The 56284-nt window shown below is 71.0% G+C and carries 54 protein-coding genes (1 of these 54 cut by a window edge); 30 read left to right on the forward strand and 24 right to left on the reverse strand.

What is annotated here, in order from left to right; all coding sequences use genetic code 11:
* Positions 1-17: 17 nt before the first annotated feature.
* The gene (locus tag ACTWPV_RS16035) at positions 18-947 is read right to left on the reverse strand and encodes a LysR family transcriptional regulator (protein WP_443152353.1); all 930 of its coding nucleotides are present in this window, start codon (positions 945-947) and stop codon (positions 18-20) included.
* Between the two features lie 134 nt (positions 948-1081).
* Between ACTWPV_RS16035 and ACTWPV_RS16040 the strand changes: the two genes are divergently transcribed.
* The 3 genes from ACTWPV_RS16040 (at position 1082) to ACTWPV_RS16050 (ending at position 4597) form a co-directional block, all read left to right on the forward strand.
* Positions 1082-1828: a succinate dehydrogenase cytochrome b subunit gene (locus ACTWPV_RS16040; protein ID WP_443152354.1), complete on the forward strand. Its 747-nt coding sequence runs from the start codon at positions 1082-1084 to the stop codon at positions 1826-1828.
* 17 nt (positions 1829-1845) lie between these two features.
* Positions 1846-3771: a fumarate reductase/succinate dehydrogenase flavoprotein subunit gene (locus ACTWPV_RS16045; RefSeq protein WP_443152355.1), complete on the forward strand. Its 1926-nt coding sequence runs from the start codon at positions 1846-1848 to the stop codon at positions 3769-3771.
* Positions 3772-3856: 85 nt separating this feature from the next.
* Positions 3857-4597, forward strand: coding sequence for a succinate dehydrogenase/fumarate reductase iron-sulfur subunit (locus ACTWPV_RS16050; protein WP_443152356.1), 741 nt, complete (start codon positions 3857-3859; stop codon positions 4595-4597).
* A gap of 10 nt (positions 4598-4607) precedes the next feature.
* On the opposite strand, the gene ACTWPV_RS16055 is transcribed toward ACTWPV_RS16050, so the two are convergent.
* From ACTWPV_RS16055 to ACTWPV_RS16075, 5 genes are all read right to left on the reverse strand, one after another.
* The gene (locus ACTWPV_RS16055; protein WP_443152357.1) at positions 4608-5438 is read right to left on the reverse strand and encodes an alpha/beta fold hydrolase; all 831 of its coding nucleotides are present in this window, start codon (positions 5436-5438) and stop codon (positions 4608-4610) included.
* The gene (locus ACTWPV_RS16060; RefSeq protein ID WP_347646340.1) at positions 5413-5901 is read right to left on the reverse strand and encodes a hypothetical protein; all 489 of its coding nucleotides are present in this window, start codon (positions 5899-5901) and stop codon (positions 5413-5415) included. Before ACTWPV_RS16060 ends, ACTWPV_RS16055 begins: the two co-directional genes overlap by 26 nt.
* 207 nt (positions 5902-6108) lie before the next feature.
* Complete coding sequence (locus ACTWPV_RS16065; protein ID WP_347646341.1) at positions 6109-6516, reverse strand: hypothetical protein; 408 nt, start codon at positions 6514-6516, stop codon at positions 6109-6111.
* Complete coding sequence (locus ACTWPV_RS16070) at positions 6513-6761, reverse strand: hypothetical protein (protein ID WP_347623248.1); 249 nt, start codon at positions 6759-6761, stop codon at positions 6513-6515. The genes ACTWPV_RS16065 and ACTWPV_RS16070 overlap by 4 nt, the downstream gene beginning before the upstream one ends.
* Before the next feature lie 58 nt (positions 6762-6819).
* Complete coding sequence (locus tag ACTWPV_RS16075) at positions 6820-7449, reverse strand: TetR/AcrR family transcriptional regulator (protein WP_443152358.1); 630 nt, start codon at positions 7447-7449, stop codon at positions 6820-6822.
* 97 nt (positions 7450-7546) lie between these two features.
* On the opposite strand from ACTWPV_RS16075, the gene ACTWPV_RS16080 reads away from it, so the two are divergent.
* Positions 7547-8986 (forward strand): DHA2 family efflux MFS transporter permease subunit, encoded by a 1440-nt coding sequence (locus tag ACTWPV_RS16080; RefSeq protein WP_443152359.1) that lies wholly within the window; start codon positions 7547-7549, stop codon positions 8984-8986.
* A 109-nt stretch (positions 8987-9095) separates the two neighbouring features.
* On the opposite strand, the gene ACTWPV_RS16085 is transcribed toward ACTWPV_RS16080, so the two are convergent.
* Complete coding sequence (locus tag ACTWPV_RS16085; RefSeq protein WP_443152360.1) at positions 9096-9479, reverse strand: nuclear transport factor 2 family protein; 384 nt, start codon at positions 9477-9479, stop codon at positions 9096-9098.
* A 76-nt stretch (positions 9480-9555) separates the two neighbouring features.
* Entirely contained in the window at positions 9556-10710 is a 1155-nt protein-coding gene (locus ACTWPV_RS16090) for an RtcB family protein (protein WP_443152361.1), read from the reverse strand.
* A 579-nt stretch (positions 10711-11289) separates the two neighbouring features.
* Between ACTWPV_RS16090 and ACTWPV_RS16095 the strand changes: the two genes are divergently transcribed.
* Genes ACTWPV_RS16095 through ACTWPV_RS16105 form a run of 3 tightly spaced genes read left to right on the forward strand, consistent with a single transcriptional unit; the run spans position 11290 to position 13482 of the window.
* Positions 11290-12132 (forward strand): DUF1996 domain-containing protein, encoded by an 843-nt coding sequence (locus ACTWPV_RS16095; protein WP_347646346.1) that lies wholly within the window; start codon positions 11290-11292, stop codon positions 12130-12132.
* 57 nt (positions 12133-12189) lie between these two features.
* Positions 12190-12753, forward strand: coding sequence for a DUF305 domain-containing protein (locus ACTWPV_RS16100; protein WP_443152362.1), 564 nt, complete (start codon positions 12190-12192; stop codon positions 12751-12753).
* Positions 12754-12777: 24 nt separating this feature from the next.
* Positions 12778-13482, forward strand: a complete 705-nt coding sequence (locus ACTWPV_RS16105) for a phosphotransferase (protein ID WP_443152363.1) — start codon at positions 12778-12780, stop codon at positions 13480-13482.
* On the opposite strand, the gene ACTWPV_RS16110 is transcribed toward ACTWPV_RS16105, so the two are convergent.
* Both ACTWPV_RS16110 and ACTWPV_RS16115 read right to left on the reverse strand, forming a co-directional pair.
* Positions 13445-14251 (reverse strand): SDR family oxidoreductase, encoded by an 807-nt coding sequence (locus tag ACTWPV_RS16110; protein WP_443152364.1) that lies wholly within the window; start codon positions 14249-14251, stop codon positions 13445-13447. The two genes, ACTWPV_RS16105 and ACTWPV_RS16110, sit on opposite strands and share 38 nt — an antisense overlap.
* A 35-nt stretch (positions 14252-14286) precedes the next feature.
* Complete coding sequence (locus tag ACTWPV_RS16115) at positions 14287-14925, reverse strand: phosphotransferase (RefSeq protein ID WP_443152365.1); 639 nt, start codon at positions 14923-14925, stop codon at positions 14287-14289.
* Between the two features lie 255 nt (positions 14926-15180).
* On the opposite strand from ACTWPV_RS16115, the gene ACTWPV_RS16120 reads away from it, so the two are divergent.
* The 3 genes from ACTWPV_RS16120 (at position 15181) to ACTWPV_RS16130 (ending at position 20125) form a co-directional block, all read left to right on the forward strand.
* Entirely contained in the window at positions 15181-16356 is a 1176-nt protein-coding gene (locus ACTWPV_RS16120; protein ID WP_443152366.1) for an MFS transporter, read from the forward strand.
* Between the two features lie 316 nt (positions 16357-16672).
* Entirely contained in the window at positions 16673-18361 is a 1689-nt protein-coding gene (locus tag ACTWPV_RS16125; protein ID WP_443152367.1) for an ABC transporter ATP-binding protein, read from the forward strand.
* Between the two features lie 3 nt (positions 18362-18364).
* Positions 18365-20125 carry an ABC transporter ATP-binding protein gene (locus tag ACTWPV_RS16130; RefSeq protein WP_443152368.1) on the forward strand — a complete coding sequence of 587 codons (1761 nt, stop codon included), beginning with the start codon at positions 18365-18367 and terminating at the stop codon, positions 20123-20125.
* Between the two features lie 46 nt (positions 20126-20171).
* On the opposite strand, the gene ACTWPV_RS16135 is transcribed toward ACTWPV_RS16130, so the two are convergent.
* Together ACTWPV_RS16135 and ACTWPV_RS16140 are read right to left on the reverse strand one after the other, a co-directional pair.
* Positions 20172-21335, reverse strand: coding sequence for an alpha/beta fold hydrolase (locus ACTWPV_RS16135; RefSeq protein ID WP_443152369.1), 1164 nt, complete (start codon positions 21333-21335; stop codon positions 20172-20174).
* A gap of 262 nt (positions 21336-21597) precedes the next feature.
* Positions 21598-23661 carry a prolyl oligopeptidase family serine peptidase gene (locus ACTWPV_RS16140; protein ID WP_443152370.1) on the reverse strand — a complete coding sequence of 688 codons (2064 nt, stop codon included), beginning with the start codon at positions 23659-23661 and terminating at the stop codon, positions 21598-21600.
* Positions 23662-23705: 44 nt separating this feature from the next.
* On the opposite strand from ACTWPV_RS16140, the gene mshB reads away from it, so the two are divergent.
* The 5 genes from mshB to ACTWPV_RS16165 all read left to right on the forward strand — a co-directional run bounded on the left by mshB (position 23706) and on the right by ACTWPV_RS16165 (position 27132).
* Positions 23706-24611: an N-acetyl-1-D-myo-inositol-2-amino-2-deoxy-alpha-D-glucopyranoside deacetylase gene (mshB, locus tag ACTWPV_RS16145; protein ID WP_347646356.1), complete on the forward strand. Its 906-nt coding sequence runs from the start codon at positions 23706-23708 to the stop codon at positions 24609-24611.
* 11 nt (positions 24612-24622) lie between these two features.
* Entirely contained in the window at positions 24623-25039 is a 417-nt protein-coding gene (locus ACTWPV_RS16150) for a DUF6113 family protein (RefSeq protein WP_347646357.1), read from the forward strand.
* A gap of 18 nt (positions 25040-25057) precedes the next feature.
* Positions 25058-25552, forward strand: coding sequence for a flavin reductase family protein (locus ACTWPV_RS16155; RefSeq protein ID WP_443152371.1), 495 nt, complete (start codon positions 25058-25060; stop codon positions 25550-25552).
* A gap of 270 nt (positions 25553-25822) precedes the next feature.
* Entirely contained in the window at positions 25823-26407 is a 585-nt protein-coding gene (locus tag ACTWPV_RS16160; RefSeq protein ID WP_443152372.1) for a hypothetical protein, read from the forward strand.
* Positions 26408-26709: 302 nt separating this feature from the next.
* The gene (locus ACTWPV_RS16165) at positions 26710-27132 is read left to right on the forward strand and encodes a hypothetical protein (protein WP_347646360.1); all 423 of its coding nucleotides are present in this window, start codon (positions 26710-26712) and stop codon (positions 27130-27132) included.
* A 22-nt stretch (positions 27133-27154) separates the two neighbouring features.
* Here the strand turns inward: ACTWPV_RS16165 and ACTWPV_RS16170 are convergent, their stop codons facing one another.
* The 8 genes from ACTWPV_RS16170 to ACTWPV_RS16205 form a co-directional block, all read right to left on the reverse strand.
* Positions 27155-29641: a penicillin acylase family protein gene (locus tag ACTWPV_RS16170; protein ID WP_443152452.1), complete on the reverse strand. Its 2487-nt coding sequence runs from the start codon at positions 29639-29641 to the stop codon at positions 27155-27157.
* Positions 29642-29770: 129 nt separating this feature from the next.
* Positions 29771-31135: a cysteine--tRNA ligase gene (gene cysS / locus ACTWPV_RS16175; protein ID WP_443152373.1), complete on the reverse strand. Its 1365-nt coding sequence runs from the start codon at positions 31133-31135 to the stop codon at positions 29771-29773.
* A 20-nt stretch (positions 31136-31155) separates the two neighbouring features.
* Positions 31156-33000, reverse strand: coding sequence for a sigma factor-like helix-turn-helix DNA-binding protein (locus ACTWPV_RS16180; protein ID WP_347646362.1), 1845 nt, complete (start codon positions 32998-33000; stop codon positions 31156-31158).
* Between the two features lie 50 nt (positions 33001-33050).
* The gene (locus ACTWPV_RS16185) at positions 33051-34883 is read right to left on the reverse strand and encodes a UvrD-helicase domain-containing protein (protein WP_443152374.1); all 1833 of its coding nucleotides are present in this window, start codon (positions 34881-34883) and stop codon (positions 33051-33053) included.
* A gap of 4 nt (positions 34884-34887) precedes the next feature.
* Entirely contained in the window at positions 34888-37557 is a 2670-nt protein-coding gene (locus tag ACTWPV_RS16190; RefSeq protein ID WP_443152375.1) for a hypothetical protein, read from the reverse strand.
* A 112-nt stretch (positions 37558-37669) separates the two neighbouring features.
* The gene (locus ACTWPV_RS16195; RefSeq protein ID WP_347646365.1) at positions 37670-38446 is read right to left on the reverse strand and encodes a class I SAM-dependent methyltransferase; all 777 of its coding nucleotides are present in this window, start codon (positions 38444-38446) and stop codon (positions 37670-37672) included.
* A 102-nt stretch (positions 38447-38548) separates the two neighbouring features.
* Positions 38549-39619 (reverse strand): ABC transporter substrate-binding protein, encoded by a 1071-nt coding sequence (locus ACTWPV_RS16200; RefSeq protein WP_443152376.1) that lies wholly within the window; start codon positions 39617-39619, stop codon positions 38549-38551.
* 17 nt (positions 39620-39636) lie between these two features.
* On the reverse strand, positions 39637-39867 hold the full coding sequence (locus ACTWPV_RS16205) for a putative acetyltransferase (RefSeq protein ID WP_443152377.1): 231 nt from the start codon (positions 39865-39867) through the stop codon (positions 39637-39639).
* Between the two features lie 104 nt (positions 39868-39971).
* Between ACTWPV_RS16205 and fdxA the strand changes: the two genes are divergently transcribed.
* From fdxA to ACTWPV_RS16220, 3 genes are all read left to right on the forward strand, one after another.
* Positions 39972-40298, forward strand: coding sequence for a ferredoxin (gene fdxA, locus ACTWPV_RS16210; protein WP_132335925.1), 327 nt, complete (start codon positions 39972-39974; stop codon positions 40296-40298).
* Positions 40299-40398: 100 nt separating this feature from the next.
* The gene (gene dapC, locus ACTWPV_RS16215) at positions 40399-41469 is read left to right on the forward strand and encodes a succinyldiaminopimelate transaminase (RefSeq protein WP_443152378.1); all 1071 of its coding nucleotides are present in this window, start codon (positions 40399-40401) and stop codon (positions 41467-41469) included.
* A gap of 90 nt (positions 41470-41559) precedes the next feature.
* A complete protein-coding gene (locus tag ACTWPV_RS16220; protein WP_443152379.1) occupies positions 41560-42216 on the forward strand; it encodes a DUF4178 domain-containing protein in 657 nt (218 codons plus the stop codon).
* A gap of 57 nt (positions 42217-42273) precedes the next feature.
* On the opposite strand, the gene ACTWPV_RS16225 is transcribed toward ACTWPV_RS16220, so the two are convergent.
* The gene (locus tag ACTWPV_RS16225; RefSeq protein ID WP_443152380.1) at positions 42274-43089 is read right to left on the reverse strand and encodes a hypothetical protein; all 816 of its coding nucleotides are present in this window, start codon (positions 43087-43089) and stop codon (positions 42274-42276) included.
* 37 nt (positions 43090-43126) lie between these two features.
* Between ACTWPV_RS16225 and ACTWPV_RS16230 the strand changes: the two genes are divergently transcribed.
* The 6 genes from ACTWPV_RS16230 (at position 43127) to ACTWPV_RS16255 (ending at position 48151) form a co-directional block, all read left to right on the forward strand.
* Entirely contained in the window at positions 43127-43960 is an 834-nt protein-coding gene (locus ACTWPV_RS16230) for a 2,3,4,5-tetrahydropyridine-2,6-dicarboxylate N-succinyltransferase (RefSeq protein ID WP_443152381.1), read from the forward strand.
* The gene (dapE, locus tag ACTWPV_RS16235) at positions 43960-45015 is read left to right on the forward strand and encodes a succinyl-diaminopimelate desuccinylase (RefSeq protein ID WP_443152382.1); all 1056 of its coding nucleotides are present in this window, start codon (positions 43960-43962) and stop codon (positions 45013-45015) included. The genes ACTWPV_RS16230 and dapE overlap by 1 nt, the downstream gene beginning before the upstream one ends.
* A 249-nt stretch (positions 45016-45264) precedes the next feature.
* Positions 45265-46062, forward strand: coding sequence for an LOG family protein (locus ACTWPV_RS16240; RefSeq protein ID WP_347646373.1), 798 nt, complete (start codon positions 45265-45267; stop codon positions 46060-46062).
* An 11-nt stretch (positions 46063-46073) separates the two neighbouring features.
* Complete coding sequence (locus ACTWPV_RS16245) at positions 46074-46658, forward strand: TIGR00730 family Rossman fold protein (RefSeq protein WP_443152383.1); 585 nt, start codon at positions 46074-46076, stop codon at positions 46656-46658.
* A gap of 60 nt (positions 46659-46718) precedes the next feature.
* Positions 46719-47609 (forward strand): hypothetical protein, encoded by an 891-nt coding sequence (locus tag ACTWPV_RS16250; protein ID WP_443152384.1) that lies wholly within the window; start codon positions 46719-46721, stop codon positions 47607-47609.
* A 29-nt stretch (positions 47610-47638) separates the two neighbouring features.
* Positions 47639-48151 (forward strand): DNA-3-methyladenine glycosylase I, encoded by a 513-nt coding sequence (locus ACTWPV_RS16255; protein WP_443152453.1) that lies wholly within the window; start codon positions 47639-47641, stop codon positions 48149-48151.
* A 103-nt stretch (positions 48152-48254) separates the two neighbouring features.
* On the opposite strand, the gene ACTWPV_RS16260 is transcribed toward ACTWPV_RS16255, so the two are convergent.
* A complete protein-coding gene (locus ACTWPV_RS16260; RefSeq protein ID WP_443152385.1) occupies positions 48255-49031 on the reverse strand; it encodes an enoyl-CoA hydratase-related protein in 777 nt (258 codons plus the stop codon).
* A complete protein-coding gene (locus ACTWPV_RS16265) occupies positions 49028-49804 on the reverse strand; it encodes a PaaX family transcriptional regulator (protein WP_443152386.1) in 777 nt (258 codons plus the stop codon). The genes ACTWPV_RS16260 and ACTWPV_RS16265 overlap by 4 nt, the downstream gene beginning before the upstream one ends.
* A 181-nt stretch (positions 49805-49985) precedes the next feature.
* On the opposite strand from ACTWPV_RS16265, the gene ACTWPV_RS16270 reads away from it, so the two are divergent.
* Together ACTWPV_RS16270 and ACTWPV_RS16275 are read left to right on the forward strand one after the other, a co-directional pair.
* On the forward strand, positions 49986-50153 hold the full coding sequence (locus tag ACTWPV_RS16270) for a DUF3117 domain-containing protein (protein ID WP_020545024.1): 168 nt from the start codon (positions 49986-49988) through the stop codon (positions 50151-50153).
* 83 nt (positions 50154-50236) lie between these two features.
* On the forward strand, positions 50237-51646 hold the full coding sequence (locus ACTWPV_RS16275) for a leucyl aminopeptidase (RefSeq protein WP_443152387.1): 1410 nt from the start codon (positions 50237-50239) through the stop codon (positions 51644-51646).
* Between the two features lie 6 nt (positions 51647-51652).
* Here ACTWPV_RS16275 and ACTWPV_RS16280 read toward each other — a convergent pair whose 3' ends face one another.
* A complete protein-coding gene (locus ACTWPV_RS16280; RefSeq protein WP_347646381.1) occupies positions 51653-52291 on the reverse strand; it encodes an O-methyltransferase in 639 nt (212 codons plus the stop codon).
* A gap of 185 nt (positions 52292-52476) precedes the next feature.
* Between ACTWPV_RS16280 and sigE the strand changes: the two genes are divergently transcribed.
* The 4 genes from sigE to ACTWPV_RS16300 all read left to right on the forward strand — a co-directional run.
* The gene (sigE, locus tag ACTWPV_RS16285; RefSeq protein ID WP_347646382.1) at positions 52477-53109 is read left to right on the forward strand and encodes an RNA polymerase sigma factor SigE; all 633 of its coding nucleotides are present in this window, start codon (positions 52477-52479) and stop codon (positions 53107-53109) included.
* Position 53110: 1 nt separating this feature from the next.
* Positions 53111-53638, forward strand: coding sequence for an anti-sigma factor family protein (locus ACTWPV_RS16290; protein WP_132597645.1), 528 nt, complete (start codon positions 53111-53113; stop codon positions 53636-53638).
* 167 nt (positions 53639-53805) lie between these two features.
* Positions 53806-55638: a trypsin-like peptidase domain-containing protein gene (locus ACTWPV_RS16295; protein ID WP_443152388.1), complete on the forward strand. Its 1833-nt coding sequence runs from the start codon at positions 53806-53808 to the stop codon at positions 55636-55638.
* A gap of 459 nt (positions 55639-56097) precedes the next feature.
* Positions 56098-56284, forward strand: the 5' portion of a protein-coding gene (locus ACTWPV_RS16300; RefSeq protein WP_443152389.1) for a sec-independent translocase. Its footprint extends 176 nt past the window's final position; the window shows 187 of its 363 coding nt (coding positions 1-187); its start codon is at positions 56098-56100; its stop codon lies off the right edge, out of view.

The raw sequence follows: 56284 nt of genomic DNA on the forward strand, positions 1-56284 counted from the left end.
GGTCGGAGTGGTGGTGCTCATTTTGCGATGAGCTCCACGCCTTGCGGAAGCGTGCCTTCGTGCTCAGATTCCACCACGAAAGCTAGCAGGATCTCGCGAAACGCCTGTGCCGCTCTGGCCGGCTCGACGTCCTTGCGGTGGGCCAGGGCGATCGTGCGGCTGAGCCCCGGCGGCGCGAGCGGCGTGCCCGACAGGCCGGGCCGCCCGTCGAGCACCATCGACGGCACCACGGCCACGCCCAGGCCCGCCTCCACGAACCGCAGCACCGCGTCCATCTCGCCGCCCTGCACCGCGAATCTCGGCTCGAACCCCGCCTGACGGCACGCCGCCAGCGTGGCATCGCGCAGGTCGTAGCCGCGCCGGAACATCACCATCTGCCGGCCGCGCAGGTCCTCGATGTGCAGGTATCGTCCGCGTGCCGCCTCGTGGGAGGGTGCGGCGACCACGAGGTTCTCCCTGAGGATCTCCTCCGTCACCAGGGCCGGGTCGTCGCTGTGCAGCGGCATGATGATCAGCGACAGGTCGAGCTGGCCGCGGGCCAGCGCCCTGACCAGGTCACGCGAGCCGCCCTCCTCCACCAGCAGCTCGATCCCCGGGTACGCGCGGTGGAAGCGGGCCAGCGCGTCGGCCAGCAGCCCCGCGCACAACGACGGCGTGGCGCCGAGCCGCACCCGGCCACGCCGGAGCCCCGCGAGCTCGGCCACCTCCTGCCGGGCGGTGTCGGCGTCGGCGAGGATCCGGCGCGCCAGCGGCAGCAGCGCCTCGCCCGCCGCGGTCAGCGTGACGTTGCCCCGGGCCCGGGAGAACAGCCGGGTGCCCAGATCGCTCTCCAGGGTCTTGATCTGCTTGCTGAGGGACGGCTGCGCGACCCGCATGCGCTCGGCCGCCTGCGTGAAGTGCCTGGTCTCCGCGACCGCGACGAAGTAGGCCAGTTGTTGCAGCTGCATGTGACATTCCTCGCATCGGCCGACCGTCCCCGGCGTGGGGCGACCGTACAGACCCGCATCATAGCCGGTGGCTATCGAAACGAGACCTTCGATGACTTGGACGGATCGTCGCTGCGTACATAGCGTCTGGAGACGTGACAGCCACGATAGAGCGCGGCGCCGCCACAGCGCCCGTCACCCCTCCCAGCACCAGGAAGCGCCGCAGAGCGCGCGGCTTCATGGGTTCCTCGAACGGCAAGAAAGCCGTCATGGCCGTCACGGGCGCCGTGATGGTGCTCTTCCTCGTCCTCCACATGCTCGGCAACCTCAAGATCTTCTTCGGCCGCGACTCGTTCAACGACTACGCGCACGCGCTGCGCACGCTGCTCGAGCCGCTCGCCCCCTACCGCTCGGTGCTGACGGTCGTGGAGATCGTGCTCGCCGCCTCCGTCGTCCTGCACATGTGGGCCGCGATCTCGCTGGCCCGGCGGGCCGGCAAGGCCAGGCCGGTGAAGTACGTCGCCAAGAAGTCGCAGGCGGGCGGCTACGCCACCCACATCATGCGGTTCGGCGGCCTGACGATCGCGCTGTACCTGGTCTGGCACCTGCTCGACCTGACCTTCGGCGTCGTCAACCCCAAGGGCTTCGACTCCGCCCCAGCCGACCGGATGGTCGCGGGCTTCGACGCCTCCCGATGGTGGGTGACGCTCATCTACGTCGTCGCCGTCGTCATGGTCGGCCTGCACCTGCGGCACGGCGTCTGGAGCGCGTTCCAGACCCTCGGCTGGGCCAACCGGGCCCGCAACAAGACGCTGCGCCTCGGGGCAGGGTTGCTGGCCGCCGTGCTGGTCATCGGTTTCCTCGCCCCGCCCCTCGCGATCACGTTCGGAGTTGTGCAATGAGGAGTGGTGAACGACCCATGGGCGCGTACACGGAGGGCTCCGAGATCCGGGACGCGAAGGCGCCTTCCGGACCCATCGAGGAGCGGTGGGAGAAGCGGAAGTTCAGCGCCAAGCTGGTCAACCCGGCCAACAAGCGCAAACTTCACGTGATCGTGGTGGGCACCGGCCTGGCGGGCGGCTCGGCCGCCGCGACGCTGGGCGAGCTGGGCTACAACGTCACCTCGTTCTGCTACCAGGACTCACCCCGACGCGCCCACTCCATCGCCGCGCAGGGCGGGATCAACGCCGCGAAGAACTACCGCGGCGACGGCGACAGCATCTACCGGCTCTTCTACGACACCGTGAAGGGCGGCGACTTCCGCGCACGCGAGTCGAACGTCTACCGCCTCGCCCAGGTCTCGGTGAACATCATCGACCAGGCCGTCGCGCAGGGCGTGCCGTTCGCCCGCGAGTACGGAGGCCTGCTCGACACCCGCTCGTTCGGCGGCGCCCAGGTCTCCCGTACGTTCTACGCCCGCGGCCAGACGGGCCAGCAGCTGCTGCTGGGCGCGTACCAGGCGCTGGAGCGGCAGGTCGCGGCCGGGACCGTCACCATGCACACCCGGCACGAGATGCTCGACCTGATCGTCTCCGAGGGGCGGGCCCGCGGCGTCATCGTGCGCGACATGGTGACCGGCGAGATCGAGCGCCACGTGGCCGACGCCGTGGTGCTGGCCACCGGCGGCTACGGCAACGTGTTCTTCCTGTCCACCAACGCCAAGGGCTGCAACACCACGGCGATCTGGCGGGCGCACGAGCGGGGCGCGTACTTCGCCAACCCCTGCTACACGCAGATCCACCCCACCTGCATCCCGGTCTCCGGCGAGTACCAGTCGAAGCTGACCCTGATGTCGGAGTCGCTGCGCAACGACGGCCGCGTCTGGGTGCCGCTGCGCAAGAACGACACGCGCGCCCCCGGTGACATCCCGGAGCAGGAGCGCGACTACTACCTTGAACGGATCTACCCCGCGTTCGGGAACCTCGTGCCCCGCGACATCGCCTCCAGGGCCGCCAAGAACGTCTGCGACGAGGGCCGCGGCGTCGGGCCCGGCGGGCTCGGCGTCTACCTGGACTTCCGCGACGCGATCGGCCGGCTCGGGCGCGACGCCGTGGAGAAGAAGTACGGCAACCTGTTCGAGATGTACGAGCGCATCACGGGCGAGAACCCGTACGACGTGCCGATGCGCATCTACCCCGCCGTGCACTACACGATGGGCGGGCTGTGGGTGGACTACGACCTGCAGTCCACGATCCCCGGCCTGTTCGTCATCGGGGAGGCCAACTTCTCCGACCACGGCGCCAACCGGCTCGGCGCGTCGGCGCTGATGCAGGGGCTCGCCGACGGATATTTCGTGCTTCCCACCACCATCGGTGACTATCTCGCGGACGGCCCGTACAACGACGTCGACGAGGAGGCCGTGGCCGCGGCCGAGATCAGGGTCCGCGACAAGATCGATCGGCTGCTGTCGGTGAACGGCACCCGCACCCCCGACTCCTTCCACCGCGAGCTGGGCAAGCTCATGTGGGACTACTGCGGCATGGAGCGCACGGAGGAGTCGCTGCGCAAGGCGCTGGAGCGCATCCCGGAGCTGCGCGCGGAGTTCTGGCAGAACGTCAAGGTGACCGGCACCGCCGAGGAGCTGAACCAGGTCCTGGAGAAGGCCGGCCGCGTCGCCGACTTCTTCGACCTCGCCGAGCTCATGTGCCTGGACGCCCTGGTCCGCACGGAGTCGTGCGGCGGCCACTTCCGCGCCGAGTCACAGGACTCCGACGGCGAGGCGCTGCGCGACGACGACCGCTTCGCGCACGTGTCGGCCTGGGAGCGCACCCCTGACGGGCCGGTGCTGCACAAGGAACCGCTCGAGTACGAGTACGTCAAGATGACCCAGCGGAGCTACAAGTGAGCGAGCGAAGCGAGCGAACCATCAGACGCAGCAACCTGTTCATGCCCGGGAATGGGCGACTGAGCGAAGCGAAGGAGCCCCGGGCGTGAACCTGACCTTGAAGGTCTGGCGGCAGAGCGGCCCCTCTGCCGACGGGCGGATGGTGACGTACCGGGTGGAGGACGTCTCCCCGGACATGTCCTTCCTGGAGATGCTGGACGTCCTGAACGAGCGCCTCATCCTGGAGGGCGACGACCCGATCGCCTTCGACCACGACTGCCGCGAGGGCATCTGCGGCATGTGCGGCATGGTGATCAACGGCGTGGCGCACGGCGAGCAGCGCGCCACGACGACGTGCCAGCTGCACATGCGCCACTTCGAGGACGGCGCCACGATCACCATCGAACCGTGGCGGGCGGCGCCGTTCCCGGTGGTGAAGGACCTGGTGGTGGACCGCAGCGCGTTCGACCGGATCATCCAGGCGGGCGGCTTCGTCTCCGTTCCCGCCGGTTCGGCGCCCGACGCCCACAGCATCCCCGTACGCAAGGAGGACGCGGACGACGCGTTCGACGCGGCGACGTGCATCGGCTGCGGGGCCTGTGTGGCCGCCTGCCCGAACGGCTCGGCCTCGCTGTTCACCGCCGCCAAGATCACTCACCTGAGCCTGCTTCCCCAGGGCCAGCCGGAACGTGTGTCCCGCGCCAAGGCCATGGTGGACCAGATGGACGCGGAGGGGTTCGGCGGCTGCACGAACACGGGGGAGTGCACGGCGGTCTGCCCCAAGGGCATCCCGCTGGACACGATCGCCCAGATGAACAGCGACTATCTCAAGGCCAACGCCAAGTAGCCCGCCGACCTCACCTCGGGGCGGCGAGGAAGTCCGTGATCAGGGCGGCGACCGCCTGCGGCTGCTCGGCGAGCAGGTCGTGGCCGGAGTCCAGCTCCCTGACCCGGATGTGGGCCGGCAGGGAGGCGAGGTCGCGGCGCACTCCTCTCCTGAACGCCGCCATCAGCTCGCCGCCCGGCATGGCCTGCGGGTCGCGGGTCGGGATCACGACCAGGGCGTCGCAGGTGACCTCGTGCAGCAGGGGGATCGTGTCGCGGAACTCCGGAGTGTGGCGCACCGCTTCGAGGAGTTCCGCGCCGGGCCGGGCGTGGACCTGCCCGTCCCTTTCGGCGAGAGCCCTGGCGGGGAACATGGGCCGGAGCTCTGCGGGCAGCGGCCGGCCCATGCTCGCGGACTGCTCGTCGAACACGGCCTTGAGGCTCGCCAGCTCCCGGTCCCTCGTCACGGGGTCCATCCCCGGGTAGTTGTCCGGGGAACTCTCGGCGGAGCGCAGCCCGTCGAGGTTGACGATCGCCGGGCATTCGGGATGTCGCCTGGCCCACAACACGGCGAGCATGCCGCCCAGCGAGTGACCGGCGACGGCCGGGTTGCCGAGGCCCAGGTGTGCCACCACCGCCTCGAGGTCGTCCAGCGCCCGCTCCCACTCCCACGGGCCGTCGCCGGACAGGCCGTGGCCCCGCAGGTCAGGCGCCACGGCTCGGTGGCCGGCGAGTTCGAGCCGGTCCCACGCCTCCAGCGTGCCGCCCAGGCCGTGGAGGAGGAGGACCGGCTCGCCGGGCCCGCCGTGGTCGCGTACGGCGAGGGGGATGTCGTGGTCAGTGATGGTGACGTCGTGCGGCATGACGCTCCTGAGGTTGGTTCAGCCGTTCGCGGATCGAGTGGGTGCTCACCCCGCCGTCGGGATGCCGGTCGAGCTTCGCGCGCTTGACCAGGTCGTGAACTCCCTGCCGGGTGATGCCGAGCATCGCGCCCGCCGTGGCGAACGGCACCGCCTCCTTGCCCGGATGGCCGGCGCGCCTGGCCACGGCCCTGCCGAAGGCGGTGCTCCACCACTCGTCGGGGGGATCGAACGGGCCGTCGCCGGGGAAGGCGGCCGCGATCAACCTCGCCGCCGTACGGACCGCGAGGCTCTCGTCGGGGCCCAGCAACTGGGCGGCCCACACCTCGGCCTCGATCCGCAGGCGGGCCCTGACCGGGTCCACCTGCTCGCCGGAGCCGAAGAGGATCTCCAGCGGATCGACGATCCGCCGCTCGACCAGCTCGACCAGCTCGCCTGCCAACGCCACGTGCTCGCGCGTACTCACTTGACGCACAATAGCAAGTACTTGCTCCTTTACGTCAAGTACTACGAAGGCGTCACCATCGGGTCTCGGCCACGCCGGCTGCGTGGACGTGCCGTGCCCGACCGATGACCAGGTGGAAGTGGCGCGCTGGTGCTCGGATGTGGAGCCCGTCGACCCGGACCGTCCGTCTGTCGGAGGCTGGCGCGTCGGACCAGGCGGGAAGCTCTGTCAGGCGGTCTGGCGGGACTCGTCGTTGGCGTTGGCGCGGATTTGCTGGATGCGCTGCTTGGTCAGGCCGAGCAGCTCTCCGATGTCGCCGTCGGACAGGCCCAGCTCGTGCATGTGCTTGACGCGTTTCTTCAGCGTGCGCGTGTAGTCTTCGGCGATCGCGGCGGCCTGGCGCTGGAGCGCGGCGAAGTCGTCGAGGTCCTGCTCGGACAGGCCGGGCAGCGCGTAGTGGAAGACGGGCGCGGGCGGCCGGTCGCGGTCGGCGAACAGGAACGGCAGCCCTTCGGTGACGTCGGCGTGCAGCTCCTTCAGCGTGCGCGCGGACATGCCGCCGGCCACGCCGTCCACCTGGGCCAGCCACAGGCTGCCCGCCAGAGTGATGTGAACGTCAACGCGGTCCGCGGTCATGAATCCTCCAGCCAGTGGTCGCCGAACAGGTGAGCGAGCCCCTGCTCGAGGGAGTCGACCAGATGGGGCGTCTCCCCGGGGTAGAGCGGGACGATCGCGCGGGCCGCGACGCGGCCCTCGGCGTCCCACAGCAGGAGGAAGCGCTGCCGCCTGGTCGTCTCCGCCCAGTCGCAGCGCAAGCCATGGGTGTGGGAGAGCCCGATGATCCGATCGCGGATGGCCGCGTAGTCGTCTCGTTCCACCACACGCGGCAGACTATATCCCTTGCCTACCACCGACAAGAGGCCTTGTCGCCGACATTGGCTATGGCGCGTTCCGGCCCCAGGCGCGCATGAAGGTGCGCACGGTGGCGCGGGCCAGGTCACGGAGCTCGGCGTCGCTGATCTGGCGGGTGCCCAGGCGGGAGCGGGCCTCCAGTGGGCCGAGGAGCAGGGCGAGGAACTGCTCGGCCGCGAGATCGGGATCGGCGGCGCGCAGGCGGCCGGAGAGTGCGAGCCGGGCCAGGCGGTCGGCCAGCGCCTGGGTGAGATGGTGAGGGCCGCTGCCGGTCACGACGTCGAGGATGTCAGGAAATCTCGTGATCTCGGAGTAGAGCAGCCGTTTCAACGCGCACGAACGTTCGTCGGTGTGCAGGCGGAGCAGCGCGTGCGCGACGCCCTCCAGCGCGCAGGCCAGATCGTCGCCCGGATCGGCCAGCGGCGCGAGCGCGCCGATCCGGGCATCGAGCGCGGCCTGCGAGGCGGCCTCCACGGCGTGCCGGAACAGCGTGGCCTTGTCGGTCATGTGGTTGTAGACCGTCGGTTTGGCCACGCCGGCCTCGTCCGCGATGTCCTGCACGCAGGCCTGCGCGTATCCCAGGCGGGCGAACACGGCGAACGCGCCGCCGAGGATCGCCTGGCGTTTGTCGATGCGCCCGCGTGTACTGGTGGCCATGCCGGTTATTGTACGCGCTGGTTCACTCCCGTGGACGTGCGGGTTGCATGCGAACAACTACGTTGAACCCATGAGTTCAATTACATCGGATGACCGGATGGATTCCCGGCTCCTCGGCATGATCGGCGTGATCCTGCTCGGTGGGCTGCTGGGCATCCTCAACAGCACGATGGCCGCCGTCGCCATCGACACCCTGGCCGTCGCCTTCGCCACCTCGCTCAGCACGGTCGGCTGGACGTCCACGGGCTTCCTGCTCGCGGTCACCGCCACCATCCCGTTCACCACCTGGGCCGTCGACCGGTTCGGCGGCAGGCGGCTCTGGCTGGCCGGGTTGTCGCTCTTCCTGGCCGGATCGTTGCTGGCCGGACTGGCCTGGAACGTCGGCAGCCTGATCGCCTTCCGGGTGCTCCAGGGGTTCGGGGCGGGACTGCTCGACCCGCTCGTGCTGATCCTGCTGGCCAGGGCCGCCGGGCCGCGCCGGGCCGGACGGGTGATGGGACTGATGGGCGTGGTGCTCTCGCTCGGGCCCGTGCTCGGGCCGATCGCGGGCGGCGCGGTGCTCGCCGGACTGTCGTGGCGGTGGATGTTCCTGCTCAGCGTGCCCGTCGGACTGGTCGCCCTGCTGCTGGCCGTACGGGTGGTCCCCGCCGACGAGCCGTCCCATGGGACCTTCGGCGTGTCGCCCGCCCGGCTGGACCTCGTGGGCCTGGCGCTGCTCGGGCCCGGATTCGCGGCCGTCGTCCTGGCGCTGTCGCAGACGGCCGAGCAGGGGTCGTTCGCCGCCTGGCAGGCGCTGCTGCCGCTGGCCACGGGCGTGCTGCTGCTGGCCGGCTATGCGGTGCACGCGCTGCGGGCGCGCCCGGCGGGTTCACCCGCCGGTTCGCTCATTGGGCGGAGGAAACCGCCGCTGATCGACCTGCGCCTGTTCGCCAACCGCGGGTTCACGGCCAGCGTCACGATCATGGGGCTCGGCGGGTTGTCCCTCTTCGGGGCGCTGTTCGCGCTGCCGCTGTACTACCAGCAGGCCCACGGGCACGGCGTGCTCGCCGCCGGGCTGCTGATGGCGCCGCTCGGGCTCGGCGGCTCCATCGCGATGCCGCTGGCCGGGTGGCTGTCGGACCGGATCGGCGCGCGCGGACTGGCCATCGCGGGCGCCGTCGTCGCCCTGCTCAGCGCGCTCTCCTTCACCCGGATGGGAGCCCACACGCCCGAGATCCGGCCGGCGCTGGCGGCGCTCACGCTCGGCCTGGGCAGCGGATGTTTCAGCGCGCCCACCATGAGCTCGCTCTATCGCACGCTGCCCGAGCCCATGGTGGCGCAGGGCAGCTCGGTGCTCTACATGCTCAACCAACTCGGCGCCGCGCTCGGCGTGGCGGTCGTCACGCTCGTCCTGCAGACCGCCGGGGACGTGATCGCCGGTTTCCACGGCATCTTCTGGCTCGTCGTGACCGTGCTGGTTATCGTGCTGGCGGTCATCCCGCTCCTGCCCGGCAGGCCGCCTGCGCAGGTCGTACAGAAGGAGGCGGTGAGAACCTGATGACGGAACACCTCGCGCCACGGCACCGGCAGGTTCTTGATGCGGACCACTTGTGTGGAATTGGCGTTCGTGGTGCCCCTGGCGTGGAACGCCGCACCCGGTGGACGGGTCACCAGCGCTCCACGAGGTGCTCGCGGCCGGCCGGCGGATCGTAGGGCTCCGGCCAGTAATCGGTGACGCGGATGATCAGCCCATGGGGCGAGACGTCGAACCAGACGCACGCGTCCAGCGGCTCATCGCCCACGCGAGCGTCGATCCACGCCGCCGCATGGAGACCGTCGGCGACGACGCGCCGCACCCGTAGGTGCCAGTCACCGGGATAATCCCTGTTGAACTGGAGAAAGGCCGGCTTCCCGCGGATGCGCTCGCGGGTCTGCGGCATCTCATACACCACGTCCTCATCGAGCAGGTCGCCGAGCGCCTGCCAATCCCGCCGCTCGGTGTTGTCGACGTAGGCCTGCACGGCACGCCGGGTTCTGGAGGTCTCGTCCACCCGCCGAACCCTACGTTCTGGCACCGACAGAAAGACGGCTCCCCGCCTGTCGCGCAGGCGGGGAGCCGGAGTCCGGTCAGCCCTTGTAGTTGAAGATCTGGCGCAACGTGTGCCGTACCTCCACCAGATCGGTCTGGTCCGCCATCACCTGGTCGATGGGCTTGTACGCCTCAGGGTGCTCGTCCACCAGTGCGGCGGCCCGGTCGGCGTTCCAGGTGCGGCCGCTCATGGCCGCGGTGAGCGAGCTCGCCGACAGCTCGCGCTTGGCCTTCGTGCGCGACATGCGGCGGCCCGCCCCGTGGGAGCACGAGGTGTACGACTCGGGGTTTCCGCGCCCGCGCACGATGTACGAGCGCGTGCCCATCGAGCCCGGGATCACGCCCTCGTCACCCCTGTCGGCCTTGATGGCGCCCTTGCGGGTGATCCACATCGACTTGCCGAAGTGGGTCTCCTGCTGGGTGAAGTTGTGGTGGCAGTTGATCGTGCGGACACGGCGGCCCTGGCCGACGACCCGGAACAGGGCGTTGATCAGGACCTTGTCCATCCGGGCACGCGAGGCCATCGCGTAGCGCTGGGCCCACAACATGTCCTCGATGTACGCGGTGAACTCCGGCGTGCTCTGGACGAAGTACGCCAGGTCCGGATCCTCCAGGCCGACCTCCTGCTTCCTCATCAGCTTCTTGGCGCCCGTGATGTGCAGCTGGGCGAGCTGGTTGCCGATGCCGCGCGAACCCGAGTGCAGCACCGTCCAGACGTGGTCGCGCTCGTCGAGGCAGACCTCGACGAAGTGGTTGCCGGAGCCGAGGGTGCCGAACTGGTCGGTCACCTTCTTCGTCTGCTTCGGGTTGAGATCGGTGTGGGGGAGCCCGAGGTCGCTGAGGGCGCGGTCGGTCGACGGGTCGTCGTGGCCCTTGCCGACGCCGGCGGGGATGCGGTGCTCCACCATGGGCATCAGGGCCGCGAGCGTGTCGGGCAGGTCCGCGGCCGTGAGCGTCGTCTCGGTGGCCACCATGCCGCAACCGATGTCGACGCCGACGGCGGCGGGAATGATCGCGTTCTCTGTGGGGATCACCGAGCCGACCGTCGCACCGATGCCGACGTGCGCGTCGGGCATGAGAGCGACGTGGCCGGAGACGAACGGCAGGCGGGCGGTGCGTGCGGCCTGCATGATCGCGCCTTCGTCGATCTCGCTGGCCCACGACAGCAGGTTCGGTGCGGGCTGGTTCGGCATGAAAGTTGCTCCTTACTGGTTCGTTGATCAGTTTGGCGGGGCCAGTAAGGATTTCCCACCCATTTTACCGGCTGCGGGTCACGCCGACCGTTCCAGGTTCACGTGGGCTGACATTCATGGCGGTTGTCTCCCTTTGTGGGAGAGCGCTCCCTTGTCGAGGTTCGGTGCGGGGTTCCGGGCGGTCATGGCCGGGTTACTGTTTCCTGTTCGGTGCGGCGCGGGAGAAGGGTCGCGCTCGGTGGGAGATGAGTCGTTCTCACTGCTAGAAGCGGCATATGGGGGTGTAAGAAGCGGTCTCGTGCGTGTCAGGTGGGTTTTCATCTGTTAACGAGCATCTTGACAGCAGCAGGAGAGGCGAGCACTCTCCCAATCAGGGAGCGCTCCCCGAACACCCCCCGCTTCGCACCCTGACGGAGACGTCGTGAGTCCACACCCCGACCCGTGGTCTTCGACCCGCCATCCCCCGCCCTCGCGACCGGCGGCGACCGGCCGGGAGCGCCCGACGCGGCCACGCCGTTCCCCGTCACGGATGCTCACCGACATCGTGCGCGTCCACCCATGACGCCCAAGGGAGCCGCCATGCTCGCCTCACGACTCTCAGCGCTGCTGACCCTGCTGATCGGCCTGGTCGCCGTCGTGCCCCGCCCGGCGGTGGCCGAGCCCGTACGGGTGGCGGAGTTCCTCGCCGACTGCCCGTTCAGCCACCGGCTGCCCGACGACCCGATCGTCTTCCCCGGCCTGCCGGGCGCCTCGCACATGCACAGCTTCTTCGGCAGCCGCGTCACCAACGCCCACACCCAGCTCAACGACCTGCTCAACGGCGCCACGAACTGCAACCCGGCCGTGGACAAGTCGTCGTACTGGGTGCCGACCCTCTACAGGGACGGCGCACCCGTGGAGCCGGCCATCGTCACGTTCTACTACCTCGGCGAGGGCGTGCGCGACGACATCGTCGCCAGGACCCAGCCGCTGCCCCTCGGGTTGCGGATCGTCGCGGGCAACGCCATGGCGACCGGGCCCGACCACACGACGATCTCCCGGTGGTCCTGCCTGCACGCCGGGCACGTCGGCGCGTCGAAGGACTTCGTCACCTGCCCGCCGGGGACGATGCTGGAGTCGTACCTGGACTTCCCGCAGTGCTGGAACGGGCGCGACCTCGACTCCGCCGACCACAAGAGCCACATGGCCTACCCGGTGGGCGGCGCCTGCCCGAGCACGCACCCCGTGCCGGTGCCCAAGCTGCGGCAGGTGATCCGTTACCCGGTGAGCGGCGACCCCTCGCACTTCCGGCTGGCGTCGGGTGGCGGTTTCACGATGCACGGTGACTTCTTCAACGCCTGGCCGGCGGCGGAGATGGAGCGCCGGGTGCGCGACTGCATCCGGCCGGTCATCAAGTGCGGGGCCGACGGGCGGCCGTCGTAACGTCTGCTTCTCGCCCGGGCGGGCCGTCACCGCCCGGGCCCTCCGGAGGTCGTACGCGTGTCACGGGTGCTCGGATTCCTGCTGCCGGCCGTCCTGCTGCTCGGCTGCTCGGCCGCTCCTGACCCCGTTCCTGTTCCTGCTCCTGTTCAGGCGCCCGCCTCCAGCGGCGCCTTCACCACCACGGACGTGGCCTGGCTGCAACTGGCCGAGGCCCTGCACACGCGGGCGCTGCCCCTCCTGGAGCTCGCGCGGGACCGCGCGGCCGACCGGCCGCTCGCCGGCCTGGCAGCCCGGCTCGGCGCGGAGCACGAGGGCGGGCGCGGCCGGCTGCGCGCCCTGCTCGCCCAGGCCCGGGTCGCCGGCGAGAACCCGCACGCCAGGCATGACATGCCCGGCATGCCCACCGCCGCCGACCTGACGGCGCTGTCCGGGCTGCGGGACGACGCGTTCGACCGGCGGTTCGTCACGTTGCTGCGGGCGTACCTGGAGCAGCTCGCGCTGGTGGCGAAGGGCGAGCAGAGCGCGGGCGGCGCGCGACAGGCCCGCGAGCTCGCCTCCGCCATGCGGCGCGACCACACCGCCCACCTGGCCGAGCTGGACAGGATCGCCGGACGCACGTGAGGCGCGGCTCGGTAGGTTGACCGGATGGAGCCAGGCGAACTGCTGGGGCAGGGCCGCAGCGCCGACGTGTACGCGATCGACGAGGTGCGGGTGCTGCGCCGCTACCGGGCGGGCATCGACGCGCGCCGGGAGGCCGCGGTCATGGACTACGTGGCGGGGCACGGTTATCCCGTCCCCCGCGTCCATCCGGGAGAGGGGCCGCCCGGCGACCTGGTGATGGAGCGGCTGACCGGGCCGACGATGTTACGGGCGATGCTCGACGGCGACCTGGGACTCGAGGCGGCGGGCGACGCTATCGCGCGGCTGCTCCTGCGCCTGCACCGGATCCCGGCCCGGCACTCGGCCGACCCCGATGCCCGGGTGCTCCACCTGGACCTGCACCCGGACAACGTCATGCTCACGGCCCGCGGACCGATCGTGATCGACTGGTCCAACACCGAGGAGGGCAGTCCGGAGGAGGACTGCGCCATGTCAGCGATGATCCTCGCGCAGGTCGCGGCCGACGCACGGGACGAGAGCGCGCCGGCGGCGCGGGTGGTGCTCGGCGCGCTGCTGGCCGGACTCGGCCCCGCGATGGGCTACGGCGACGCCCTCGACCGCGCCAAGGCCCGCCGGGGCGCGAACCCCACGATGACCACCAGGGAGCTGGAACTGCTCGACGCGGCGGCTGCCCTGGTGCGCGAGCTGGGCCTCACGGCCGCCAGGCGCCCCGCGCCGCCGTCTCGGTGACGTAGCTCTCGAACGGCTTCGGCGGCCGGTCGGTCACCTGGCTCACGACCTCGGTGACCGGCTGGTCGCCGAGGGCACGCAGGGCGGTGAACGCCTTGGCCGCACGGATGGCGTCGCCGGAGAAGCCCTGCGCCGCGATGTACTCCTCCTCGCCGCCCAGATAGATGATCTCGCGGCCGACCGCCCAGCCGATGATCTCCGCGGCCTCCCCGAACGACAGGGCGCGCGGCCCCGTGATCTCGTAGGAGTGCCCCGCGTGGCCGTCCCGCGTGAGGGCCGCGGCGGCGACGGCCGCGATGTCGCCGGCGTCGACGAACGCCTGGCGCACGGCGCCCATCGGCACCATCAGCTCGCCCGCCATGACCGCGGGCCGCAGGAAACCCTCGTCGAAGTTCTGGTCGAACCAGCTCGGCCGCAGGATCGTCCACCCGGCGCCGCTGTCGCGGACCGTGCGCTCCGCGGCCATCAGCCGCTCATCGCCCATGACCTCGATGCCGCCGCTGGACAGCAGCACGATCTGCTCGACCCCCTGATCCACTGCCAGCGACACGAACGCGGGGTCGATCGGGACTCCGTCGGGGGCCATGAGAAAGACCCTGGACACCCCTCTCACCGCGGGCTCCCACGTGCCGGGCCGCGCCCAGTCGAACGTGGTCTCACCGCCTCTGGAGGCTGCACGCACGGCGTGGCCGGCCGCGCGCAGCCGCTCCGCCACGCGCCGCCCGATGGTGCCTGTCGCTCCGAGGACGAGGATCACGAGCCGAGTCATGCCCCGAGTCAAGCAAAGGACACCGACAGAACCTGTCAAAGACGTCCGGCGGCCCGCTCGGTCCAGGCGGCCGTGGTGTCGATGCGCTCGCGCCACATCTTCTCGCCGCCGCCGCCGGGCTCCCAGCGGACGCAGAAGTCGAGCAGGTCACGGCAGCGGGCCAGCATCGCCGCGTGGCGCTCCGCCCAGCCGGGCACGGGCTCGCCGTAGGCGGAGAAGAACCGCGGCAGCAGCGGCACGTGCTCGGGGTGGTGCATCCGGACGATCCACTCGCACCAGGCGAGGTCCTCGACCGGCCGACCCGGATGGGCCCACTCCCAGTCGAGGATCGCGGTCGTCTCGAACGTGGCCGGGTGGAACAGCATGTTCTGCGGCCCGTAGTCGCCGTGGACGATGCCGAGCCTGTGGATGCGGGCCAGCATGCGGCCGCACTCGGCGAGCACCTCCGCGGCGCGGCCGTCGTCCAGGAGGTCCTGGCCGTGGGAGCCCTGGACCCAGCGGGTGGTCAGGCTCGTCGAGGTGACCTGGTGGACGCGGGGGACGGGAATGCGGCCGCGCAGGCGGCGCAGATATCTGCTCTCCGTGCTGAGCCTGAACGCCGCCTCGGGCCCCTGGTAGCACTTCACGACCAGGGCGCCGTCGCCGACCGTGCTGTTGGTGTACCCGTGCTTCACAAGGGTCGATTCTGGCGCACCGGGACCCGTGCCGGGTGCACCCGCGCACTATCGCCCGCGCTCGCGATACACGATGTAAGGACAGGGCAGACCGCCCAGCGGGGTGGAAGGAGCGCGCTCCGGGCGGCTGACCGGGAAAGGCGCGGACAGCACAATCCCGGCCACGGTGGGCACCATGTAAAGAGTGTCCGCCTGGGTCGTCGCCGCACGCCCTCACGTCGTCACAGGAAAGCGAGAATCTGTTACACAGAGTGCATGTCCGAACTTCGTGCAGGCCAGGTGCGGAACCTGGTGCTGGCCACGGTGGCCTTCGCGGTGACGTTCTGGGCGTGGAACCTCATCGGTCCGCTGTCCGGGAGCTACAGCAGGCAGCTGCGGTTGTCGCAGACGCAGCTCTCGCTGCTGGTGGCGATCCCCGTGGTGGTCGGCTCGCTGGGGCGGATCCCGGTGGGGATGCTGGCCGACCGGTTCGGAGGCCGGCGCATGTTCGCGGTCGTCTGCTTCGTCTCGATCGTGCCCGTCCTGTTCACCGGCTGGTCCACGTCGTACGGCTGGCTGCTGTTCTGGGGACTCCTGCTGGGCATCCCCGGCACGTCGTTCGCGATCGGCATCCCCTTCGTCAACGCATGGTACGAACCCGCCCGCCGGGGTTTCGCCACCGGCGTGTTCGGGGCCGGCATGGGCGGCACGGCGCTGTCGGCGTTCTGCACGCCGGTCCTGGTGGAGACGTTCGGGCGGCCTTTCACGCACGTGCTGATGGCGGCGGCGCTCGCGGTGACGGGTCTCGTCATGCTGGGCGCGAGCCGCGACTCGCCGCGCTGGTCGCCCGCGACCGCCCCCGCGTGGCCCCGGATCAGGAAGGCCATGGCGCTCAAGGCGACCTGGCAGTCGGCCTTCCTGTACGCGGTGGCCTTCGGCGGGTTCGTGGCCTTCTCGACGTACCTGCCGACCCTGCTGCAGAACGTGTACCGCTTCGCCCAGACCGGCGCGGGGCTGCGTACGGCCGGGTTCTCGATCGCGGCGGTGCTGGCCCGGCCGCTCGGCGGCACGCTCTCCGACCGGATCGGCCCGGTCAAGGTCCTGCTCATCGCTTTCGGCGGCACCACGGTCATGGCGCTCGTACTGGCGCTGGAGCCGCCGGCCGAGCTGCCCGCAGGGGCGAGCTTCGTGTTCATGGCGCTCTTCCTCGGACTCGGGACGGGCGGCGTGTTCGCGCTCGTCGCGAAGCTGGTCGAGGCGTCCAGGGTGGGGACGGTGACCGGGCTCGTCGGCGCGGCCGGAGGGCTCGGCGGCTATTTCCCGCCGCTCGTCATGGGGGCGGTCTACGCCGCCACCGGGGCGTACACGGTCGGCTTCGCGTTGCTCGCGCTCACGGCGCTGGTGACGCTGGCGTACACGATGCGGGCCTTCAAGGGCCTCCAGGGGCGCTAGCGCAACCGCCGCACCGGCCCCGTCACTCGTCGACCGCGACCACGGACCCGAACCGGGACATGTCCGGTGATCAGATGGTGCCGGCCACCCTGCGCACCGGCCGCCACACCCGCGCTGGAGGCTCGACGCCATCCTCAGGGCGGCGGCGGACCTGCGCATCGCCCACGGGGTGAAGGCTGAGGTGACGCCAGAGCTTCTGCCGGTTTCGTCGGGGTTGTCCGGCGCCGCCGTCGGGACCCGGCCGTCCAGGGGAACGTTCCAGCAGGTCGAAAACCGTTTGCCGGGCCGCCTCGCGCCTTGTCAAGGTTGTCAGGCTATGCGCTCCCTTCCTGAGGCCGATCCTGGCGTGCCCGACATCCGCAGCCCGCTGCGCTATTTGTGGTGGACTGCGCGCAGGCAGTGGCCGTCTCTCCTGCCGGGCATCGGCTTCGCGACCCTGTGGTGGCTGGTGCAGGCCCTGATGCCGGCCGTGCTCGGCAGGGGCATCGACGCCGTCACCGCCAAGGACACCCGGGCGCTGCTGCTCTGGGCGGGTGTCCTGCTGGCGCTCGGGCTGCTGCAGGCCTACACCGGGCTGATGCGCCACCGGATGGCCGTGCACACCTGGCTGTCGGCCGCCTACCGCACCGTGCAGGTGACCGCCAGGCAGGCCGCCAGGCTCGGCGCGACGCTGCCCAAGCGGCTGTCCACCGGCGAGGTCGTCAGCGTCGGCAACTCCGACATCGCCCACATCGGCAACTCCATGGACATCCTGCTGCGCGGCATCGGCTCCATCGTGGCGATCGTCACCGTCACCGTGATCCTCATCTCGACCTCGCTGCCGCTCGGCCTGCTCGTGTTGTTCGGCGTGCCGATCATGGCCCTCGCCGTCTCGCCGCTGCTGCGCCCCCTGCACCGGCGGCAGCTCAGGCACCGCGAGCTGGTCGGCGACCTGTCCACCAGGGCGAGCGACATCGTGGCCGGGCTGCGGGTGCTGCGCGGCATCGGCGGCGAGCACGTGTTCGCCGGCCGTTACCGCGAGGAGTCGCAGCTCGTCCGCCAGGCGGGCGTCGGCGTGGCCAGGGTCGAGTCGGTGCTCGAAGGCGCCCAGATCGTGCTGCCCGGCCTGCTCATCGCCATCGTGACCGGCGTCGGCGCCTCGTTCGCCGTCGCCGGCGAGATCCCCACCGGCCAGCTCGTTTCCTTCTATCTCTACGCGGTCTTCCTCATCGGCCCCCTGCGCACCCTCACCGAGGCCGCCGACAAGCTCACCAAGGGCCACGTCGCCGCCGGTCGCGTGATCCGCATCCTGTCGATCGAGCCCGAGGTCGCCGGCGGCGCCGGGAGCAGCCCCGGTGGCGTGCTGCGCGACTCCTACAGCGGCGTCACCCTCCAGCCCTGCTCGCTGACCGCCATCGCCGCGAGCTCGCCCGACGACGCCGCCGCCATCGCCGACCGGCTCGGCCGCTACGCCGACGGCGACGTCACCTTCGGCGCGGCAGACCTGGCCGACCTGCCCATCGCCGAGGTCCGCGAGCGCATCCTCGTCGCCGACAACAGCGCCCGCCTGTTCACCGGGCGCCTGCGCGACGAGCTCGACGTGCGCGGCGGCGCCACCGACGCGCAGCTGCGCGAGGCACTCCACGCGGCCTGCGCCGACGACATCGTCGAGGCCCTGCCCGACGGGCTCGACACGGTCGTGGCCGAGGCCGGTCGTGAGTTCTCCGGCGGGCAGCAGCAGCGGCTGCGCCTGGTCAGGGCGCTGCTGGCCGACCCCGAGGTGCTCATCCTGGTCGAGCCCACCAGCGCCGTCGACGCCCACAGCGAGGCCCGTATCGCCGGCCGGCTGGCCAAGGCCCGCGCCGGCCGCACCACGCTGATCTGCACGACCAGCCCGCTGGTGCTCGACCGCACCGACCACGTCATCTACGTCGAGGACGGCAGGGTGCTGGCCGAGGGCGCACACCGCCAGCTGCTCGACAGCACGCCCGCCTACGCCGCGACCGTGACCCGCGGGGAGGACTGACCCATGGCCCGCGAGATCCTTCCGGTCGCCGACGCCAAACAGGTGCGCGCCTACGCCAGGCGGCTGACCCTGCGCTATCCGCGCGAGCTCACGCTCGCCCTCCTCCTGCACGGTCTGGCCGCCGTGGCCGGGCTGGCCGTGCCGTGGCAGCTCGGCAGGCTGGTGCAGGACGTGCAGTATGGAGCCGAGGTCGACGTCGTCGTCGTGGCCGCCGCCATCGGGGGGTTCCTGCTGCTGCAGGGTGTCCTCGTGCGCTATGCCGTGCTGGCCTCCGCCAGGCTCGGCGAGAAGGTGCTGGCCGAGCTGCGCGAGGAGTTCGTCGACCGGGTGCTCGGGCTGCCGCTGTCCACGGTCGAGCGGGCCGGCGCCGGCGACCTGATCACCAGGACCTCCCGTGACGTCGACGCCCTGTCGCGCACCGTGCGGCACGCCGTGCCCGAGACGCTCATCGCGTCCGTCACCTTCGTGATCACCGTGGGCGCCCTGCTCCTGGTCAGCCCGCTGCTCATGCTGCCCATGCTGATCGCCGGCCCGGTGTTGTGGATCTCCACCCGGTGGTATCTGAAGCGGGCGCGCGACGGCTATCTCCGTGAGAACGCCGCCTACGCCGACCTCACCGAAGGGCTGGCCGAGACCGTCGAAGGCGCCAGGGCGGTGGAGGCGCTCGGGCTGCAGGAGCGGCGCAGGGCCCGCACCGACGACGACATCGCGCGATCGTACGCCGCCGAACGCTACACGCTGCACCTGCGCACCGTGTGGTTCCCCGCCGTCGAGCTGGGCTATGTGCTGCCGGTCGTGGCCACACTGCTGGTCGGCGGCCTCTTCTACACCAACGGCTGGGTGGCGCTCGCCCAGGTGACGACCGCGACGCTCTATGCCCAGCAGCTCATCGACCCGCTCGACAGGTTTCTCATGTGGATCGACGAGCTGCAGGTGGGCGGAGCTTCCATGGCGCGTCTGCTCGGCGTGGCCAACGTGCCCGACGACCGGGTGGCCTCCGCGTCGTCGTCGCCCTCCGGCGAGCTGCTGGAGGCGTCGGACGTGCGTTATGCCTACCGTGAGGGCCGCGACGTGCTGCACGGCGTGTCGCTGACCGTCCAGCCGGGGGAGCGGCTGGCCATGGTCGGGCCGTCGGGCGCCGGGAAGTCCACGCTCGGGCGGTTGCTGGCCGGCATCCACGGACCGCGCGCCGGCGCGGTGGCCGTGGGCGGGGTGCCGCTGGTCGAGCTGCCGCTCGACGACCTGCGCGGCCACGTCGCGCTCGTCACCCAGGAACATCACGTGTTCAAGGGCACGGTGCGCGACAACCTGGTGATCGCCCGCTCCGACGCCGACGACCAGGCTGTGAGGAAGGCGCTCGAAGCGGTGGACGCGCTCGAGTGGGTGCTGGAGCTGCCCGCCGGCCTGGAGACGCACGTGGGATCCGGCGGGCTGGCCGTCTCGCCCGCGCAGGCGCAGCAGCTCGCCCTGGCCCGGCTCGTGCTCGCCGACCCGCACACCCTGGTGCTGGACGAGGCCACCTCCCTCATCGACCCACGCGCCGCCAGACACCTGGAACGCTCGCTGGCCGCCGTGCTCGACGGGCGGACGGTCATCGCGATCGCCCACCGGCTCTACACGGCGCACGACGCGGACCGGGTGGCCGTCGTGGAGGACGGGCGGATCAGCGAGCTGGGCTCCCACGACGAGCTGGTGGCGGCGGGCGGCTCCTACGCGGCCCTCTGGACCAGCTGGCACGGCACCTCCTCCTCCGCTCGCCAATGACACCGCTTGCCCACGAGGGCGGGACGGAATCTCCGGAGGGATCCCGTCAGCATCGTGCGGACTTGGCGGGGACGGTGCGGTCGGTGAAGTAGCGGTTGATGTGGTCGCGGGCGCACTCGTTGAAGCCATAGAGCGTGTGGCCGGGCCCGTCGTGATGGATGACGGCGCTGCCCGAGACCGGGGACAGTGCCCGCGCCACCGCGTCGGACTCGCCCCACGCTCCTGCCCCGAGCAGGGGCGGCAGGCCCTTGGGGAGAGGGGCGGGTTTGTTGGTCACGGGGACCGGCCAGCCGATGCAGCCCAGCATCGCCGTGGACAGGGTGTTGGCGGTGCCCGCGTTGGGGGCGATCTTGCGCAGGCGGGCTTGGGTGGCGGCCATCTCCTCACGGTCGGCGAAGCGGGGCCAGTCGGTGCACTCCGTGACGCCCGTGGCCTGGTCGGGGTAGCGGGCGCCGCGAGCGGGCACGAAGCCGGACGCGTCGCCCCTGGCGGCCTTGCGGATCGTCTGGGCCAGGTCAGGCCAGGCCGGCTTGCCCTGCCGGGCCCTGCTGATGGCGAAGGACTGCAGGTCGCGGCCGTTGTAGGCGACATTGGCCGTCGTGGTGGGGACGGGGGTGCGCTCGGCTCTGGCGATCAGCGCCCGCCAGCGGCCGGGGACGTCGGAGCAGCCGTTGGCCTTGCACCAGGTGAAGAAGCGCTGCAGGAAGCGCTCGTTGGTCTTGGCCGACTCCTCCAGCTCGCGTTTCCAGCTCGCGGTGCTGTGGTTGATCGTGCCGTCGAGGACCATCGTGCGGATGCGGCCGGGGAAGAGGCGGGCATATGCCTGGCCGTAGATGCCCGCGTAGGAGGCGCCGTAGAAGTTGAGCCGGGCATCGCCGAGGAACTTCCTGATGGCCTCCATGTCGCTGGCGTGGTCGGCGGAGCTCATGTGGGCGAACAGCTCGGGGTCCTTGAGCCGGCAGGCCTCGGCGTAGCCGCGGTTGGTGTCGGACAGCCGGCCGAAGGCGGCGTCGTCTTCCGGGTCGTCGGGGAGGGGGACGCGGGTCCAGGCGCACTGCAGGCCGGTGCTGAGGCCTTGGAACTGCTCGCCGTAGCCCCGGGTGTCCCACGTGACGATGTCCATACGCTCGCGGAGCTTGGCCCACCAGCCGGGATTGGCCTGGGTCAGGGCGATGCCGGGGCCGCCAGGGCCGCCGTAGGCCACCAGCACCGAGCCCTCCGAGGCGCCGGTGGCCTTGAGCCGCCCCAGCTTCAGGGTGATCGTGCGGCCGTCGGGTTTGCTCCAGTCGGCCGGGACCCGAAGGTCCGCGCAGACCCGCAGAGGGCGGCGGGATCGCGTCGGACCAGGGTTTGATCTTCGTGGCGTGGGTGTCGGACCTGGGTTTGTCAGACCGTCAGCCCGGCGCCCGCTTTGAGGAGTTCTGTCGTTGCGGCGGGTCAGGGCCCGCCCAAGATCGTGTGCGCGGCGGCCGTCAGGCGAGTGCCTGCTTGAGGAAGTCCAGCTGCAGCAGCAGCAGGTTCTCCGCCACCACCTCCTGAGGCGTCATGTGCGTCACGCCGGACAGCGGGAGCACGCTGTGCCGGCGCCCTGCTGCGAGCAGCGCCGAGGACAGGCGGAGCGTGTGCGCGGCCACCACGTTGTCGTCGGCCAGGCCGTGGACCAGCAGCAGCGGGCGTTCGAGTTTGCTCGCGTCGGCGAACAACGACGACTTCTCGTACACCTCGGGCTGCTCGTCGGGGTGGCCCAGGTAGCGCTCGGTGTAGCACGTGTCGTACAGCCGCCAGTCGGTCACCGGCGCTCCGGCGACCGCCGCGTGGAACACGTCGGGACGGCGCAGCACCGCGAGCGCGGCCAGGTATCCGCCGAACGACCAGCCGCGGATGGCCACCTTCGTCAGGTCGAGGTCGTCGGGGTACTGCTCGGCCACCCCCTGCAGGGCGTCGACCTGGTCCTCCAGCGCCGGGGTCGCCAGGTCGTTGAGCACGGCCCGCTCGAAGGCCGTGCCGCGGCCGGGGGTGCCGCGCCCGTCGGCCACGACCACGGCGAAGCCCTGCTCGGCGAACCACTGGCTCTCCAGGAAGATGCTCCGCTGGTTGAGCACCCGCTGGGCGTGCGGGCCGCCGTACGGATTCATCAGGACCGGCAGCCGGCCCGAGCCCTGCTCGTGCCACGACGGCAGCACCACGGCGGTGGCCAGGTCGCGGTGGCCGGAACGGCCGAGCGAGACCCGCATGTCGAGGCCGGGGCGCTCGGCGAACGACGGGATCGGCACCGCCGTGCCGTCGCGCTTCACGACCGTGGCCGACACGCCCTCGGTGTCGAGGCTCTGCTCGGTGAGCACGCCGACCCCGCCCGACATGCGCCCAGAGAACACCCCGGAACGGGTCGAGACGGGCAGCAGCGAGTGGCCGTCCCACGTCCACAGCTGGATCTCTGTCGGGTCGCCGCTCGCGCTGAACAGCACGCTGTCGTGGTCGACGCCGAGCACGGCCCGCACCTGCAACGTCGGCGGTGTGACCGGGTGGTCGCCGACGTACAGGCGGTGGCCGCCGTCGGCGGAGGCCACCCAGACCAGCGACCCGTCGTCGAGGTGGGCGGGCACTCCCGTCACGATGTCGACCCAGGCGGGATCGGTGTCCTCGCGGACGAGCGTGGTCGCGCCGGTCGCCGGATCGACCGAGAGCAGCCGCATCGTCTTCTGGTCGCGGGTCATCGTCACGATCGACAGCGCGTGGGAGTCCCAGGACGCCGTGGTGAGGTATTCCTCGCTGTACGGCACCGCGACCCGCGACCCGTCGAGCCCCAGCACGAACAGCTCGGTGACCGCGTTGGGCGTGCCGGCCGCCGGATAGCGCTGGACCGTGGCAGGACGGTCGGGGTTGGCCGGGTCGGCGATGTGCCAGACGTTGACCGGAGCCTCGTCGGCCCGCTCGACCAGCAGCGCGTCACTCGACGGCGCCCACCAGTAGCCGCGCATGCGGTCCATCTCCTCCGCGGCGATGAACTCGGCCAGCCCGTACGTCACCGTCTGCGACTCCGGCGTGGCCAGCGCGCGGTCGGCGCCGGAGAGCACGTCCTGGACGCGCAGGGCGCCGCCGGTGACGTAGGCGACGTGCCGCCCGTCGGGGGAGAGCCGGGGGTCGATGACCGCGCCAGGCGTGTCGAGCCGGTACGCCTGTCCGCCGGCCAGGTCGGCCACGTACAGGCCGCCGGACAGGGCGAAGCATGCCCTGGTCACCGTGGCGTCGGTGGCGTAGGCGACGACGCCGCCCGCGGACTCCCTGCTGCGCTCGCGCCTGGCCCGCTCTTCCTGCGGCAGGTCCTCCTCGTCGGCGTCGAGCGCGCGCGGGTCGACGACCAGGCGCTCGACGTGCGTCTCGGTGTCGAGCTCCCACAGGCAGGTCACCGGGTCGTCGCCCGACTTCGACCGCAGGAAGACCACCCGGCCGCCGTCAGGGGAGATCGTAAAACCCCTGGGCACTCCGAGGGTGAACCGGCGGGTCCTGGCCGACAGTCGCGGGAAGCTCTCACTCATGGGGCCAATCCTGCCAGGAACGCACCATTGTTACGCTCGGGGCTATGACTGATCGACGGCTCCTGCTCGTGCACGCCCATCCGGACGACGAGTCGATCGGCACCGGGGCGACCATGGCGCGATACGTCGCCGAGGGCGCCCACGTCACGCTGGTGACCTGCACGCTCGGCGAGGAAGGGGAGATCATCCCCGCCGACCTCGCTCACCTGGCCGCCGACAGGGATGACGCGCTGGGGCCGTACCGGATCGGCGAGCTCGCCGCCGCCTGTAAGGCGCTGGGCGTCGAGGATCACCGTTTTCTCGGCGGACCCGGGCGCTGGCGCGACTCGGGGATGATGGGCGTGGCCTCCAACGACCACCCGAAGGCGTTCTGGCAGGCGGACCTCGACGAGGCGGCGGGCGAGCTGGTCAAGGTCATCCGCGAGGTGCGTCCCCAGGTGCTCGTCACGTACGACGAGAACGGCTTCTACGGCCATCCCGACCACATCCAGGCGCACCGTGTCTCGCGCAGGGCGTTCGAGCTGGCCGCGGATCCCGGCTTCGGCTCGGGCGAGCCGTGGTGGATCGCGAAGCTCTACCACACCGCCGTCGCCAGGTCCGCGCTGCGCCGAACCTCGGAGGCGCTGCGGGAGGCCGCGGTCGGGTTCCTCGTCGAGGACGTCGAGGACATGGCCTACGGCTGCGCGGACCAGGACATCACCACCGAGATCGACGCGCGCCCCTGGATCGGCAACAAGATCGAGGCCATGCGGGCTCACGGCACGCAGATCACCGTGGCGCAGCCGTGGTTCGCGTTGTCCAACAACATCGGCCAGGAGATCGCGGGGGTCGAGCACTACACGTTGGCGATCGGGTCGCCGGGCCTGCCGGTGCCGGGGCCGCCCGTGGAGGCCGGAGGGCTCGGCGAGCCGTACAACCGCGAGAACGATCTGTTCGCCGGTATCCACTAATCTCGATCGCTATGGAACATGACAGCCAGGTCGAGTCGGCGCTGGGCGGGGCGGCGTACGGCATGCTGTTCGTGCTCGGGATCGTGATGGCGGTCGTCGGCGGCTTCACCCACCCGGTGTGGCAGATGGACGGGGTCCCGGTGGCCGCGGTGGTCTGGGTGCTGGCGTTGTTCGGGGTGGGCCTGGGGGCGGGCCGGCTGATGCGCGCCCGGCTGGGCGCGGTCGCGACGGCGATCGGGTGGCTGCTGGTGACGATGCCGTTCACGCTGGAGCTGGGGGCGGGTGACCTGGTGATCGCGCAGGGGGCTCCCGGCTACATCTACCTCTACGGAGGTTTGCTGGCCCTTGTCGGGGCCTATCTGCTTTCGCCCTCGTCAAGTCGGGGTTCGTGGCTGTTGAGAGGGTATTCTCCGACTAATCCGATGTAGGGGCATAAAGTAATCTTTGTGCATTTCACTGAGCGGCACGTGGACCCCGCAACGCATCGCAAGGTCGTCGGCCGCTTCGCCACCGGAGTCGCGATCGTCACGACGTGGCGCGACGGCGTCGATCTGGCGATGACGATCAACTCCTTCACCTCCGTCTCCCTCGAACCCCTGCTCGTGCTCTTCTGCGCCGAGAAGGTGGCCAGGTTCCATGACGCGGTGCTGGAGACCGGGACGTGGGGGGTGTCGGTGTTGCCGGCCTCGATGGAGGACGTCTCACGCTTCTTCGCCCATCGCGGGCGGCCGCTGAACGGGCAACTCGCGCGGTGGGCGCATCACCGGGGTGAGACGGGGGCGGCGCTGTTCGACGGGGCGATCGCCACCGTGGAGTGCGTCACCATGGCGGTGCACGACGCCGGCGACCACTCGATCGTGGTGGGTGAGGTGCGGGCGCTCAGCACGCCCTCGGAGGAGGCGCCGCTGCTCTACCACGAGGGCCGCTACAGGAAGCTTTGACCTGCCGTATGCGCGCGGGCGCCCGCACGTCATGGAGCAGGGTCGCATGAGTCGGGCCAGGCACGAGGCCTGGCCCGATCACGGGTCGCGTTCCCGCGTTACTGGGCGGGGACGCTTTCCGACGGCGACGGAGCGCCCGTGTCCGTGGGGACGCCGGTGTCCGTCGGTGTCACGGTCTGCGTCGGAGGCGCCTCAGTGGGCGGCGCAGTGGGCTGCGCAGTGGGCGGCGCGTCCGACGGGGCCTCGGTGGGAGGCCCTGTGGGAGGCCCTGTGGGAGGTACGTCGGTCGGCGGCAGCGAGGCGGGCGGGCAGGTGGGGATCTCCTCCGTGGGGCTCGCCGAAGGCGACACGCCGTCCGTCGGCGGCGCGGTGTCGGCCGGCGGCTCGGTGCTCGGAGGCGGCGCGGTGTCCGCCGGCGGCTCGGTGCTCGGAGGGGTGTCGGTGGCGGTTTCCGTGGGCGTCGGGGGCGGCGGGGTCTCGGTCGGCGCCTCAGTGGGCGGCGGCGTGTCCGTGGGGGCGTCGGTCGGTGGCGGTGTGTCGGTCGGCGTGTCGGTCGGTGGGGGCGTCTCCGTCGGGGGGTCGCCGGGCCGGCACGTGAACGTGACCGTCGGGCCGGGCTCGGTGATGGTCACCGTGACCCTCTCCGTCACGGTCGGCAGGGGGATGGGCGTCACTTCGACGCGCGCCTTGCCACGCTTCTTGTACGTGCCCCGGCCCAGCCTCTTCGTGGACTCGGCCGCCCCGTCGATGACGGGGATGTCGGCGGTCGCGGTCTTGCACGACCTCCTCTTGCACACCCTCTGCTTGACGGTGAGGAGCGCGGGCCCTTCGTGGGTGAGGGAGACGTCCAGATAGGAGACGCCTCTCTTCTTGACCACCTTGGTCTTGGCGGTGTACTCCCCGGTCGTGGGACTTTCCGATGGAGCTGGAGTCTCGGTCGGGCCGTCGGTTAACGCGACCCTCGCGGCTAGTGGGCTGCCAGAGGATAGGGGTTCGGTCGCTGACGTCTGGGAAATCGCGGCTCCGCCGGCTCCTGCCAGTGCGACGGTGCCGAGCAGCGCGCCCAGGATGGAGAGTTTCATAATCCTGCTCTTGTGGGAGATTTCAGGACCCTGGCCATTATTCCGAGTTGTCAAGATCGGTCAAGACTGAGACGCATGGACAAGCGCTTCCGGTTCCGGCGTGTGGCGAACTCTTTGAACCTCGCCACCCCGCTCGGCCTGCTCATCGCCCGCATCGGCGGCGCCACCCGGCAACCCGGCCCCAACGGGCTGATCCTGGCCTTCGGCTACCGCTACCGTTTCCCTGCCGCGAGCGCGTTCACCATCGGAAACGTGGTCCTGACCAGGAGCAACTCGCTGAACCACCGGCTCGTCCTGCACGAGGACCGGCACGCCACCCAGTGGGCGTGGTGCGCGGGGCTGCCCATGCTGCCGCTCTATCTGGTCGCCATGCTCGTCTCGGCGATCGTCTGCGGGGACCGCGCGTCCTACAACGTCTTCGAGCGCCTCGCCGATCTGGAGGACGGCGGCTACCCGCGCGCTCCCCTCCGGTGGCGAACGCGCAGGAGCGGCGATTGACAGCCGCTGTAAAACAGCGCCCTCAGGGGTTGAGCCTGAGCGTGTGCACGGCCGCCTTCCTGACCGACTCCGGCGTGGACAACATCGGCAGCAGCTCTCCTCGCGCCCAGACCTCCGCCTGGTCCCCGTAGTTGTCGTGGAAGGCGTGCCCGGAGGCGCCCGTCAGGTTGATCCACCGGGATCTGTCCAGGTCGGACAGATCGACGATCATGCGCATCGAGGGGACGGCGGTGATCTCGTACCCTCTCTGCACGTTCCACCCCGTGGCGTTGACCGCGTCCTTGCCGCCGGCCACGGACAGCGGGCCGCGGTTGAACAGCGCCTCGACCGGCGCGATGCCCGAGGTCCCCAGCGAGCCGTTGACCAGCTCCAGCCGGTGCAGGTCGCCCCAGCGCCACGACGTGACGTCGTCGCCGAGCCGGTTGGCCAGCTCCTGGTGAGCCGAGGCCATCGCCTGGCGCAGGATGTCGTCGCGGGTCTCCTTGCGGTTCTTCGTGGTGACGTCGTCCCAGAAGGGGTCGCCGGGGGCGGCGAGCAGCAGCCTGACGACCTCGTACCATCGGTCGCCGCCGGCCGGCCTGGCCTGCTCGGGCAGGTCGTCGTTGAAGGTCAGCACGAGCACCTGGCGCCACACGGCGTTGAAGTACGCGGCCGCCGCGGAGTCGAGGTCCTCCCGCCTGTCCCACGTCTTCAGCAACTGCCTGGCCTGGCCGCTGGGCCCTGCCAGGTCGACCCGCATCAGCGCCGGGATCAGCGTCTCCGCGAAGCCGTTGTAGGTGTCCTGCTGGATGCGCGCCATGGCCGCCGCGTCGATCGGGCCCTTCTCGAGCGCCTCCTCGATGAGGTCGCGAATGCGTTCGGAGCGGTAGCCGTACGACCAGTCCTTGGTCAGCAGGGGGCGGTAGCGCGCGGGGTCGATGACGGCGTTGTTCGCCGTGACGATGAACCCGTCGGCCGGGTCCTCCACGGACGGCAGCCGGTCGAACGGGATCGGCTCCGGCTTCCAGTCGTACTCGCCCGTCCATCCGGGGACCGGCCAGGTGCCGTCGCCGTTCTCGCGTACGGGGATGCGTCCGGGGGCCTGGTAGCCGATCTTGCCTGATGTGTCGGCATAAATCAGGTTCTGGGCGGGCACGTCGAACAGCGCTGCCGCCGCCTTGAACTGCTCCCAGTCGCTCGCCCTGTTGAGCTCGAAAATGGCGTCGGCCGTCCGCCCCGGCGTCAGCGCCGTCCACTGCAGGGCCACCGCGTTGGCCTCGCCGCTGGGCCGGGCGGTGTCGATCACCTCGTTGATCAGCGGCCCGTGCCGGGTGCTTCTCACCGTGATCGTGACCGGGTCGCCGCCGGCCACCTTGATCTGCTCCTTCCTGGTCGCCAGCTTCAGCCGCTCGCCCTGGTAGAGGTACGTGTCGCCCTCCACCTGCTCGAGGAAGAGGTCGGCCACGTCGGGTCCGAGGTTGGTGAAGCCCCACGAGATCTTGTCGGTGTGCCCGATGATCACTCCGGGCACGCCGGAGAAGGTGAACCCGGTCACGTCGTACGGGCACTCCTCCGTGAGCTTCCTGCAGTGCAGCCCCGCCTGGTACCAGACGGAGGGCATCTGCGGGGCCAGGTGCGGGTCGTTGGCCAGCAGCGGCTTGCCGGTGGCCGTGTTCGCGCCGGAGACCACCCACGAGTTCGACCCGATGCCCTCGCGGTCCTCGGTGCTCATGGTGTCCGGCACGGCGTCAAGGGCCGCGGCCGCCTGGGTGAGCAGCCGGCCGGCCCGCCGCCGTGGCTCCGCCTCCTGGTCGAAGTGGCCCCGGGCGAGCGTGCCCTGGGTGACGATCGGGGAGTGGCGGTCGTACGGATAGCCGGGGTAGAGCTGGTCGACCCGCTCCTTGGGCAGCTTGGTGAGCGCGAGCGCGCGGTCGATCTCGCTCTCCACGTTGGAGCGCAGGTCCCACGCCATGGCCTTGAGCCAGGCCACGGAGTCGGCCGCGGTCCACTTCTCCGGCTGGTAGGCGCCGTTCTGAAGCTTCAGCACGGAGTATTCGAGGCTGCGGTCGGAGGCGTTGGGGTTGGCGGCGAGCCAGGTGTTGACGCCCTTGGCGTACGCGTTGAGGTTGTCGCGCGTCTCCGGGGCCAGCCCGCCGAGTTCCTGTTCGGCGACCCAGCGCCAGCCCATGGTCCTGAGCGCCTTGTCGGTCTTGAGCGTTGAGGCTCCGAAGAGCTCCGAGAGGCGGCCGGCGGTCATGTGGCGCCGGAAGTCCATCTCGAAGAAGCGGTCCTGGGCGTGGACGAACCCCTGGGCCATGAACAGGTCCGCGGCAGTGCCAGCGTAGATGTGCGGAATCCCTGATTTATCGCGATAAATCTCCACTTTTCCGGATAAACCCGGCAACCGTAGCGATCCATCCGCCTGAGGGAACGACGTCCGCACCGTGACGACAAGCACTCCCGCAAGCACCAGCGCCAGCGCGAGCAGAACGGTCAACACCCGAGCGAACCACCGCAACGGCCACGGCATCCACGCATAGGGCCTCACCGACTACCTCCATCATGCCGAAACTGGCATCAAGTCTGACAGCCGAAGATCACTCCTTGGAACGTCGCAACGGGCGCGCGGAGCGCCGGCCACAGGATCAGGACCCGAAGATCAGGCCCAGGTCTGCCCCTCCGGGGTGTCGGCCACGCGGACCCCCATCTCGGCGAGTTCGTCCCTGAGCCGGTCGGACGCCCCCCAGTCTCTCGCCTCGCGGGCCCGGGCGCGGGCCTCCAGCAACTCCCCGGCCCCTGGCGGCAGCACCCGCGTCTTGCCGATCTCGCTCGGCAGGTCCAGCGCCAGCACCTGGTCCAGGTGCAGGAACGCCTCGAGCTTCGCCCCAGGCGCCACCGACTCGTCCCGCTCCAGCTCCCGCAGGGCGCGCAGCGCCGACGGCGTGTCGAGGTCGTCCTCGATGGCCGCCTCCACCCGCGCCACGTGGTCGCGGGGCATGGGCGCGCTGACCGACTCCGACCACTCGGCCACCCGCGAGCGCCACCTGCGCAGCGTGCGGTCGGCGGCCCGCAACGTCTCCCAGGTCAGGTTGAGCTGCTGGCGGTAGCGGTGCTCCATGAAGGCCAGGCGCAGCGCCAGCGGGTCGAGGCCGGCGTCGGCCACGTCGGAGAGCAGCACCACGTTGCCGGTGGACTTGGCCATCTTGCGCCCGTCGAACAGCAGGTGCTCACCGTGCACCCAGTGGCGCACGACCTCGTGCCCGGCGGCCGCGTCGGACTGTGCCCGCTCGTCCTCGTGGTGCGGGAACCTCAGGTCGATGCCGCCGGTGTGGATCTCGAAGCGCGACCCGAGATAGCGCAGCGACATGGCCGAGCACTCCACGTGCCAGCCGGGGAAACCGCGCCCCCACGGCGCGTCCCAGCTCAGCTCGCCTGTGGCGGGTTTCCACAGGGCCCAGTCGGCGTGGAAACGTTTGCGGGGGTCGACGGCGTCGATGCGGTGGGCGGGCTTGAGCGCGTCCAGCCGGTTACCGGAAATTTCGCCGTACGAGGGAAAGGTTTGTACGTCGAAGAAGACCGACCCGTCCGGCACCGCGTACGCGTGCCCCTTCTCGATCAGCTTGGCGATCAGCTCGATCATCAGGTCGATGTGCTCGCTCGCGCGCGGCATGTGCTCGGGAGGCCGCAGGCCGAGCGCGCTGGTGTCACGCCTGAAGGCGTCCTCGTAGAAGCGGGCGAGCTCGCTCACCGGGCGGCCCTCGGCCCGCGCCTGCGCGAGGACCTTGTCCTCGCCCTCGTCGGCGTCGTCGGCGAGGTGGCCGACGTCGGTGATGTTCTGGCAGGCCAGCACGCGCACCCGCCGCAGCTCCAGAACCCGTCTGAGCAGGTCGGACAGCAGGTAGGTGCGCAGGTTGCCCACATGCGCGTGGCGGTAGACCGTCGGCCCGCACGTGTACATCCGCACCGCCCGCCCGGCGGCGATCTCCTCGACCTGCCGGGTGCGCGTGTCGTAGATCCGCACCATCTGCCGAGCTTAGCCCGAGGTCATCCGCCCAGGAAACCGAGGATGTCCCTGTCGCCGCGCTCGCGCAGCCTGTCCAGGATCTCGTCGCGCGTGGCGAGGTCGGACGCCCCGATCCTGGCCCCGATCAGCCGCAGCCCCTCGATCTCCGAGTTGACCGGTGCGGTGATCCCGATGAGGTAGAGGGCCCGGTTGAGCGGCGGCATGCCGGGCGGCGCGGCGGGCATGTGGCGCGTCAGCAACTCGCCGCCGTCCGACACGGTCAGGAACACGTGGTCGCCGTCGCTCGCCTTGAAGTCGGCCAGCACGTTGCGGATCGACCCCATGGTGGGCTGGTTGTGCCAGCTGATCACCACGTCACCTGACGGCGTGGAGGCGGTCAGCGACCCGCCTGGCGCCATCCCCAGGTACGCCGCGAACCCGGTCGGCAGCGGCGAGCCGGAGCCACGTAGGTGCTCGGCGTTGATGTCCACCCGGTGCCACCAGCGCCCGTCGCGGGAGCGGAAGCTGCGCCGCGTCTCCGCCACGCCCTTGCGCGGATGGTACGGCTCCGCCTCCCCGCTCGGCGAGGTGCCCGCCACCCGGATCCAGCCCCGCTGCGTCCGCTCGAACCCGGGGCCGCCGGAGTAGGCCCGCACCGAGCTCTCGCTCACGTCGTAGCGGGAGGTCAGGTTGGTCACGATCGTGCTCACCGACGCCTCGCCGCCGGCCCGCTCGATCTCCCGGGCGATCATCTCCCTGATCCCCAGGTATTCGTCGCCGCCCCAGCGGGTCAGGCCGTACTTGTTGCGGTCGATCCGGCGGAAGCGGTCGTCGGCGGTGAGCTGGTTGCGGATTCCGACCAGGCTGTAGTCCTCGCCGATGCGCTCCTGGATCTCCTCGGGCGACAGCGGCGTGCCGGCCACCGCCAGCACCGCCTCCGCTTTCTCGTTGACGCTGCGCGGCCACGGCACCACGTGCGTGCCCAGCACGCGCAGGTGCGGCACGCTCAGGATCCACCGCTCCGCGACGTCCTCCCGCACGCCGAGCTGGGCGACCATGGTCACGGCCTCGGCGAGGGGGTGGGGCCCGTCGGCGAACAGCTGGCGGGTCTTCTCCCTCAGGTCGTCCGCCCCGCCCGCCACGAGCCAGCCGTCGGACTGCTCGTAGCCGGTCAGCAGCGTGCGTACGAACCGCCACGCCGGGATGCCCAGGCTGCGCAGCTCGGCGGCGTGCCACGGGACCGCGGCCTGCAGGTCGTCGGCGGGCACGGCCGAGCCCAGCCGGCCGCGCAGCCACGACACGTGCGCGGCCACCGCGGCGGCCTCCGGCTTGGCCAGCCAGGCCTCCACGTGCTCGCGCAGGTCGCGCTCGATCTGCCTGATCCGCTCGCGCGTCACCGAGAACCGCTGCGCCAGCTCGTCGAGCGTGGCCCGCTGCGTCGCGTACAGCCGGTCGCGGGCGATGGCCCGCTGCCGGTCGTCCAGCGCTCCGAACAGGTCGTCGATCAGCTCGGGCAGCGGTTTGTCCGCCCTGGACGGCGCGGGCACGGCCTCGGGGAGGGGTTCGAGCAGCCGCTCGAACACGCCGGTGAACAGTTTCTGCACCACGTCCTTGCCCAGCGTCTCCGGCGTCCGCTCGGCCTCGGCGGGGTCGGAGAAGCGCAGCAGCGGCAGGATGTCGCCGAGCATCAGATGACCCCAGCAGGCCATGGCCAGGCCGGCCAGGTGGCCCGCCACGGTCTGCGTGCCGGCGATGGCGCAGGCACGGTCGAGAGGAATCGCCTGCCACCAGGCCTCGGGCAGCTGCGGCTCCTCCACGATCGGCGCAATCTGACCAGGGGAGGTCCAGCGCAGTGGTGGCGCGAGGTCGCTCAGGCTGAGGTTCATTGAGGTCCAACCGGCAATGGGACGTTATATCCGCAGTTCAGACTATGTGATCAGAGGGACAAAAAGGGGCTCCCTCGTCCGGAATGGGAGATATAGAGCATCGAGCGGGCACGGGTGCAGGCGACGAACAGTATGCTCCGTTCGCGCTGCAACGCACGAGCCCTGGAGTGCGGATCCTCCGGCGGTTCCTCCGGCGGCGGCTCGGGCACCACGCCCTCCGCCACTCCGACCAGCGCCACCCGCTCGAACTCGAGCCCCTTCAGGTGAGGGAAGGCCCACGCGCGCACGTCCAGGCCCGACAGCGCCCGCCGTGCGGCACGCACATGCCGGACGTCACGGGCGCCGACCGCGATCTCCTCGGCGGGCACGCCGTCCGCCAGCCACGACTCGACCACGGTCCGCAGCCCCTCCAGCTCCTCCTCCTGGGTGGCGTACGCCCTGACCACCGGCCGGGCGCCGTCGCGAGCCGAGCGCAGGCCGTACATGTCGGTGGCGCCCTTGACCAGGCCGGGCGCGAGGCCGCCGCCGCGCAGCCTGACCACGAACGACAGCAGCTCCTGCGGCAGGCGGTAGGAGAGCTTGAGCGTGTGCTGGACGGCGGGGATGCCGACCGCGCCCAGCGCCACCCGCGCGTCGGTGACCCGCTGGTGCGGATCGCCGACCACGAACAGGTCGTCGCGCGCGTGCGGCGCCGCCGCCCGCAGCAGCCGCCACTGGGCCGGGCTGACGTCCTGCGCCTCGTCCACCACGATGTGACGGTACGGCTTGTGCCCCGGATCGACGTCGTCGAGCAGGTCGCCCGTCGCGCGCGACAGCAGCCTGAGCGCCTCGTCGGTCAGCTCGGCCAGCGAGCGCGCCCCCTGCCCGACCAGCGCCGGTCGCCGGCCCTCCGCGTCGGTCACGATCCGCATGGCCAGGCGATCGGCGTTGTCCACCTCGACCCGCTTACGCACCACCTCATCATCGATCAGAAGGTCGAGTTTCGCAGACAGTTCTTCGGCAAGCCCTTGGGAAAACGTCACGAGCAACACCGGTCCCGCGCCGTGCGCGGCCAGATGAGCGGCCCTGTGCAGGGCGACGACGGTCTTGCCCGTGCCCGCTCCGCCCACCACCAGCACCGGGTGCTCGTAGCGCGCGGCCCTGGCCAGCCGGTGCTGCGGCGGATGCAGGAACGTGCACCAGTCAGGCGCGCGCAACACCCGGTCGAGCTCCACCTTGCCGGCCACGAACACCGCCCGGTCCGGGCTGCGCAGCAGCGCCGCGTACAGATCGTCGGGGTCGACCGGCCCCGGCTCCTCGGACGAGGCACGCCAGGCGTCCAGCTCCCGCCACGCCTGCGCCAGCGTGCCGCCACGGGCGAGCACCGCGAGCGGGGCGTGCTGGGTGGGCGGCAGCAGGGGTTCCAGCGCCGCCACGTCGGCCTCGGTCGTGACCAGCCTGAACAGCGGCAGCGCGTGAAAGTCCAGGCCGAGCGCGAGCAGATCGCCGTCGCAGATCGGGGCGAACAGCCCAGGCTTGCGCACCGACCTGCGTAACGCGGGCTCCACCCGTTCGAGCGCCTCGGCGTCCCACTCCTCGATCACGCCGAGCACCGGGTTGACGCCGAACCTGTGACGCTGCGCGTACGACCAGGCCTCCGGGTCGGGCAGCACCGTACGCAGCCAGAACACGTCCCGCTGCCGCACCACCACCCCGCGATGCCCCTCGGCCAGGCGCAGCGTCGCGACCCTCGCGTCCCTGGCGCCCCGCACCCGCTGCGGATGCGGGGCACCGGCCACGTTCAGCAGGAACCGGCGCAGCGCGACCACGGCATCCCTGCGCACCGGCGGCGCCAGTGCGCTGAGCTCCCTGGGAAACCCAGGGCCGATCGCGAGCCGCGGCACCGGCTCAGTCCAGGAGAGCGAGCAGGTCGCGGTCCCCGCGCTCGCGGAGCCTGGTGAGCAGGTCGGGCAGGCTGACCGGGCCCGTCATCCCGATCCTGGTGGCGATGACCCGGGCCGCCTGGTCCCTGGTGCCTCCCGGGGCGGTGTACCCGACCAGGCGCAGCGCCTTGGTGATCTTCTCCGCGCCCTGGGCGGCGACCGGCAGGTGCCTGGCCCTGAGCACGCCCTCGTCCGACAAGGTCAGGAACAGGTGCCCGCCCTCGCGCGCGCCCACGTCGACCAGGAGGCGCTCGATCGACTCGAGCACCGGCTTGCCGTGCCACGTCATCGTCAGCTCGCCCGCGGCGCTCCTTACCGTCCTGCTCTCGCCCGGCGACAGGCCCAGGTACGACGCGAACCCCGTCGGCAGCGCGCACTCGCCGCCCGCGAGCTGCTCGGCGGTCACGTCGATGCGCAACCACCAGCGCCCGTCAGGCTGCCGGAAACAGCGCCGGGTCTGGGAGACGTCCTTCAACGGCTGGTACGGCTGGCCGCCCTCGTCGGCGGAGCCGCCGTTCGACTCGCCCGCAGGCGCGACCGGCGCGAACGCCTGGAACTGCGGCGGGCCGGCCGGCGGGGGAGCCGCCTGAACCGGGCCGAACGCCGACTGCGCCTGCGGTGCCTGGGCGGCCTGGGGCTGGGGGTGGGGCTGGGGTGCGAGGGTCGCCAGGACGAACTGCCAGGCGGGCACCTCCAGCGCGCGGATCTCCACCTGGTGCCAGTCGGCCACGCCGATGAGCTGCTCCTTGGGGGCGGCCGGGCCCAGCGTCCGCACCAGGTCGTCCAGGTGGGCGCGGTACGGCGCCGCCTCCTCGCTGGCCAGCCACTGGTCGAGGCGGGCGCGCAGCTCGTCCTCGGTGGCGGCGATCTCCGCCGGCGGGACGGCGAAGAGTTTGGCCAGCTGGTCCACCGCCGAGGGCTCGTCGGTGAAGATCCGGTTCTGCGCCACCGCCCAGCTCTTGTCGTCCAGCCCGGCGAACGCGGCCTCGATGAGCGCCGGCAACGGCTGCTCGCGCCCGGCCGCCTCCGCCACCGGTTCGGGCTCCACGGTGCCCGGTCCGGACACCGCCCCATCGCCCTGGGACTCATGCGCCGGCGCCGCATCGGCCCGAGGCCCGGGCTCCGGCGCCGCGTCGGACTGGGGTCCGGACTCCATCGCCACGGCCTGAGGTTCGGATTCCGGCGCTGCCACGACCTGGGGCTCGGATTCCGGCGCGGCGTTGCGCTGGTGCGCGGGCTCCTGCCCGGCCGCGCTCACCGGCTCCGCAGCCACGGGGGAGGACTCCAGCACGTCCTGACCGGGCGCGAGGGCGTCGCCCGCGCTTTCCGCCCGCCCGCCGAACGGCTGCCACGACTGCCCCGCCTCCGCGGCGGGCGCACCCTCTACGGAGGGGTACCCCTCCGACGGCTGCGCGTCGAGTTGCGCCTGCTCGGCCTCCGCCTGCTCGGCTGGTGCCTGCGGGAAGTCGGCCGGGCGAGCCTGCTCACTCTGGAACTGTTCTGGCTGCTCGAACGGAGGGTTCTCGGACCGGAGCTCGGCCGGCTGGTCAGCGCCCTTCTCCTGGCCCTTCTCAGCACCCTTCTCCGGGCTCTCCGCACCGTGCGCGGGGCCGCCCGCCTCGGCCTCGGCCTCCACGACCGGCCCCGGGCTCACGGCCTCAGCCGCGGATTCCGCAGCCTCAGGCTCCGCTACCCGTTCCGGGCTCACGGCCTCAGCCGCGGACTCCACCACCTGCGCAACACTCGCGGCATTGGCGCCGGCTTCCGCGACCTGCTCGGCACTCGCGGCCTCAGCGTCGCGGTCGGCCTCAGCGTCGCGGTCGGTCACTGGCGCGGCTTCGCCCGGTTCGGCGGCGAACCGTGCCGGCGCCTCGGCGGCACGCTCACCGGCCGCCTGAGGCGTCTCGTGCTCGGCGGCCCGCCCGCGGAGCTGACCCGCCTCGACGGCATCCTGACCCTCGCCCCGCTGGTCGGCCGCGGCGGAGTGCTCAGCGCCCGGCCGGACGGCGGCGACGGAGTGCTCGGCGCCCTCCGCCGGGTGCTCGGCTGCACGCGCCTGAGAGGCGCGCCCTCTCCGCGAGGTCTCGCGGGGCGGCTCCCCGGCCGTCCGCGCGGGCTCCGGGCCGGCGGCGACGGGCTCGGAGCCGTGCGCCGTTGCGGCCGGTGCGGGGGCCACGATCGGGCCGACCGAGGCCGCGGCCTCGGCCGCCGGCACCGGGTGCTCAGGACGCGGGCGCGCGAGGCGTACCAGGACCGCGGAGAACAGCGTGTTCAGCACCGGCCGCGCCTGGATGAAAGGCTGGTCGACCAGCTCCCGGCTGGTCAGCGCCAGCAGTCCCGCCCACGAGCCGGCCCGGTCGAGCGCGATGGCGACGGCGGGCTCGTCGGCCTCGTCGGGGTCCAGGACGTGCAGTGCTGGCAGGACGTCGCCCACCGTCGCCGCGGGCCAGTGCTCCAGGGCGATCTCCGTGAGCAGCTCGCCCAGCGACTCCGGGCCGATGGCCGCGAGCACGTGTGGCATGGGCAGGGTGCGCCACCACGCGTCCGGCAGGTCCGGTTGCCCGGTGAGTAGCGTGATCGTCGACGCGTCGCTCCACCTCAACGGTGGTACGAGGTCGCTCAGGCAGAAATTCATCCCGTTCCGTTCACCAGCCCCTCACGCCGCCGCAGCGGTGCAGCCATAGTCTCGCCGCCCACGGAACAGACCATAGTCCGGCAAAACAGCCCTACGCATCATGCACTACGCATCAGCGCCGAACAGCGGCAAAGCGTAGGCGCACGTAGTCGGCCATCCAGCCGCTCTCCCTGCGCAGCGCAGGGGCGGCCAGTTCGTTGACGCGCCGCAGCAGGGGCCCCACGATGTTCGGCGGGAGCCCCTCGAGCACCGAGGCGGCGAACGTGTTCACCCAGTCGGCGGCTCCGCCCGGGCACTCGTCGAGGGGCGTCGGCCGGTCGAAGTATTCGAGCAACCTGACGACGAAACCCTCCTGTTCGAGACGCCGGGCGTACTCGGCAGGCGTGGGAAAATACCACGGCAGGTCCGGTTCGCGCAGGCCGTATTCCCGCCAGGCGGTGAGCATGGCCGCGGTCAGCTCGGCGCAGTTGCCCGCTCCGCCCATCTCGGCGACGAAACGTCCGCCAGGCGTGAGCGCCTCGCGGACGTTCGCGATCACGGTGCCGGGGTCGCGGCTCATCCAGTGCAGCGCCGCGTTGGAGAAGACCGCGTCGTACGGTTCGACGACGGTGAAGTCGTGCCCGTCACCGACGATGAAGTTGATGCCCGGATACTGGGCCAGCGCCTTCTCGATCATCTTGGCTGAGCCGTCGATGCCGAGCACGTCGGCGCCTCTGAAGGCGATCTGGGCGGTGAGCACTCCGGTGCCGCACCCGAGGTCGAGCACGCGCTCTCCGGGTCGCGGGTCGAGCAGGTCGACCAGTGGCGCGCCCTGGGTCGAGACGTAGCCGAAGCTGCTGTCGTAGGCGCGACTGTTCCACCGCTCCAAACTCGGCGTGTCGTATCGCAAGACGATCAGCTCACATTCGATCAGACATCGGGCCCCCGTGGCCGTGCTGTCCGTTCACTTTAGAGCCTGAACGTCCCTACGACATATCAAGTCACATCGGACTCATCCCATGCTCTTCGCCCATTGCCGCTTGAGGTACGCCTTCGCCGCGTCTGCCTGCGGAATCGTCAGGATGACCGGAGGGCCGGGCGCCTTGGGCAATTTCGCGGCCTGCTCGGCGTCGAGCGTGCCCTTCATGCGCATCGCCTCGGTGCGCGCGGGCCGGGCGAAACCCTTCATGAGCAGGTTCTGGCCCTCGTCGGAGAACAGGAACTCCTGCCACAGCCGGGCGGCGGCCGGATGCGGCGCCGTCTTGCTGATCGCCTGCACGTGGTAGCCGCCGAGCGCGGCGTCGCGAGGGATCGTCACCTTCCAGCCGTCGGGCTGGTGCGCGCTGCGGGCGGCGTTCAGGTGGTCCCAGGCGACGATCGTGTTGGCCTTGGCCGGTTCGGTGAGCCTGCCCGCCTGCTTGAGCTTGGCGAACAGCGACACCCCTTGCGCCGGCTGCGGCACGCCGGCCCGCATGGAAGCGGCCATCACGCCGTCGAACGCCGACGCCGAGCGCAGCGGGTCGCCGTCGAGCGCGACCCGGTAGCCGGGCTTCAGCAGGTCGGCGAAGGAGGCGGGCGGCTTGACGGCGCGCGGGTCGTACCCGATGGACATGTAGCCCCCGTAGGCCGCGTACCAGCCGCCTGACGGGTCCTTGACCTGGTCGGGCAGGTCCTGCCAGCCCTGCACCTTGTACGGGGCGAACCGCCCGGCTCCGGCGACGGCCACATCCATCGTCAGATCGAACACGTCGGGCTTGAGCTGCGCGGCGACGTCGAGCTGGCGCTTGCTGCCGGCGTTGGGCTCGAGCTCGTTGACCTTGATGTTGTACTTGTCGGCGAAGGTGTCGATGATCTCGCCGTAGTTGACCCAGTCGCGGGGCAGGGCGATCACGTTGAGCTCGCCCTCGCGCGCCGCGGTCTCGACGAGCCGCTCCATGGTGCCGAAGCCGGCCTTCATGGAGGCGGCCTGGGCGTTGACGGGCGGCAGGTTCTTGGCCTCGGTGGAGGCGGAGTCGGTGGACGACGCGCCGCATCCGGCGCTGGCGAGGATGGCTGCTGCGGCGGCGCAGGTACGTACAGTCACACAACGAATACTTACCGCTACATCCGTCCAGGTCGAGGAGGCGCGGCCGGAACGACCCTGGCGGCTACGAGTGTCTCTTCAGGAATCTCCACCAGAGTGCCGTCCCTCTTGCGGACGGTCAGCACCCCTGACTCCCACGACACGAGGATGCCCACCGCGTCGCGAAAGCCTTCTGGAACGCGCCTGCGGGTGGTGATTCGTGCGCCGATGTCCTGACTTGTGATCGCGATGACGAGCCGTGCCGCCACGAGTTTGCCACCCTCCGTTTCGGCCAGTCGGCAAGCACGGCAATACTAGGGCGTAGCAAACCGCGGTCAGAGTCATGTCATGGTGCGGAGAGAAGGAGCTCGAGGTGACCTACGTCATCGCGCAGCCTTGCGTGGACGTCCTGGACAAGGCGTGCATCGAGGAATGCCCCGTTGATTGCATCTACGAGGGCGAGCGCATGCTTTACATCCACCCCGACGAGTGCGTGGACTGCGGCGCGTGTGAGCCTGTATGCCCCGTCGAGGCCATTTTCTACGAGGACGACCTTCCCGAGCAGTGGAAGGACTACTACAAGGCGAACGTGGACTTCTTCGAGGACCTCGGCTCGCCCGGAGGCGCCTCGAAGGTCGGAAAGATCGAGAAGGACCACCCGGTGGTGGCCGCCCTGCCGCCGCAGGCAGAGGGCCACTGACGGTCCCGGCACGGAGCGAGCGGGGGCATCCAGGCCGGGTGCGCCCCGTTCTCGAGGCGTGCCCGGCGCTCGATACGGCAACGTGACACCCTGGAGAACCGTGAACAACCTGCCCGACTTCCCCTGGGACAAGCTGGAGCCGTACAAGGAGCGCGCGCTGGCACATCCCGGCGGCATCGTCGACCTGTCGGTCGGCACGCCCGTCGACCCCGTGCCCCAGAACGTCCAGGACGCGCTGGTCCAGGCGGCCGACAGTCCCGGCTACCCCTTCACCCACGGCACCAAGGCGCTGCGCGAGGCGGCCGCGGGGTGGCTGCGCCGCCGGCACAGCGTCACCGTCGACCAGCGTGACGTGCTCCCGGTGATCGGTTCCAAGGAGTTCGTCGCCTGGCTGCCCACCTACCTCGGGGCACGGCGGGTGGTCTTCCCCGAGCTGGCCTACCCCACCTACGACGTGGGCGCCCGGCTGGCCGGTGCGGTGGCGACCGCCGCCGACAGCACGCTCGCGCTCGGCCCCGAGCGGGCCGACCTCGTCTGGGTCAACTCTCCCGGCAACCCGACGGGCAAGGTGCTGCCGGTCGAGCACCTGCGCAAGGTCGTGGCGTGGGCGCGCGAGCGCGGCACGGTCGTGGCCTCCGACGAGTGCTACATCGAGCTCGGCTGGGAGGAGGAGCCGGTCTCGATCCTGCACCCCGACGTCTGCGGCGGCTCCCACGAAGGCCTGCTCGCGGTCCACTCGCTCTCCAAACGCTCCAACCTGGCCGGATACCGAGCCGGGTTCGTGACGGGTGACCCCGTCCTGGTCAAGCGGCTGCTGGAGACGCGCAAGCACGCGGGCATGATCATGCCCGCCCCCGTCCAGGCGGCGATGACGGCCGCGCTCGGCGACGACGCGCACGCCAACCGGCAGCGCGAGCTCTACTCCGCCCGCCGCGCCCTGCTGCGGCCCGCGCTGGAGCGGGCCGGGTGGCGCGTCGACCACTCGACGGCCGGGCTGTACTTCTGGGCGTCGAACGGGCAGAGCGCCTGGGACCAGGTGGGCAAGCTCTCCGAAATCGGCATTTTGGTCGCGCCGGGCGAGTTCTACGGACCGGCAGGTGAGCGGCACATCCGCATCGCCGTCACGGCCACTGATGAGCGGATCGGTGCGGCCGTGCGCCGCCTCCAGTAGGATCGCGCGACATAGCCCGCCGCGCGGGCTTGACGCATAAATTGATAAGAGCTTTTGCCGAGACAGACCGCGAGTGGAGCGAGCTGATCGATGAGCATGACCTCCATGGTCGTACTCGGGCTGAGCATCGTCACCATCCTGCTGTTGCTGGGTGCCTTCCTGGCCACCCTGCGACAGGACAGGAAGGGCCGGACGAGCGCGCCGCCGGCTGAGGTCGCTCCCGTCGAGACCCCGCTGGCCGCGCCGGTGATCGCGCCCGGGCATGCCGGCACCGACTACACCGACCCTCGCACGATCCAGGTCGGCGACCGGATCGAGGTGCAGGGCTCGCCGGCGCGCGTGCTCGGCTCCATGCACGTCTCGTGGCAGGGCAACCAGTGGACCGAATATCTCCTGCGCGACGGCTCGCGGCGCTTGCAGTGGTTGTCGGTGGAGGTGCTCGACGGCGACCCGCCGCACCTCGAGGTGCTGCTCTGGACCGACGTGCCCACCCAGGGCATGGTCCCGGCCAAGAGCATGCTGATCATGGAGGGCGTGGAGTTCTTCCCGATCGAGCGGGGCACGGCCGCGTTCAGGAGCGAGGGCGACACGGGAAACCCCGAAAGGGGCCTGCTCGACTTCGCCGACTACCGTGCGTCGGACGGGCGGCTGCTCTCCTTCGAACGCATCCAGGGCCGCCCATGGACGGCCTGCTACGCCCAGCCGCTGCCGCCCGGCTCGATCTCCATCGTGCGCAGGGCGTCCTGACCGGGCTTCCTGGCCGAGCCCTCTCACCGGGCCTTCTGACCGGGCCTCCCGCGGGCGCTACGACAGGTCCACCCGGCGGGCGCTCGCCTGGCCGCCCGCCTGCCAGCCGTCGCGCTCGAAGTCGTTGACCCAGGTGGCACCGTTGTAGCCGACGCGGTTGAGCGCGTACTTCTCGGCGTGGGCCACCGACCAGGCGGCCACCAGCCAGCCGCGCCGCTTCGTGGTGATCGCCGTGCTGCCGAGCGCCCTGGCGAGCTGCTTGCGGGCCGCGGCGGCCCGCGACTTCGGAGCGGGCGTCTTACCGGCGGGATACCAGCAGTGCACCGCCTGCGGAACGCGCCCGGTGAACGCCGCGGCGAGAATCTCGGCCTCGCTTTCGTGCGCGGCATAGGCGTAGCCGCCCGCCGAGCGCTGCACGGCCTGCGCCGCCTCCGCCAGCGGGAGCTTGCGGTAGTTCTTCACCTTGACCAGGGCGGCGAAGAACTTGTTGGTGGCGTAGACGGGGTCCATGAGCTGCTTCTTCTTGCCCCAGCCCTGCGACGGGCGCTGCTGGAACACGCCCACGGAGTCGCGGTCGCCGAAGTTGACGTTGTAGAGCTTCGACTCCTGGATCGCCGTCGCGTACGCGATCACCACGGCCCGCTCCGGCAGCCTGCGCCGCGCCGCGACCGCCGCGATGGTGGCCGAGATCTGCGCCTGCTCGGGATCGAGGTTGCGGACGCCGTCGGGCGTGTTGACCACGCAGTACGCGTGCCGCTCGGCCAGCTGGGGTGTCCGCTTGAGCAGGTGGTAGAGGCCCACGGAAATGGCCACGGCGAGAACGATCACGATGATCGCGATGGTGATGACCCCACGGGAGAAGCGCACGCGCACGCTGAAGAACCTACCCGGACGGATAAGCTCCGAGGCCATGAGTCACGTGAGCACCTCGTCACCGATCTCGCCGGTGGTGGACGAGCTGTGGGAGCGCAGGGCGGAGTTGTCGCCCGCTGACGTCGACGCGCGCAACGTGGTGGTCGGCGCCGTCGACCTGCTCGACAAGGGCGAGGCCAGGGCGGCCCGCCTGGTCGGCGGCGACGTCGTCGTGGACGAGCGCGCCAGGCGGGCGATCCTGCTCAGCTTCACGGTGCTCGGCATGGCCCGCTCGCAGGTGGGTGACTTCCAGCACCACGACAGACACCCGCTCAAGAGCTCGTTCGACGGGGTGCGGGTGGTGCCGGGGGCGATCGCCCGGTGGGGCTCCTATGTGGCGCCCGGGGTGGTGCTGATGCCGTCCTTCACCAACATCGGCGCGTACGTGGACGCGGGCACCATGGTCGACACCTGGGCCACGGTCGGATCCTGCGCCCAGATCGGCAAAAACGTGCATTTGTCCGGCGGGGTGGGCATCGGCGGCGTGCTGGAGCCGCCCGGCGCCGTCCCCGTCGTCGTCGAGGACGACGCGCTGGTCGGCAGCCGGGCGATGATCGTCGAGGGAGCCCGGGTCGGGCAGGGCGCGGTGGTCGGCGCGGGGACGATCCTCTCCGGCTCGATCCCCGTGATCGACGTGCGGACGGGCGAAGAGGTCGCCCGCGGCCGCATCCCCGCGTGGTGCGTGGCGGTCGGCGGCACCCGCCAGAAGGAGTTCCCCGGCGGCTCGTTCGGCCTGCCCTGCGTGCTCGTGCTCAAATACCTGGAGCCGGGGCAACGGCACGACAAGGCGGCGCTCAACGAGGTGCTGCGCGAACACGGAGTGAACACCTGATGCTTGACCTGACGCAGGACGTACGCGCGCTCACCGCCGCGATCGTGGACATCGAGTCGGTCAGCGGCGCAGAGCGTCGGCTGGCCGACGAGGTGGAGCGGGCGCTGTCGGCGCTGCCGCACCTGAAGGTCGACCGGTCGGGGGAGACCGTCGTGGCCCGCACCCGGGCGGGCCGCCCCGAGCGGGTGCTGATCGCCGGGCACCTCGACACCGTCCCCGTCGCCGCCAACCTGCCGAGCAGGGTCGAGGGAGACCTGCTGTACGGGTGCGGCACGTCCGACATGAAAGCCGGCGTGGCGGTCGCGCTCAAGCTGGCGGCGGCCGTCCCGGCGCCGGGCAGGGACATCACGTACGTGTTCTACGACTGCGAGGAGGTCGAGGCCGAGCGCAACGGCCTCACCAGGGTCGCCAGAGACCACCCCGGCTGGCTGGCGGCCGACTTCGCGGTGCTGATGGAGCCGACCGACGGCGTCATCGAGGGCGGCTGCCAGGGCACGCTGCGCGCCGAGGTCACCGTGACGGGCAAGCGCGCCCACAGCGCCAGGTCGTGGCTGGGGGTCAACGCCATTCACGGGATCGAGCCGGTGCTCGCCAGGCTCAACGCGTACGAGGCCAGGCGGCCGGTGGTCGACGGTCTCCAGTTCCACGAGGGGCTGAACGCGGTCGGCGTGCGCGGCGGGGTCGCGGGCAATGTCATCCCGGACCAGTGCGTCGTGACCGTCAACTACCGTTTCGCACCCGACCTGTCGATCGAGCGGGCCCAGGAGCACGTACGCGAGGTGTTCGACGGTTTCGAGGTGGCCTTCGTCGACGCCGCGCCCGCGGCGCGGCCGGGCCTGACGCATCCGGTGGCGGCGGCCTTCACCGAGGCGGTCGGCGGCACGCCGCGCGCCAAGCTGGGCTGGACCGACGTCGCCCGCTTCTCCGCGCTGGGGGTGCCCACCGTCAACTACGGGCCAGGCGATCCGAACCTGGCGCACCAGCAGGGGGAGTACGTGTCGCTGACGAAGATCGTCGAGAGCGAGCGGGCCATGCTCGACTGGCTGTCCACATGAAAGTGGCCTTCCTCGCCGGCCATTTGGCGGGGAAGACCACTTTCAGTCCCGAGCAGCACCCTCGGCAATTAGACGCGGGGGAGTCGAAATTCGGTTCCCTGCTTCTTCCAAGAATTTTTATTGGCCGGTGTCAAGGCTCCTACCTGCGGTTTCGTCCTGATAAGCACCTCCGTCCGCCGGCACCGTACGGCTCCGTCCGCCGAGCGGAGGTGGAACCGGCGGCGTCCGAAGGCGACTAGCGTGACCCGCATGGAACAGTCACGTCGGGAACGCCGTCAGGGGCAGGCAGTCGTCCGCGGTCGCCTCGTCCCCACCTCCACGCACGACCAGCGCCTGCTCGCCCGGCAGGGGCCGTCCGACTGGGTGCACATGGACCCGTGGCGGGTGCTGCGCATCCAGGCCGAGTTCGTGGAGGGTTTCGGCCAGCTCGCCGAGCTGCCGCGGGCGGTCACCGTCTTCGGTTCCGCGCGCACCGGTGAGGAGTCCCCCGACTACACGCAGGGCCGCCGTCTTGGCCGGGCGCTGGCGGAGGCGGGCTACGCCGTCATCACGGGCGGCGGGCCCGGCGTCATGGAGGCCGCCAACCGGGGCGCGCGTGACGTGGACGGCGCGGTGTCCGTCGGGCTCGGCATCGAGCTGCCGTTCGAGCAGAGCATGAACGACTACGTCGACCTCGGCATCGAGTTCCGCTACTTCTTCGTGCGCAAGACGATGTTCGTCAAATACTCCTGCGGCTTCATCGCCCTGCCCGGCGGCTTCGGCACGCTCGACGAGCTGTTCGAGGCGCTCACGCTGGTGCAGACGCGCAAGGTCACCTCCTTCCCCGTGGTGCTGGTGGGCACCGAGTTCTGGGGCGGGCTGCTCGAGTGGGTCAAGTCCGCTCTGCTCGGCACCGGGAAGATCGCCCCCCAGGATCTCGATCTGATCACCGTCACCGACGACGTCGACGAGGCCGTGCGCATCATCGCCGACGCCGACCGGGCACGGTCGAAGCAGCAGGAGGAAGAACTGGCGTCCGCCGCCGCCCAGCCCGCAGAGCCCCAATAGGCTGGCGCTTCGTGAACATCTGCGTCTTCTGTGCCTCCAGTCTGCGTATCGACCCGAAATACATCGAGCTGGCCCGGCAGGTCGGCACCGAGCTCGCCAAGCGCGGCCACACGCTGGTGAGCGGCGGTGCCACCGTCTCCTGCATGGGCGCGGTCACCTCGGCCACCCGGGCCGCCGGCGGGCGCACGGTCGGTGTGATCCCGCAGGTGCTGGTGGACATCGAGGTGGCCGACGAGGATTCCGACGAGCTGATCGTCACCAACGGCATGCGCGAGCGCAAGGGCGTCATGGACGCCCGCTCCGACGCCTTCCTCGTGCTGCCGGGTGGCATCGGCACGCTGGAGGAGCTCTTCGAGATCTGGACCGCGCGGGTGCTCGGCATCCACGACCGCCCCTTGGTGATCCTCGACCCCTGGGGCCTGTACGAGCCGCTCAGGACCCTCGTCAGCACCATGTACGACGAGGGCTTCACCCGCGCCGACGTCTTCGACGCGATCTCCTGGACCTCCACCGTGGACGAGGCGTTCGCCCATCTCGAAGCCCGTTCGCAGCCCGTGCGGCCCAGCGTCGCCGAACTCGGCGAGGCGACCGGCTGACCGGATTGCGATGCTTGCGGTGATGCTGAACGAGCCCCGCCGTATGAGTACGATGCCAATGTGCTGGTCGTACTCGCCATCGCCGCGATCGCCATCTTGGCATGCGTGGTCTTGGTCTCCCTTGGCAGGGGCGGTGAGCTGACCGAGTTCCCGCCGGACGTGCCGCCTCTCGAACTTCCCGAGCCCGCGCAACTCACGGCGGTCGACTTCATGGCGCTGCAGTTGCCGGTCAACCTGGTCGGCTACCACACGCAGAGCGTCGACGAGACCCTGCGCAGGGCCGCCAGCGCGATCAGCGCCCGTGACACCCGGATCGCGGTGCTGGAGCAGCGCGTCTCCGAGCTGCTGTCGAGCCGGCTGTACGCGCGGCAGGAGAGCCACGCCGCACCGGGTGCCGGTCTGCGCACGGACCACGCGCCGCAGGCCCCTGCCACCTACAGGGAGCTGCCCGAGTCGGGCGACCCGGTGCCCGGTGGAGGGCCCCGGGACGACGACGCGGAGGGCCAGTACGCGCAGTGGCGCGTCTCGCCTCGGGATGCCGCCGTCGAGCAGGCCTCCAACGGCGCCTCACCGGCCGGACACGAGCTCCGGGAAGGCGACGGCCCCGGCTTCGGAAACGGGGCCGCGGACGGTGGCGAGCGTGCGGACCAGCCGGAGGGCGCGCCGCAGGACGGCGAAGGTGCGCAGGACGTGCCCCCCGACGGTGAGCGGGAAGACAAGCCCGCCGAGCCGACCGGCACGGGGACGACCGGTACGGAGACGGGCGGCGCGGGGACGTCCGCCGCGGAGGCCGGCACTGCGCCGAAGGGCGGCACGAAGATGGACGGCGAGCCGGAGTCCGGCTCGGAGACGCGCGGTGAGCCGGAGACGGGTGGCGAGCCGGTGGCCGGGGAGGTGCGCGAAGAGGCGGAGACGCCCGCGCGCTCCACGACGGGAGACGATCGGTCGTGACCGAGCCGATCCGCTGCACGTGGCCCGGCATGTCCGACCCGATGTACCTCGCCTACCACGATGAGGAGTGGGGCCGCCCGGTCAAGGGTGACGACGCGGTCTTCGAGCGGGTGGCTCTGGAGGCGTTCCAGTCGGGCCTGTCGTGGCTGACGATTTTGCGTAAGAGGGAGAACTTTCGCGCCGCCTTCGACGGCTTCTCGATCGTCAAGGTCGCCGCGTACACCGAGCAGGACGCCCGACGGCTGCTGGGCGACCCTGGCATCGTCCGCAACCGGGCGAAGATCGAGGCCGCGATCAACAACGCCAGGGCCGCGCTCGAGCTGCCCGAGGGGTTGTCGGACCTGGTGTGGCGCTTCGCCGAGCCCGACGCGGCCGTGCCGAGGACGATGGCCGACGTGCCCGCCACGACCCCCGGCTCCAAGGCGCTGGCCAAGGAGCTGAAGAGGCACGGCTTCACCTTTGTCGGCCCGACCACGGCGTACGCGCTGATGCAGGCCATCGGCCTGGTCAACGACCACATCGCGGGCTGCCTGGCACGCTAGCGGCGCCGGCGAGCGTGCGCGGGCGGTTTCTCCGGCGGCAGCCCCGGCCGGCGCCCGACAGGCGGTGTCCAACAGCCGGCGTAGGAACGAACGGTCGTGCCCGTCAGGCGCCCTCGAACGTGGGGCGTTCCTTGGCGAGGAAGGCTCTGGTGGCGTTCTGGTGGTCGCGTGAGGCGGCGCACGCGTCCTGGAGGTCGGCCTCCAGCGCCAGCGAGTCGGGCAGCGCGTGCGTCGCGGCGTACGCCAGCGCCCGCTTGGTGGCGGCGTACGCCACGGTCGGGCCCTGGGCCAGCGACCCGGCGAGCTCCCGCGCGGTCTTCAGCACGTCGTCCTGGGGGACCACGCGCGTGACCAGGCCCAGCTCCAGCGCGCGGGCCGCGTCGACAGGCTCGCCGAGCAACATCAGCTCGGCGGCCCTGCCCTGGCCGATCAGCCGCTGCAGCGTCCACGACGCGCCCGAGTCGGGCGCCAGCCCGATGCCCGCGAACGCCAGCGCGAACTTGGCCCTGTCGGACGCCACCCGCAGGTCGCAGGCGAAGGCCAGGGACGCGCCAGCGCCCGCCGCGACGCCGTTGACGGCGGCCACCACCGGCTTGCCCATGGTGGTGATGAGCTCCACGATCGGGTTGTAGTGCTCGCGCACGGTGTTGCCCAGGCCGCGGCCCGCCTCCAGGTTGCCGGCGTGCTCGTGCAGGTCCTGGCCCGCGCAGAAGGCCCGCCCCGAGCCGGTGAGCAGGACGGCCCTGACCGCGGGGTCGGCCGCCGCCCGGCGCAGCGCGTCGAGGAGGGCCTGCTTGGTCTCGGTGGTCAGCGAGTTCATCGCGTCGGGACGGTCGAGGGTGATGGTGGCGACGGCGTCGGCCACGTCATAGCGGATCAAAGCAACTCCCTGTCGACGAACGCGGCTGCTGCGGGCAGCAGCCGGGTGGCTTCCTGCTCGAAATAGACCCTGGCCTTCTCGCCCGGCCATCCGGCGGGCAGCAGCTCGGGCGGCAGCCCCGGGTCGCGGAACAGGAAGTTGCGCCAGCCGTGCACGAGCCTGCTCCTGGTGGCGAACACCTGGTCGGCCGGTGCCCCATCCGGGAGCCCGCTGATCAGCGTGTCAGCCTCGGCCAGCCAATGCTCGTACGCCTCGCCGATGGCGGCCAGATCCCACGCCCTGGCGACGAGCTCCCGGGGGTCGCCCTCCAGCGCCGAGTCGAACCTGTCCGCCCGCACGCCCTCGCTCTCGAGCAGGTTGTCCAGCTCGATCGACGAGCGCGGGCCGATCCAGGCCGTCTCCGACAGCGCGGCGTAACCGAGGAACGTCAGATCGGCGCGGAGCCGCTCCCTGCGAGGGCGGTCCTTGACGGGTCCGAAGACGATCAGATGCCACCTGCCGTGCCAGATCAGCGTTCCGGCTCGGTAAATTCTCAGCGCCGCCTCATCCAGGCGCCTGACGCACTTCGGCGTCAGCCCGTAGCCGGGGCCCTGAGGGAGCCTGACCGGTTGCAGCCAGCCCTGCCGGACCATGCGCGAAACCGCCGTACGCACGGCGGGAGCGGCGATCTCCAGGGGTTTCATGAGCCGGACGAGAGCGGCCACGGTGGCTTGCCCACCGCGCGAGCGAAGGTGGTCTCCATAGAGGTCGAACAGAGCGGCGCGAGCGTGCACGAAGTCCAGTTTGGACGCGATCGCCGACCTCGACAACGCATTCTGGGAGGAGATCGTTACCCATGAGCGCTCTCGATGCGGGAGAATAGGACATCACAGAAGACGTGAATGCGCCGACCACCCCCGATGGGCGGTCGGAAATCGCGGGCCGCGGGAGCCCAAGGCAGGAAGGGAAACACGCATGGCGGCGATGAAGCCGCGGACCGGCGATGGTCCGCTCGAGGTCACCAAGGAAGGGCGCGGCATTGTCATGCGGGTCCCCCTGGAAGGTGGCGGCCGGCTCGTCGTGGAGATTTCCGCCGACGAGGCCAAGGCGCTCGGCGAGGCGTTGAAGAACGTCGTCGGCTGAGCGCTCCCGAGAGACACCTTTTTGGTTCTACGACCCTGGCGATAATCCGGCGCCAGGGTCGCTGACGTTCGAGGAGAGATTCCGTGCCCATAGAGACCACTGCGTCGGTGGTCGCCGAGGTTTCCGACGATCCCGAGCTGCTGGCCGTCCCCTACACCTCTGACCTCACCCCAGCGTACGCGGTCGAGCTGCACCTGCCCGTGTCCGACCTGCTGGCACACTACGAGGCCAAGGGGGAGGCTGGAGAGGTCGTCGAGGTCCCGGTGGCACGGGGTGGCGGTGTGCGCCGCGTGCTGCTCTACGGCGTCGGCGACGGCTCCCCGCGCGCGCTGCGCCGGGCCGGTGCGGCGCTCACGCGCAGGGTCAAGGGCAAGGACACGCTGACCGTGGTGCCGCCCGGCGGCGACGTGGCGGCCTTCGCCGAGGCGGCGCTGCTGGCGGCGTACTCGTACAAGATCGGCAAGGTGGGCAAGCCGGCGGTGCGGACGCTCGCGTTCGCGGGGGCCGACGAGGCCCAGGTGCGCCGCGCGCAGGTGGTCGCCCAGGCGGTGGCGCTCGCCCGCGACCTGGCCAACACGCCGTCCTCGGTGAAGAACCCCGCCTGGCTCGCCGAGCGGGCCGCCGAGAGCGGCCTGCCGGTCAAGGTGTGGGACGAAGAGCGCCTCCAGGCCGAAGGCTTCGGCGGCATTCTCGCCGTGGGCCGCGGCTCGGCCAGCCCGCCCCGGCTCATCCAGCTCTCCTACACGCCCGAGCGGCCGGCCGACCGGCACGTGGTGCTGGTGGGCAAGGGCATCACGTTCGACTCCGGCGGGTTGTCGCTGAAGCCGACGGACAACATGAAGACCCAGAAGACCGACATGGCTGGCGGCGCGACCGTGATCGCCGTGCTCGGCGCGCTGGCCAGGCTGGGCGCGCCGGTGCGGGTCACCGGGCTGGTCGCGGCCGCCGAGAACATGCCGTCCGGCACGGCGCAGCGGCCCAGCGATGTCATCAAGCACTACGGCGGCCGCACCGTCGAGGTGCTCAACACCGATGCCGAGGGGCGCCTGGTGCTGGCCGACGCGCTCGCCTACGCCGACGCCGTCCTCGACCCCGACGCGGTGGTCGACGTCGCCACGCTCACCGGGGCGATCACCGTCGCGCTCGGGCGCAACATGGGCGCCGTCTACTCCACCGACGACGCGCTGGCCAAGCAGCTCGTCGACGCCGGCCAGACCGCGGACGACCGGCTCTGGCGGATGCCGCTGATCGAGGACTACGTGCCCGCGCTGAAGTCGCCGATCGCCGATCTCAGCAACGTCGAGTCGGGGTCGAGGTTCGGTGCGGGGTCGATCACGGCGGCGTTGTTCCTGCGGGAGTTCGCGGGGCAGCGGCCGTGGGCGCACCTCGACATCGCCGGCGTCGGGCGCAGCACGGTCGACGAGGGCACCCTGAGCAAGGGCGCCACGGGCTTCGGCGTGCGCGTGCTCCTGGAGTGGCTCACGCGCACCTGACGGGCGTCAGTCGGCGATCTTGATGGCGGCGAGCAGGCCGTCGCCCAGCGGCATCAGCACCGAGCGGAGCCGGTCGTCCGACTGCACCAGCTTGCCCACCTCGCGCAGCGTCACGGTCTCGGGGTCACGCTGCGCCGGGTCGGCCACCCGGTTGTGCCACAACATGTTGTCGAAGGCCACGATGCCGCCCACGCGCAGCAGCCGGACCGCCTCGGAGAGGTAGTCGGCGTATTCGTGCTTGGCGCCGTCGGCGAACACCATGTCGTAGCCGCCGTCCGACAGCCGTGGCAGCACGTCGAGCGCCCGGCCCGAGATGAGCCGCACCCGCCCGCCCGAGAAGCCCGCCTCGGCGAACGCCTGCCGGGCCAGCCGCTGGTGCTCGGGCTCGACGTCGACACTCGTCAGCGTGCCGTCGGTGCGCATGCCGCGCAGCAGCCACAGACCGGAGACGCCGCAGCCCGTGCCGATCTCGACGACGGACTTGGCGTTGACCGCGGTGGCCAGGAAGCACAGAGCCGCCCCGCCACCGGGAAGGATGGGCGTGGCCCCCATCTCGAGCCCGCGCTGCCGCGCAGCGTGCACGATCTCATCCTCATGATGGAACTGCTCCGCATAGGCCAGAGTGGCCTCCACCGGAGTGGTCATCGGCCGCCTCCCCCCACTTTCGTGCGATTGTCGCAAAAGGTCATACACGTGATTGGTGTCGATCGCAGCCTATGGGAGACACGCCGGGACGGGAACTCAGGAGGGACCTGAGGCGTTGCAGGTTTAAACGGGCTTTGCCGGTCCGGAAGGCAGGCAGTGCGCACGAAGGGACGAAACCAGGCACTATGGCGGTAGCGGTGGTCCCAGAGAGAGGAGTTCTGGTGGACGAAAGCGACCACCAGACAGATACTCCGGTGTCGTCTGACTGGACTCCTCCCACATGGGAGGAAGTGGTGCGGACCCACTCCGCACGGGTGTATCGGCTGGCGTACCGGCTGACCGGCAATGTCCACGACGCGGAAGACCTGACCCAGGAGGTCTTCGTCCGGGTCTTCAGGTCGTTGTCGAGCTACACCCCCGGCACCTTCGAGGGATGGCTGCACCGGATCACGACCAACCTGTTCCTCGACATGGCGCGGCGCAAGCAGCGCATCAGGTTCGAGGGGCTGGCCGACGACGCCGCCGAGAGGCTGCGCGGTCGTGAGCCGTCTCCTGCCCAGGCGCTCGACGACGCCCATCTGGAGCCCGACATCCAGGCCGCCCTCGACGCGCTCGCCCCGGAGTTCCGGGCCGCGATCGTGCTCTGCGACATCGAGGGCCTGTCCTACGAAGAGATCGCGGCCACGCTCGGCGTCAAGCTGGGCACGGTCCGAAGCCGGATTCACCGTGGCCGGGCGCAGTTGCGGGAGGCGCTCGACCACCGAGCCCCCCGTAATTCTCAACTCCCCCCGACCGTGACCCGTGGGGAGGAAAACTGATATGGCTCATCTTGGAGAACGCGTATCCGCGCTTGTCGACGGGGAGCTCAACCACACCGAACGCGAGCGCGCGCTTGCCCATCTGACCTTCTGCGCTGACTGTCGGCGAGAGGTCGAGTCGATGCGGGCGCTGAAGTCGCGCCTGCGCTCGCTCGACGATCCCGCGATGCCGGCCGACCTGACGATGTCCCTGCTCCGGATGGCGGAGCCGGGAGGGCCGCTGCCCCCGAGGGAGCGCCCTTTCCCCACTCGCACCTTCGGCGGGGTGCCGATCCCTGGGCCGCACAGCATCGCGCCGCTCGACAACCGCCCGCGCCGGGACGCCGCTGGTGGGGCCACGGGCCCTGGGCGCGGGGGTAGGCGGCGCACGACCTACGTGGCGGTCGGGGTGGTCTCCGCGGCCGTCGCGCTCGGCACGTTCTTCGCAGCCACCGGCGTGGGCCAGAGCAACCCCGCGCCTCCGGTCGAGCTCTTCCAGCAGCCCGATCGCAACTCGCCGACGAGTGCTCCCCCCACCGCCACACCTTGAGATCGCACCATGCCTGGGATACTTGGGGTGGCGTAGTCAACGACGCGTGGGGCATACGATCTGGGTTCGGGATTTGTCACAAGCGATTCCTGACAAATGCTTTATGACCCTCGTATGCCGCAAGAGCGAGGATTGCGGTGGCCGAGCCAAGGAGTGGTGAGACTTAGATGACCGACGAGACGCGCCCCAACGAAGGACGCACGACGTCGGACTACCCCGAGCCACAGGGGCGGCCGGACTTCCTGCCCGCGGAGGACACGCCCGAGCACGAAGGCAAGCGGCCCGAGCCGCCCGCCTCTTTCGGCACCTCCTGGGGCGACCCGTCCGGCCGTTCCGAGCGTCCCGGCACGCCACCGTACGACAGCCGCCCATCCGGCGGCTCGCCCACCGACGGCGGGGTCGCGCCGGACACTTCCGGCCAGAGCGGGCCGCGGCCCGGTGCACCCTCGTTCGGCCCGCCCGACCCTGGTGCCCGCTCCCATGACGGCCTGCCGTCCGAGCCGGGCGCGCGCCCCTACGGCGGCCCGCCGTCCGATCGGGACTCACGCTCCCAGGACGGGCCGTTCTTCGGGCTCGCGGAAAGCGGAACGCGGGAAAATCCCGCGTTCGGCCGCCCTGACGGCGGTGAGGGCGGCTATGGCCGGCCTGACGGCGGCGAGGGTGGCTATGGCCGTCCCGATGGCGGCACGCAGGAGAATCTCGCGTTCGGCCGCCCTGACGGCGGCACGCGGGCGTACGAAGCCCCGCTCTTCGGCGGCCCGCCCTCCTACGGAGGCGCGCCACCGCCGCCTCCGCGCCAGGCACTCGGCATGGGCGCGGGCTGGGCGCCGCCGCCCTCGGGCGCGCACAGCCACGGGAGCAGGCCGCGCCGCATCCCGAGCACCGGCTTTCTCATCTCGACCGCCGTCGTCATCGCCCTGGTGGCCTCCCTGCTCGGCAGCGTGGGCACCTACCTGCTCACCAAGCCGACCAGCGACAACGACCCCGGCTACAGCCTGGGCCCGGTGCCGACCGGCGCCACCAACCGGGCCCCCGACTCGGTGGCGGGCGTGGCCGCCCGGGTGCTGCCGAGCGTGGTCTCCATCGAGGCCGGCAACGGCATGGCCACCGAAGGCGCCTCGGGATCCGGCTTCGTGATCAAGAACGGTTACGTGGTGACCAACAACCACGTGGTCTCCCCGGCCGCCAAGGGCGGAGAGATCAGGGTCATGTTCAACAACCGCAAGACCACCTCGGCCCGCATCGTCGGCCGCGACCCCGGCTCCGACCTCGCCGTGATCAAGCCCGAGGACACGTTCGGCACGCCCGAGATCACCCTCGGCAACTCCGACCAGGTCGTGGTCGGCGACCCCGTGATCGCCGTCGGCTCCCCGCTGGGCCTGACCGGCACGGTGACGACCGGCATCGTCAGCTCGCTCAACCGCCCGGTCATCGCGGGCGACGACACCGGCGCCAGCTCCGAGGAGCCCGCCTACATCAGCGCGATCCAGACCGACGCCGCCATCAACCCCGGCAACTCCGGCGGGCCGCTCGTCAACGGCCGCGGCGAGGTCGTCGGGGTCAACTCGGCGATCGCCACCCTCAGCCGCTCGCTGAACAGCCAGAGCGGCAGCATCGGCCTGGGCTTCGCGATCCCCGTCAACCAGACGCGGCGGGTGGCGGAAGAGCTGATCGCCACCGGCAAGGCCAAGCGTCCCAAGATCGGCATCCTCCTCGACCGCGACTACAAGGGCCAGGGCGTACGCATCGCCTCGGAGCCGGTCGGCGGCCAGCAGCCGGTCGACGCCGACGGGCCCGCCGGCAAGGCCGGGCTGAAGGCGGGCGACATCATCCTGGAGATCGACGGGCTCGCTCTGCAGGACGGCAACGAGCTGATCGCGCTCATCCGCAGCAAGGCGCCCGGCTCCACGATCAACATCAAGTTCCAGCGTGCGGGCCAGGAGCAGAGCGCCACACTGACCGTCGAGGCCGACGACCAGCCCGCCCCGACCCCGTCCTGAGCGCGTTCCGTCGTCTGTGGATCGGCTGCTCCGCCACAGCAGCCGATCGCTCCTCCCTTCACGGCACAGCCGACCTGGCTCCACCCGCCGGCGTGCCTGACCGGCCTTCCAGGGTGACGCTCACCGGCTTCCCCGCCGTGCCGCCGTAACGAACCGGGCTCGGCCGTCCGCGTGGTGACCAGGCACCCCGGTCCGCGCGCGGTGGTTCGTGTGCGGGGTGGCGGCCCGGCTGTTCGCGCGGTGTGCGGGTGTTCCGGGCCGCGGGTGTTGGTCCGGGGGCAAGTGGCGGGGGCAAGTGGCGGACCGGACGGCTGCGCGCGGGAGCGGATCGGGCGGCTGGGCACGGGATTCGCAGCAGAAATGACCATGGGGCGGCGACCGACCTACGCCGGAGAGCCCTTAGTCTGTGGATAGGCCGGGGTTGTCCTCGGAGAGGTTGGACTGCGGTAGGAGCTCACGGTGTTCGGACTCGGGTGGGGGGAATTCGCGGCGCTGATCGTCATCGCGCTGCTCGTCTTCGGCCCCGACAAACTGCCTCAGGCCGCCTCGCAGGCGGGCCGGACGCTGCGAAACCTGCGGCGCATGGCCACCAACGCGCGCGACGACCTGCGTGCCGGGCTGGGCCCGGAGTTCTCGAACTTCGACC

Source organism: Nonomuraea sp. KM88 (genome assembly GCF_052245635.1).
Lineage (GTDB): Bacteria > Actinomycetota > Actinomycetes > Streptosporangiales > Streptosporangiaceae > Nonomuraea.

Excerpts from the sequence above, each read along its gene's own strand:
- ACTWPV_RS16170 (WP_443152452.1), bottom strand. The coding sequence starts at position 29,641 with ATGCCGTGGCCGTTGCGGTGGTTCGCTCGGGTGTTGACCGTTCTGCTC.
- ACTWPV_RS16065 (WP_347646341.1), bottom strand. The coding sequence starts at position 6,516 with ATGACCGCGGACCGCGTTGACGTTCACATCACTCTGGCGGGCAGCCTG.
- ACTWPV_RS16255 (WP_443152453.1), top strand. The coding sequence starts at position 47,639 with ATGTCCGACCCGATGTACCTCGCCTACCACGATGAGGAGTGGGGCCGC.
- ACTWPV_RS16230 (WP_443152381.1), top strand. The coding sequence starts at position 43,127 with ATGAGTCACGTGAGCACCTCGTCACCGATCTCGCCGGTGGTGGACGAG.
- ACTWPV_RS16035 (WP_443152353.1), bottom strand. The coding sequence starts at position 947 with ATGCAGCTGCAACAACTGGCCTACTTCGTCGCGGTCGCGGAGACCAGG.
- ACTWPV_RS16280 (WP_347646381.1), bottom strand. The coding sequence starts at position 52,291 with ATGACCACTCCGGTGGAGGCCACTCTGGCCTATGCGGAGCAGTTCCAT.
- ACTWPV_RS16190 (WP_443152375.1), bottom strand. The coding sequence starts at position 37,557 with ATGAATTTCTGCCTGAGCGACCTCGTACCACCGTTGAGGTGGAGCGAC.
- ACTWPV_RS16125 (WP_443152367.1), top strand. The coding sequence starts at position 16,673 with ATGCGCTCCCTTCCTGAGGCCGATCCTGGCGTGCCCGACATCCGCAGC.
- ACTWPV_RS16055 (WP_443152357.1), bottom strand. The coding sequence starts at position 5,438 with ATGCCGCACGACGTCACCATCACTGACCACGACATCCCCCTCGCCGTA.
- ACTWPV_RS16270 (WP_020545024.1), top strand. The coding sequence starts at position 49,986 with ATGGCGGCGATGAAGCCGCGGACCGGCGATGGTCCGCTCGAGGTCACC.
- ACTWPV_RS16140 (WP_443152370.1), bottom strand. The coding sequence starts at position 23,661 with ATGAGTGAGAGCTTCCCGCGACTGTCGGCCAGGACCCGCCGGTTCACC.
- ACTWPV_RS16095 (WP_347646346.1), top strand. The coding sequence starts at position 11,290 with ATGCTCGCCTCACGACTCTCAGCGCTGCTGACCCTGCTGATCGGCCTG.
- ACTWPV_RS16150 (WP_347646357.1), top strand. The coding sequence starts at position 24,623 with ATGGAACATGACAGCCAGGTCGAGTCGGCGCTGGGCGGGGCGGCGTAC.
- ACTWPV_RS16075 (WP_443152358.1), bottom strand. The coding sequence starts at position 7,449 with ATGGCCACCAGTACACGCGGGCGCATCGACAAACGCCAGGCGATCCTC.
- ACTWPV_RS16240 (WP_347646373.1), top strand. The coding sequence starts at position 45,265 with ATGGAACAGTCACGTCGGGAACGCCGTCAGGGGCAGGCAGTCGTCCGC.
- ACTWPV_RS16120 (WP_443152366.1), top strand. The coding sequence starts at position 15,181 with ATGTCCGAACTTCGTGCAGGCCAGGTGCGGAACCTGGTGCTGGCCACG.
- ACTWPV_RS16290 (WP_132597645.1), top strand. The coding sequence starts at position 53,111 with ATGGCTCATCTTGGAGAACGCGTATCCGCGCTTGTCGACGGGGAGCTC.
- ACTWPV_RS16080 (WP_443152359.1), top strand. The coding sequence starts at position 7,547 with ATGGATTCCCGGCTCCTCGGCATGATCGGCGTGATCCTGCTCGGTGGG.
- ACTWPV_RS16295 (WP_443152388.1), top strand. The coding sequence starts at position 53,806 with ATGACCGACGAGACGCGCCCCAACGAAGGACGCACGACGTCGGACTAC.
- ACTWPV_RS16110 (WP_443152364.1), bottom strand. The coding sequence starts at position 14,251 with ATGACTCGGCTCGTGATCCTCGTCCTCGGAGCGACAGGCACCATCGGG.
- ACTWPV_RS16045 (WP_443152355.1), top strand. The coding sequence starts at position 1,846 with ATGGGCGCGTACACGGAGGGCTCCGAGATCCGGGACGCGAAGGCGCCT.
- sigE (WP_347646382.1), top strand. The coding sequence starts at position 52,477 with ATGGCGGTAGCGGTGGTCCCAGAGAGAGGAGTTCTGGTGGACGAAAGC.
- cysS (WP_443152373.1), bottom strand. The coding sequence starts at position 31,135 with ATGGTGCGGATCTACGACACGCGCACCCGGCAGGTCGAGGAGATCGCC.
- ACTWPV_RS16130 (WP_443152368.1), top strand. The coding sequence starts at position 18,365 with ATGGCCCGCGAGATCCTTCCGGTCGCCGACGCCAAACAGGTGCGCGCC.
- ACTWPV_RS16180 (WP_347646362.1), bottom strand. The coding sequence starts at position 33,000 with ATGAACCTCAGCCTGAGCGACCTCGCGCCACCACTGCGCTGGACCTCC.
- ACTWPV_RS16165 (WP_347646360.1), top strand. The coding sequence starts at position 26,710 with ATGGACAAGCGCTTCCGGTTCCGGCGTGTGGCGAACTCTTTGAACCTC.
- ACTWPV_RS16090 (WP_443152361.1), bottom strand. The coding sequence starts at position 10,710 with ATGCCGAACCAGCCCGCACCGAACCTGCTGTCGTGGGCCAGCGAGATC.
- ACTWPV_RS16220 (WP_443152379.1), top strand. The coding sequence starts at position 41,560 with ATGAGCATGACCTCCATGGTCGTACTCGGGCTGAGCATCGTCACCATC.
- dapE (WP_443152382.1), top strand. The coding sequence starts at position 43,960 with ATGCTTGACCTGACGCAGGACGTACGCGCGCTCACCGCCGCGATCGTG.
- mshB (WP_347646356.1), top strand. The coding sequence starts at position 23,706 with ATGACTGATCGACGGCTCCTGCTCGTGCACGCCCATCCGGACGACGAG.
- ACTWPV_RS16105 (WP_443152363.1), top strand. The coding sequence starts at position 12,778 with ATGGAGCCAGGCGAACTGCTGGGGCAGGGCCGCAGCGCCGACGTGTAC.